Below are 57,671 nucleotides of genomic sequence, written 5' to 3'. Positions count from 1 at the left end.
AGCGCTCCTTCTACTCGCTCGACCGGCTCTGGAAGGACTGCCCCGAACTCCCGCTGCCGGCCGACGCGCTGGCCACCCGCAACCGCCCCGAGGACGTGCGGACCGATGCGGCCGGCAACGCCGTCGCCCCGGCCGAGGTCGCCCCGGCCGACGACTTCGGCGCCGAGGACTACAGCTGAGCGGGGACGCGCGAGGTCCGCGCATCGTCTTCTGGCGGCACGGCCAGACGTCCTGGAACCTCGAATCGCGGTTCCAGGGCAGCACGGACATCGAGCTGACCGGGCAGGGCGTCCAGCAGGCCCAGCGGGCCGCCAGGCTGCTCGCCGGCCTCCACCCCGACCTGCTGATCTCCTCGGACCTCCAGCGCGCCCGGCGCACCGCCGAGGAGCTGGCGAAGATCACCGGCCTGGACGTGCAGCACCACGACGGCCTGCGTGAGACCTACGCGGGCACCTGGCAGGGGCTGACCAACGCCGAGATCCGCGCCCGCTTCCCGGGGGAGTACGCGGCCTGGGCGCAGGGCGAGCCGGTCCGGCGCGGTGGCGGTGAGCTGTCCACCGAGGTGGCCGACCGCTCGGTGCCGGTCGTGCTGGACGCGGTCGGGAAGCTGCCGGAGGACGGCACCCTGGTGGTGGTCAGCCACGGCGGCACCATCAGGACCATGCTCGGGCGGCTGCTCGGCCTGGAGCCGGGGCTCTGGGAGTGCTTCGGCGGCCTGTCCAACTGCTGCTGGTCCGTTCTGGGCCGGGGCGTGCGCGGCTGGCGCCTGCTGGAGCACAACGCGGGCACGCTGCCGCAGCCGGTGATCGGCGACGACACCTGAGTGGGGGCTGCCGGCGGTGATCCGCCGAGCGGCCGGCGGGGACGGATTTCGCAGTTCCGGGCCTGACCAGTTAGAGTCTTCCTCGTTCGCACGGAGGAAAACGCGGCCCGGAAGGGAAGCGGAAAATCCGGTGAAGTGCGGGGCTGTAGCTCAGTTGGTAGAGCGCTTGCATGGCATGCAAGAGGTCCGGGGTTCAATTCCCCGTAGCTCCACTCCGCACCTGCGGTCCGCGAGGGCCGTGCGTGTCGCGGGGCTGTAGCTCAGTTGGTAGAGCGCTTGCATGGCATGCAAGAGGTCCGGGGTTCAATTCCCCGTAGCTCCACAACAGTGAGAAGGCCGCCACCCACCGGGTGGCGGCCTTCTCCGTTTTCCGGGTCCTGCGGGTTCCCGCCGTCTCCGCGTGCTCTGGGTGCTTCGGGTGCGTGCTGCCGGTCGGCGGCGGGGTGCTCGTCACCGCCGTCCTCGCGGGGGCCTTCGCCGGCCGTACCCGGTGGGTGGCGGGCGGGCCCGCGGGTGCCTCCGGCAACGGATTCGTGAACCACCCCCGTGACCGTGTAAAGTAGTCGATGTCGCCGAGGGAAACCGCAGGTAGCCCCCGGTGACAACGCAGGTCAAGGGGCTGTAGCTCAGTTGGTAGAGCGCTTGCATGGCATGCAAGAGGTCCGGGGTTCAATTCCCCGTAGCTCCACAGCAGTCGAGGGCCGCCTCCCGTTCCGGGAGGCGGCCCTCGGCGTTTCCCGCCGGGCGGGCGCACGGTTGACCCGTCTCGCAGCGCCCGGCCCGTGCCGCCCGCTACGGTCGTGACATGGCCGATCTGGAGCGCAGACGCAACGAGGAACTGGCCCGGATACTGCACCAGCTCGGCTGGAACCCGGAGCGCCTGGCCCGGGAGGTGAACCTCACCCTGCAGCCAGGCCTGGCGATCAGCTCCACCGCCCCGTACAAGTGGCGCGACCGGGGCATGGTGCCGCGCAGCCCGCACGACCAGGCGGTCTGCGAGGTGCTCAGCCGCACGCTGGGCATCGCCGTCACCTATGAGCAGCTCTGGGGCCGGATGGGCGGCAACCGGGGAGCCAAGATCCTCTCGCCGCGGCTGCTCACCGACCCGTGGACGGCCGACACCGCCCAGACCGCCCTGCGCGAGGCGGCCACCGACGCCGGGCCGGTCCGGCTCACCGACCTCTTCCGGGGCGCCGACCTCGACCAGGCCGCCCGTCGGCTGGCCTCCCCGCCACCACCGGTCGGCGGTGGCGAGGGCGCCCTGCGGATCGACCCCGGCCTGGTCGACGAGCTCGGCTTCTCCTACCGGAGCAAGCTGCGGCTGGAGCGGGCCTGCGGGGGCGGGCTCGTCCTCGGCCCGGCCCGGGCCGAACTCGCCATGGTGGCCAAACTGCTGGAGCTCGGCGCGTACGACGAGAAGCGCGGACGCGAGCTGTACGGCACGGCGAGCCGGCTGGCCGGGCTGGCCGGCTCGGCCGCCTACGACCTCGGCCATGACGCGGCCGCCCAGCGGGCGTTCGTGGCCGCGCTGCGGGCCGCGCACGTCAGCGGCGACCCCCGGCTCGGGGTGGAGGTGGTCGGCTCTCTGGTGGTACTGGCCACGCACGGTCCGGGCGGGCGGGGGTCGGGCGCCGTCACGATGCTGGCCGCGGCGCTGGAGTCCGCCGGGGACACCCTCGGCCCGGCCGAACGGGCGCTCCAGTACGGCCGGATCGCCCGTGCGTACGGGCGGTGGGGCGAGCCGGAGGCGGCCGGTGCGGCGGCGGAGCGGGCGTTCGCGGAGGCGGGTGACGGGGTGATGGCGGATCCCGAGACGGGGGCCGATCTCGCGGGCATGGTGGGGGAGGCGTACCTCTACCTCGGTGACCACCGGCGGGCCCAGGCCCTGCTCGCCGAGGCGGTGGCCGGCCTCGGCCCCGGCCGGGCCCGGGCCAAGGCCCTGCTGCTGGTCCGGCTGGCCGACTCCCACCGCCGCGACGGCGCCCCCGAGGAGGCCGCCAGGACCGCCGTCCTGGCCCGCGCGCTGGCCTCCGGCATGCAGTCCGAGCGGGTGGCCCGGGCGCTGCGCGACTTCGACGCGGCCTCCCGGGCGGCATTGCCGGGAGGCGCCTGAGCCCCTTGCGGTACCCTGAGCCCATGCGAACCGTGCGCCTGCTCCTTAGCCGGCCGCGCTGACCAGGACCGGCCGCGCCTTCGGGCGGTGCCGGAGTCGGCGTGGCGTCCCCTCCTGCGAGGGGATTTTTTGTTTTCCGCCTGCGTTTCCCGCGCCCTGGCCGTGGCCGGCCGGGTACCGGTACGGGCCCGGCGACGGTTCGCCAACCGACATCGATGGAGCTTGAAGGACCATGAGCGAGACGACCCCTGCTTCCGGCGCGGCCGAAGCCGCAACCGAGCCGTTCCGGTACAGCGCCACCCTGGCTGCGGAGATCGAGTCCCGCTGGCAGGACATCTGGGAGAAGGAGGGCACGTTCAACGCCCCCAACCCGGCCGGCGACCTGGCCGACCCGGCCGCCGGTGACGTCACCGCGAAGCCGCACAGCTTCATCATGGACATGTTCCCGTACCCCTCGGGCGCGGGCCTGCACGTCGGCCACCCGCTGGGCTACATCGCCACCGACGTCTACGCCCGCTACCAGCGGATGACCGGCCACAACGTGCTGCACACGCTGGGCTACGACGCCTTCGGCCTGCCCGCCGAGCAGTACGCGGTGCAGACCGGCACCCACCCCCGGGTCTCCACCGAGGCCAACATCGCCAACATGCGCCAGCAGCTGCGCCGGCTGGGCCTGGGCCACGACCCGCGCCGTTCGATCTCCACGATCGACCCGGAGTACTACCGCTGGACCCAGTGGATCTTCCTGCAGATCTTCAACTCCTGGTACGACGAGCAGGCCGGCCAGGCCCGCCCGATCGCCGAGCTGATCGCGCAGTTCGAGTCCGGCGCGCGGCAGACCCCGGACGGGCGCGCCTGGGCGGAGCTGTCCGCCACCGAGCGCGACGAGCTGCTGGGCGAGTACCGGCTGGCGTACTCCAAGGAGGTGCCGGTCAACTGGTGCCCGGGTCTGGGCACCGTGCTGGCCAACGAGGAGGTCACCGCGGACGGCCGTTCCGAGCGCGGCAACTTCCCGGTGTTCAAGTCGAACCTGCGCCAGTGGATGATGCGGATCACCGCCTACTCGGACCGCCTGATCTCCGACCTGGACCTGCTGGACTGGCCCGAGGCCATCAAGCTGCAGCAGCGCAACTGGATCGGCCGCTCGGAGGGTGCCCGGGTCGACTTCGCGGTCGGCTCCGGTGAGAAGATCACCGTCTTCACCACCCGCCCCGACACCCTGTTCGGCGCCACCTACATGGTGCTGGCCCCCGAGCACGGCCTGGTCGACTCGATCGTCCCGGCCGCCTGGCCCGAGGGCGTCCCGGCCGAGTGGACCGGTGGCACCGCCACCCCCGCCGAGGCCGTGGCCGCCTACCGCGCCGCCGCCGCGGCCAAGTCCGACGTCGAGCGTCAGGTCGAGGCCAAGGTCAAGACCGGTGTGTTCACCGGCGCGTACGCGGTGAACCCGGTCAGCGGCGAGCCCGTCCCGGTGTTCATCGCCGACTACGTGCTGATGGGCTACGGCACCGGCGCCATCATGGCCGTCCCGGCCCACGACAGCCGCGACTTCGCGTTCGCCCGCGCCTTCGCACTGCCGATGCGCTGCGTCGTCAAGCCCACCGACGGGCGCGACGACGACCCGCACACCTGGGACGACGCCTTCGACACCTACGACTCCGTCATCGTCAACTCGGCGCACGCCGAGGGCACCGAGGACGGCGTCTCGCTGGACGGCCTGAGCGTGGTGGACGCCAAGGCCGCCGTCACCGGCTGGCTGACCGCGCACGGCATCGGCGAGGGCACCGTCAACTACCGCCTGCGCGACTGGCTGTTCAGCCGTCAGCGGTACTGGGGCGAGCCCTTCCCGATCGTCTACGACGAGGACGGCGTGATGCACGCGCTGCCCGAGTCGATGCTGCCGGTCGAGGTCCCCGAGGTGGACGACTACTCGCCGCACACCTACGACCCGTACGACTCCGCCTCCTCGCCGAAGACCCCGCTGTCGCGCAACGAGGACTGGGTCAACGTCGAGCTGGACCTGGGCGACGGCGTGAAGAGGTACCGCCGCGAGACCAACACCATGCCCAACTGGGCCGGTTCGTGCTGGTACGAGCTGCGCTACGTCGACCCGTCCAACGGCTCGCGCGTGGTGGACCCGGCCAACGAGCAGTACTGGCTGGGCCCGACGGCCACCAAGCCGGGCGGCGGCGCCGACCTGTACGTCGGCGGTGCCGAGCACGCCGTACTGCACCTGCTGTACGCCCGCTTCTGGCACAAGGTGCTGCACGACCTGGGCCACGTCTCCTCGGTCGAGCCGTTCCACAAGCTGTTCAACCAGGGCATGATCACCGCCGACGTGTACCGCGACGAGCGCGGCTTCCCGGTGCCCGCCGCCGAGGTCGAGGAGCGCGACGGCGCGTACTTCTGGGCGGGTGAGCAGGTCAAGCGCGAGGCCGGCAAGATGGGCAAGTCCCTGAAGAACGCCGTCGCGCCGGACGAGATCGCCGACGAGTACGGGGCCGACACGCTGCGCCTGTACGAGATGTCGATGGGCCCGCTGGACGTCTCCCGCCCGTGGGACACCCGTGCGGTGGTCGGCTCGTACCGCTTCCTGCAGCGGCTGTGGCGCAACGTCGTCTCGGAGGCGACGGGCGAGCTGGTCGTCACCGACGAGCCCGCCGACGAGGCGACGCTGCGCGCGCTGCACAAGGCCATCGACGGCATCCGCGGCGACATGACCGGGCTGCGCTTCAACACGGCCGTGGCCAAGGCGATCGAGCTGAACAACTTCCTGGTGAAGCGCGGGTCCACGCCGCGGGTGGTGGCCGAGCAACTGGTGCTGCTGGTCGCCCCGCTGGCCCCGCACATCGCCGAGGAGCTGTGGCGCCGGCTGGGCCACGGCGAGTCGCTGGCGCACACCGACTACCCGGTCGCCGACCCGGCGTACGTGGTGGACGAGACGGTGACCTGTGTGGTGCAGGTCAAGGGCAAGGTGAAGGCCCGGCTGGAGGTCGCCCCGGCGATCTCCGACGCCGAGCTGGAGGCGCTGGCGCTGGCCGACCCGGCCGTCGTCGCCGCGATCGGTGACGCGCCGGTGCGCAAGGTGATCGCGCGTGCGCCGAAGCTGGTGAACATCGTCACCGGCTGACGTTTCGCCGGTGTCCGGCTGTTCGGGGCGGGTGTCCTTCGGGGCGCCCGCCCTGTGGCGTTCCGGGCGTGGTGGTGCTTCGGGTGTGGTGGTGCTTCCGGCCCCGTGGCGTTCCGGGCGTCGTGGCCGGGCTGATCCCGCCGACTGGTCCGGTGGGCGGGGGACCCTCGGGGGAGATCCCCGACTTGTCCCTGATCTCGGCCGTCGGAGGCTCGTTCGGCCTGCCCCGGGACCGGAGTGGAGGCTACCGTGGAACCCTCGGCGACCCGGTCCGCGTTGGGCCCGGTGGGGGCCGGTTCGGCTGTCGGAAGGTGACTCGTGATGGACGTGCTCGGCGTGATGATCGGCCTGGCCCTGCTCTTCGGGATCGCGGTGGCGGTCCTGGCCGTGGTGGGCACGGTGAAGGCGGCGAAGGCGGTCGCGGCGAAGGTCGATCGGCACGAGGCCAACGCCCGGCGTGCGGTGGAGAACGCCGCCCTCAAGGCGAAGACGTACACCAAGGCCGGCCCGCAGGGGCAGATCTCCGCCGTCCGCCTCGGGCTGCGGACCTCGCTGAGCGGCACCCGCCAGGTACTGGAGAGCGGCCTCGCCCAGGACGGCCAGCTCAGCGAGTCGCTCGGCCTGCTGGCCCGGCTCGACGTCCACGCGGCCGAGCTGGACGGAGAGCTGCGGACGCTGGAGCGCGAGCCCGACGCCGGCCGGATCGCGGCCAAGCTGCCCGAGCTGCGGGAGCGGGCCGAGCGGATCACCCACTCCGCCGAGACCATGCGCTGGGCCGCCCAGGACCGGATGCACCGCTTCGCGGACGACGAGCTGAGCCGGCTCAGCAAGGAGTGCGAGAGCGAGGCGGGGGCGCTGCGGCACTGGGACACGTCGGGGGGTGCGGGCTCTTCCGGGTCCGCGGGGGCCGCAGGGGCTGGTGCCGGGCGTGGGGCCGGTGCCGCGGGTGCCGCTCGGGAGGGGTCGCAGCAGCGGCCGGGGCTGACCGACGGGAAGGGCGGGCGGCCGAGCGCCGAGGACCTGCTGGGCCTCGGTGACCCGCTGGCCCGGCTGGCGCAGCGGCTGCGGAAGCCGACGACGGGATCGTCGGCGGGCTGACCTGTCGGCCCCGGGTGTCCTGGTCCTGTTGGTCCTGTCGGTCCCGCAGGCCTCGTATGCCGTGTTGTTGGGGTGTCCCGGCCTCGTCGTCCGGGTGCTGCCGTCCGGCGCTGTTATCCGGGCCGGGCGGGGAGTAACCTCCGCCTCATGCCCGCCGACCTCGCACTTGTCACCGATTCCACGGCCTATCTGCCGCACGAAGCTGTTGATCGCCATGGGATCACCGTGGTCCCGCTGAGCGTCGCGGTCGGTGACTCGGTCCTCGCCGAAGGGGTGGAGATCTCCCCGAAGGACGTCGCCGAGGCGCTGAACGGCAAGCAGCGGGTGACGACCTCGCGATCCAACCCCGAGTCCTTCGCCGCCGCCTACCGGGCGGCCGCCGAGGCCGGGGCGAAGGGGATCGTCTCGGTGCACATCTCCGGTGAGCTGTCCGGCACCGTGGAGGCGGCCCGGCTGGCGGCGGCCGAGGCGCCCGTCCCGGTGCGGGTGGTGGACAGCCGGCTGGTCGGTATGGCTCTCGGGTACGGCGTGCTGGCGGCGGCCGAGGCGATCGCGGCCGGGCGGGAGCTGGACGAGGTGGCCGAGGCCGTCATCCGGCGGACGGCGGTGACCAGCGGCTTCTTCTACGTCGACACACTTGAGCACCTCCGCCGGGGCGGCCGGATCGGTGCGGCCCAGGCGTTCTTCGGTTCGGCCCTGGCGGTGAAGCCGCTGCTGCACCTGGCGGGCGGGCGGATCGAGCCGTTGGAGAAGGTCCGGACGGCGTCCCGGGCGATCGCCCGCCTGGAGGAGATCGCGGTCGAGCGGGCGGGCGAGCGCGAGGTCGACATCACCGTTCATCATCTGGCGGCGGAGGAGCGGGCGGAGCCGCTCGCGGAGCGGTTGCGCGGCCGGGTGCCCGGGCTGCGGGACCTGTACGTGGGCGAGGTGGGAGCGGTGATCGGCGCTCACGTCGGGCCGGGGCTGCTGGCGGTGGTGGTCTCGCCGCGCTGAGGCCGGGTGGCGTGGTGGTGGTCAATTCGTAGGAGTGATCGGCACTCGTACGAGTGACCTGAGTTATCCACAACCCCCTGGTTTTCCACAGGATTTTGGTCATTCTCCCGAGGGTGGCCGAGGGCTCCTAGCGTGCTGCGCATGACCAGCGTGAGCCTCGGCGCGGCCAAGCGCCATGAGATCGGTGAGACCGCCCGTCTGCGGATGTCGGCACTGCTGCCGGCGGCCGAAGGGCCGCTCGGTGCGGGGGAGCCGGTGGCCACCGGGCCGCCGTCGGGCGTGACTTCGGGCGGGCCGCTTTTGGGAGGGGTGCCTCTGGGAGGGGTGTCGGAGCCGGGTGTGGTGGAGCCGCCTGCGGCTGGGGGCGGCAGGGCGCGTTCGCGGTTCGCCCCGGCGGTGGTACTCGACCGGCGGGCGGTGGCCGGGCTCACCGTCCTGCTGCTGCTTGCCGTGGGCTACGGCCTTCAGCATTTCTGGCTGGCGCGGCCCCGGCCGGTCGCGGTGCCGGTGGTGGCGGTCGCCTCGGCGGCGCCGGCACCGGCGGCGAGCGGACCGGCCTCGGCGGAGACCGCCTCCGATGCCGCTGCCCGGGCCGGCCCCGATACCGGCCCGGGGGCGGGGGCCGTGGTGGTGGACATCGGGGGCAGGGTGCACGCGCCGGGGCTGCACACCCTGCCCGGCGGGTCCCGGGTGGCGGACGCGTTGCGTGTGGCCGGTGGCCCGCTGCCCGAGACGGAGACCAAGAGCCTCAACCTGGCCAGGGTGCTGACGGACGGTGAGCAGATCCTGGTCGGCGAGCCCGGGCCGCCCCCTGCCGCCGGGGCGGGATCCGGCCCTCCGGCGGCGGCCGGGCCGAAGCAGCCGGTCAGCATCAACCGGGCCACCCTTGAGCAGCTCGACACCCTCCCCGGCGTCGGCCCGACGCTTGCCCAGCGCATCCTCTTGTTCCGCACGTCGCACGGGTCGTTCCGCTCCCTCGACCAGCTGAGACAGGTCAACGGCATCGGCGAGCACATCTACGCCGAGATCAGACCGCTGCTCACCCTCTGACTCCCCGCCCCGCTCCGCCGCCCGGTCCGTCCGTCGTCCCCGCTCCGCCGCCTTGCCGAAGGGAGGTACCGTCATCGCCACCGTCGACCCGGCTTCGCCCGCCCGTGCCCCGGCCGCCGACTTCCGGCTGCTGCTCCCCGCCGTGTCGGCGTGGGTGGTCGCGGCCGGGCTGCTCGGCCTGGACCCGGGGCACGGTGCGGTGGCGTCGGTGTCGGCGGGAGCGGCGGCAGTGGTGGGCGTCCTCCTGCTCACCCGCCCGGGTGTGCGCCGGAGCCGAGGGACGGCCGCCACCCTGGCCGCCGTCCTCCTCACCGGTGCGGCGGCCACCGCCGCCACCCTCCTGCACACCGCCGACCTGCACCGGGGGCCGCTGCCCGAGCTGGCCCGTGCCGCGGCGGCCGCGGCTCCCCGGGGTGCCGGCCGCCCGCCCGAACCGCCGCCGCCCGCCCCGGAAGTGGGCGTCGAACTGACCGTCACCGGCGACCCGAGAGCCCGTACCTCCCGGAGCGGGGGGCCGACCGGCGGGCAGGCCGTCCTCACCGTGGACGCCGTGGCGGACCGTGTCACCGTCCGGGACGGGCCTGCCCCGGGTGACCGCCGTACCAGCGGTGCCGGGTACACGGTCCGGACGCGGACCCCGGTGACCGTGCTGGTGCGAGGGCAGGCGGTCGAGGCCTGGCAGCGGTTGCTCCCGTCGGCCCGGCTGGCCGTCGAGGCCGAGGTCCGCCCGGCCGGTGAGGGCCACGACACCGAGTCCGCCGCGCTGCTGCTCCCGCACGGGCCGCCCCGGCAGCTCGCGACGCCGAGCCTGCCGCAACGGATCGCGGGCCGGCTCCGGGGCGGCCTGCGGGCGGCCTCCGACGGGCTCCCGCCGGACGCGCGGGGTCTTCTCCCCGGTCTGGTCGTCGGCGACACCTCCCGGCTGCCCGACGATCTCCGGGACGCCTTCCGGGCCACCGACATGGCCCATCTGGTCGCGGTGAGCGGGGCGAACCTGGCGATCGTGCTCGGTGTGCTGCTGGGCGCGCCGGGGCGGGCCGGTACGCCCGAGCGCCGGGGCCTGGCGGCCCTGCTCGGGCTCTCGCTGCGCAGTACCGCGCTGCTGGGCACGGCCGTCACCCTGGCCTTCGTCACCATCTGCCGGCCGGAGCCGAGCGTGCTGAGGGCGGCCGGTACGGGCCTGGTCGGGCTGCTGGCCCTGGCCACCGGCCGCCCCCGCCAGGCGGTGCCCGCGCTCGCCGGCACCGTTCTGATCCTGGTGCTGGTCGATCCGTATCTGGCGCGGTCGTTCGGCTTCCTCCTCTCGGTGCTCGCCACCACCGGCCTGCTGGTCCTCGGCCCGCACTGGGCGGCCGCCCTGCGGGCCCGGGGCTGGCCGCGTCACCTGGCGGGCGCCGTCGCCGCCACGGCGGCCGCCCAGGCGCTCTGCGCGCCCGTGACGGTCGTGCTGTCCGCGCACATCAGCCTGGTCGCGATCCCGTGCAATCTGCTGGCCGAGCTGGCGGTGGCCCCGGCGACGCTGCTCGGCTTCGCGGTCCTCGCGCTGGACCCGCTCTCGCCGGCGCTGGCCCGGGTGCTCGCGGAGCCGGCCGCGATCCCGGTCGGCTGGCTGGCGGCGGTGGCGAGGCGCGGGGCCGAGCTGCCGGGCGCGCAACTGTCCTGGCCGGGCGGGCTGTTCGGGACGGTGTCGCTCGCCCTGGCCACGGTGGCGGTCTGCTGGACGGCGCCGCTGCTGCTCGCCCGGCGGGTGGACACCGGCGCGGGCGCGCCCGGCCGGGCCGGCCTTCGGGGCAGGCGGCTGCGGGGCGGGCGCATCCGGCTGCTGGTGGCGGGCCTGCTCCTGCTGGCCCTGCCGGCCGTCCTGCTGCGACCGCCCCTGCTCACCCGGATCGCCACCGGCTGGCCGCCCCCGGGGTGGCGGATGGCGATGTGCGCGGAGTTCCCTATTGAATCTACGTGTTGCAGCAGTACGTGTTGCGAGCGGAGAGGAACGTGTTGAGCAAGTCCTGGCAGGTGCACTGGGTGACAAGAGGTCGGTCCGCAGTGGTGAGCGATCACCCTGTGCTACGAGGCTGGACTGACCTTGATCAGCGGGAGAAGGTCAGCCGGATCGACCCCGGGGACGTCTTCATGACAGACCCGAACTACAGGGTGGACCCCAGACTGACGCATTTCCTGACGCGCTCCCCCTTCGCACATTTGGCCAGAGAGACGCGGCGAAACTACGCCGGGGACTGTTGCCTTTTCTTCAACTTCCTCTGGCAGCAAGGAAAGAACTGGTATGAGGCCAATCCCGAGGACCTTCTGGACTTCGAGGATTGGCGGCGCTGGTCACCTCGGAACCCGCAGCGGATCGGCGGCTCGAAGTGGAACCGGGAACTCGCGGCACTGACGCGGCTCTACAAGTGGGCCGTACGCAAGGGCTACATGGCGGTCAGCCCGGTTGTGGAGCGCGAGATGATGGGCCGCCACGGCGACGTGGTGAGCGTCCCTGCGGCCCGGGCAAAGGACGTGCGGTCGAGCAACGTGAAGTGGCTGACGCCCCGCGCCTACCGGTTGTGGAGGGATGTGGGTCTGCGCGGCTACACCGCGGACGGCCGCCGTGATCCGTCGTGGCGAGGCCGCAACGACGACCGTAACGCCGCCTACTCCGACCTGCTGTTTTCTTCGGGGATGCGGCGCTCGGAAGGCGGCTCGCTACTGACGATCGAGGTCCCGCCCCTGGAGGAGAGTCTCAAGCGCTACTTCGACGGGCGCCTGGCGAAGGCGACGACGAAGAGTCGACGCGAGCGGACGTTCTACGTCGCGGTCGAGTGCCTGCGGGCGATCGACGCCTACGTGCGGACAACACGCCGAGCGGTGGTCCGCCGTGCCCAGGGCAAGGGCCGCTATGAGGCGATGGACGACATTTGGGTGGTGGAGAAACGATCCGGCTGGCGCCAATCGACGCTCCACATCAGGGACGAACGGGGACAGATGCTGGAGCGGGGGCTGACGACGCTGGACATCGAGGAACGTCAGCGGTTGTTCATCGAGGGCGAGGCTGGGCTGGAGCCGCTGTGGTTGTGGCTGTCGGAGGACGGACAGCCGTTCCTGCCGCACTCCTGGGAGGCGGTCTACCGGGCAGCGTCCGAGCGGTGCCAGCGGATACTGGAGGGCCACGTCGCCCAGCCGCCCTACTTCACACCGCACATGGCCAGGCATTCCTTCGCGCTGAAGATGCTGGTCGCGCTCCAGCATGCGCTCGACAAGCGGTTCGGGCTCACACCGGAGGAGAGGCGGGACTTCCGGCTGCTCTACGGCGATGCCTGGCGCATGGTGAAGGACCTCCTTGATCACCAAAGTGAGGAGACCACCCGCAAGATCTACCTCGCGCCGGTCTCGGACCTTCAGGTCCGTTCCCTGCTGCTGGACGAGGCCGATCCGGGCACCAACGAGCTGCTGGCCCGGATCGCGAAGATGTCGGAGCGCGTGCTGGACAGCGAGGTCGTGGCATGAGTACACGAGGACGACGCGCGCCGCTGCCCGACGGCGAGCACCGGCGTCGGCAGCCGCTGGGACCTGGTGGCCTGGTGGTCCAGCACGTGGCCGAGGACGGCGTGAACAAGGCCAGCTACGACTTCGCGCAGCTGGCGGTCGGCCCGCGGTTTCAGCGGGAGCTGGCGGAGGTCTTCGCCGTCCACACTGCGCCGGACGGCGCCTGGAAGACGCTTCCGTCCAGCCGGGAATGCTGGCTGGTTGTGCTCTACTTCAGCCGGTTTCTGGCTGATCAGGACCAGGTTCCGCAGTCGTTGAGCGAGCTGGCCCCCGAGATATGGGCGGCCTGGCGCCTGAGCCGGATGCCGAACTCGACCGGCTCGCGGCAGATCCGCAAGGTCGCCCGTCTGCTCAGGGACCACCCGGCGGTGCCGGAGGAGACGCGGAAGCTGATGACGAGGCGAGTGCCGAAGGAGGAGAGCGCGGAAACCGCATACTCGGCTGAGGAGTTCGACGAGATCAAACTGACCGCGACACGGATGTTCCGGCCCGCGCTGCACCGCATCCGCGACAACTGGCAGTACCTTCAGGACTGGAAGGCTGGCAGGTTCGCCAAGGGCACCGATGAGTGGCTCGTCGGCGAGGCCCTGGACCACCTGGTCCGCACCGCAGTGATGCCGAGCTACGTCGGCACGGACGACCGGCGACGGACTACCCCGCGCTACGGGAAGGCACTGGGTGGGGTCGAGCCTGAGAAGACCTGGATGCGGCTGTTCCTGAGCACCAACGAGGCTTGCGCGCTGATGGTCCTGATCATCGCTGCCTACGGTTGGAACGCGACTCCGGTCATGGAACTGAAGGTTCCCGAGGCGAGCCCGGACACGGGTGAGGGGCAGACCATCTACCGGGTGGAACTGGAGAAGCGGCGACGCAGTCAGCCGGCTCGCTATGAGACCCGGAACCTGACGGACTGGGGCGCGGACTCTCCTGGGCGGCTGATCACCCAGGCCATCGAGGCCACCGCACCGGCCCGCATGGCTCTGGAGTATCTGGAGGCGCCCACCGACCGGCTGATCGTCTGGCGGATGGCGCGGTGGCACGGGGTCTACGGCGAATCGGCGGCCGCGCTGTTCAACGGCAACCTCCACGCCCAGGTCTGGCGCAACTGGAACCGGCATCTGGGCGACGGCAAGACCTTGAACCTCCGGCGCCTGCGCAAGACCGTGGTCATCGCGCATCAGCGCACTCCCACCCAGCACAGCCAGGACACACACGACGGTGTCTACGTCCTGCCGGATCCTCGCACGCACACCGAGGCCCAGCCGGTGATCACCGCCGGTGTCGAGGAAGCTGTCGCGTCGGCCAAGGCATCCTTCAAGGCCCAGATCAGCCGGGCGGAGACGGATACCAGCGCCGACACGGCGACCGCCAGTTGCAGCGACTACACGCACAGTCCGTTCGGCATGCCGGGCCTACCTTGTCGGGCGTCCTTCCTGCTCTGCATCGCCTGTCCAAACGCCGTGGTCACGCCCCGGCACCTGCCGCGGCTGGCCTATCTGCTGTACATGCTGGAGGAACTGAAGGCAGTGCTCGCGGCGGACGTGTGGGACCAGGACTGGCGAGAGCACTACGAACGGCTACGGGACTTGAGGAAGGCACCAGACTTCACCGACACCGAATGGAGCGACGCCTTGAACAGCGTCAGTGCCAAGGACCGCGAGGTCATCGACCAGCTCCTGAGGAAGGGGTTCGACGCATGAGCCTGGCTCCTGACCTGCGGTTTGCCGCTCCCGCGGCCGGCGACTTCATCGTCGACCCCGACACGGTTCCCGCACAGCGGCTCGTCCTCCTCCCGCGCTACGGCGACGAAAGGTGGTCGCTGCTCGCGCTGACGCAGAACCCGTCGGCGACCGACGATCTCATCCGCTGGGCCTGGTTTCCCGAGGTCTTCCGGGAAGCCTTCCGTTACGCCACGTGGTCACTCATCAACTACCCGCTGCCAGACCCCGACATGCTCCGGCACGGGACGGCCATGCGGTCCAAGCTCAGCTCAGGCCGTGTCCTCAAGACGGTCAACCAGTGGTCGATCTTCGCCCAGTGGCTGATCGAGCGCGGGATCACCACCTTGTCGCGGGTGACCGCCGAGGACCTGGCCGAGTTCGCTGTCCATCTCGACAAGGTCCGGGGCCTGTCCCGCAACACCGTGACCTCCTACCTGGTCGGGCTGTCGCGGCTGCACTACTACGGGCGGCTCTACCTTCCGCCGCAGGACCGGTTGGTGGCGCCGCCCTGGCTGTCGGAAGGATTGGACGACTATCTGCCGGCGGCCTCGACACTGGGCGAGAACGTCACCGAGCCGATCGCCCCGGCGACCATGGGCCCGCTGCTGGTCTGGGCTCTGCGGTTCGTGGAGGAGTTCGCCGACGACATCATGACCGCCAACGAGGAACACAGCCGTCTGTCCGCCACCGCCGAGGCCCTGCGCGGATTTCGGCACCCGGCCTCAGCTGACGGGCTGCGGGCCTTCCTGGACGGCCTCAAGGCCGAGGGAAAGCCGTTCCCGACAGCAACCATCAAGGGGCGGCCGCTAGCGGTTCCGGCCAAATTCCTCGCAGGGAAGACCGGGACACCGCCAGAGAGGGTCCACCAGATCATGGGAAAGCCGGCCTGGCGGGCCTGCATCGCTGCCAACCCCGGCCCGTGCCTGCTGGAGGCGCCGGTCACCGCCACGATGGGCAGTGAACCGTGGCACGAGCCGTTCGAGTTCTACACCTTCACCGCGCTGGTCAGACACCTGGTCACTGCCTGCTACATCGTGCTCGGCTACCTGACGGGCATGAGGACCGGGGAGATCCTGGGGCTGCAGAGCGGATGCTGCCCGGACCCCGGAGGCGAGCCAGGGGCGGCCAAGCGGCACTTGATCTACGGGCGACAGTTCAAGGTCGCCCGCGACGAGGACGGCAACCACGACTCCGCCGGAGTGGTCCGTGAGGCGCCCTGGGTCGCAGTCCCGCAGGTCGTGACCGCAGTCCGGGTGCTGGAACGCCTCGGAGGCGATCACGACGGACTGCTGTTCGCCGCTGAGGTCCACGACCCGCGGGACACCGAGCGCCAGATCGGCAGGTCGCTGGCGATCACCACGATGAGCAACCGCGTCGAGGACTTCACCGACTGGGTCAACACCTACGCGCGGAACCGGGGCCGGCAGGCCGAGGCGATCCCGCCCGACCCCCACGGCCGGGTCGGCACCGGTCGCTTCCGCCGCACCTTGGCCTGGCACATTGCCCGCCGGCCGGGAGGGCTGGTGGCCCTGGCAGTCCAGTACGGTCACATGCGGACGCTTATCAGTCAGGGCTACGGTTCGCGGACCCGCGGCGGCATCCACGACCTGCTGGACTTCGAGACGGCCCGCACGGTCGCCGAACACCTCAGCGAGGTGCACGAGGCCATCCAGGAAGGCGACGGCGTCTCCGGCCCGGCGGCCCGCCGCCTGATCCACGCCGCGGCCCAGGAACACCACCGCTTCGGCGGCATGATCGCCACCGTCAAGCAGGCCCGCCGCCTGCTGGCCGACCCGACCCTGAACGTCTTCGAGAACAAGGAGGCCTTCCTGTTCTGCAACTACGACCGGTCCAAGGCCCTCTGCCACCCCGGCCGAGGCGGCAAGACCGAGGCGCCCAGCCTGGACCGCTGCCGCAACAACTGCGCGAACATCGCCCGCACCGACCAGCAGGCCCGCCATCTGCGGGAAGCGGCAGGCAGTTTGCGGCAGCAGGCCGACTCCCGGCTCGTCCCCGAGCCCCTGGCCGACCGGCTGCGGGAGCGGGCTGAGACCCTGTCGGAGCTGGCCGACAAGCACGATGCCGACCGCGTCACCACCGGATAGGACTCCACCGATGAGCCAGGACAAGGAACGCGACAGCATCCGGGCCGCGATGGACCGGCTGCTGGCTGGCACCCCGCTGAGGTCGGACGGCGCCCTGACGGTCGTTGCGCTGGCCGTCGAGGCGGACGTGAAGCGGCACGTCCTCACCCACCGGCACACCGACCTCAAGGACGAGTTCTACGCCAAGGTCAAAGCCACGGGGAACGTCCCCGAGAACGAACGCAAACTGCGAGAGGAGCTGAAGCAGACCAAGGAACGGCTGGCCGAGGCCATCAAGGAGAACAAGCGCCTTCAGACCGAGGTCGACATGTTCGCCCGCGTGGTCAACGTCCTCGAAGTCGAGAACGACCACCTCCGCAACGGGCAAGGCCGCAAGCGGGCAGCGGTCGTGCCGTTGCCGACCACACCGGAACCCAGCCGCTAGCGTCCTCGTCCGCCGCCCGTTCGCCTCACCGAAGGTGGATGGGCGGCGACCGGCACTACCTACTGGCTGCGACGGGCTCCGATCCGGCTGCTGGAGCCGAGTTGGCGGGGCACGCCGCCAGCCTCCGCCCGCAGGGCCTCCCGGGCGACGTCCGCTCGCACGCCGGCGTCCGGCGGCGGCGTCAGCGTGATCCCGGCATCGGTGAGGATGCTCAGATCGAGCGTCCACGTGATCCGCGAACGCGTCTTCCAGGCCTCGAACGCCTTGGCGATGTGCTGATCGGCCTGGCCGGGCGTCATGCCGGTGACCTTGATCAGGTGAGCTCGGGCCTGCGGCGCGAGCCCCCTGACCTGAGCGAAGCCAAAATGCGTCACAGTGTGACAATCAGTGCACAGGCAGATCAGCCGTTTGAGAGTCTGGACCCGGCGAGCATTGTCGTAGGTCCACCGCTCGTGGGCTTCCAGCCAGCGCTTCGCTTCGCGGTCCTGGCCGGCGCCGCAGGCCTCGCAGCGATCCTGGGCCCTTGAATAGATCATCCGGCGAAGCCGGTCCCAGTCCTTCTGGACGATGCACGAACGAACGTTGGTGAACCAGCAGCTGCTGGGCACGAGGTCGATGAACAGGCCGCTGCCGAGCGAGCGGTCCTCGCCCGGCAGGAGCTCAGGAATGTCCTCGCCGGCGGCCCAGCGCTCCAGGGTGGCCACGCCCGGCCGAGGGGCGTACCAGCGGCGGGCTGCTGGATCCCACCGGGCTCCGGCAGCCTTGGCCTCGTCCTTCTCGGCGAACGGAACATCCAGCCAGATACGTTCAACTGCCATCGCCGTACTCCTCATTGTCGTCGCTGCTAGGAGGCGCGACCACCCTAGACGCAATGACTGACAAGCTGTCAGATAATGGAGCAATCATTCGATTTCAGGGTGCTGGTCATCGGCGGTGCCGTCCATGGTGAGCCGGCTGTCGGCGGCCGTCGCGGTCATGCGGCGATCCCCAGTTCGGTGGCGGTGCGGTGCAGGAAGTTGCGGGCGGCGGCTTTCTGGCGTCAGGGGCTGAGGGCGGTGTTGAACTCGCGGGCATGCTCCCGGGATCGGAAGGACTGGACGTGCGCGAGGATGTTGATGGACTAATGGCCGAGTTGCATGCCATGGTCCAGGTTCTCGACCTGGAGCTTGAACCAGAGGGGCCCGGCTCGGGCCGCGCGCGTCGCCGGCCACCCGGCCCCGGGTCGCCCTCGCCTTCACCAGAAACCTGCTGCTGATCGGTCGAGAAGATTGTTCAATCGCTTGCTTAGGGTGAAAAATCGGTGAAGGCCCCAATCCCGGTGAAGCTCCTCGATTTCGCGGTCATAGAGATGGGACAGTGCGACTGCGGCCTCATCGGAACTGATGCGGGACGCCGCCATTGCGAACAGCTTGGCATCGACTTGGGATTTGGGGTCGAGGTCCTTGATGAACCTCACGAATAGATCGCCGCGGCTAACGCGGGACGGATTGTGGCCGATATTTCGCGCAACGATAACGAGCGCATCGTCTGGCAAGGTGTCAACAATTTCCCGGGCGACCCCCTTTGCGAACTGGGCCGCGGAGGCCCCGATATCAAATAGGAGAAATGGCAGCAGTCGCTTGTCCCCGAGGGATCTTGTCAGTTTGATAAAGTCAGCCGCGATGGTCGGACTTGCTGACAGGATCCAAGTGGAGGCCATCTCCTGGGTCACTTTGAAAAGTCGCGACTTCATCCAAAGGGACCGGTATAGGAGTAAAACGTCATCCTGGCTTCGCAGTGACCCAATGCTCGAAGCGATTGGCAAGGTGTAGCTGATCCCAAGGGGGGCATGGTCATGGACCGCTTCGATGAGTTCGAGCAGGAAATCGGCAGATCTGAATCGGACGGCATCGCTTAGCACCATTCCACTGAGGGAAGACTGCCGGGTTTGTCGAAGCCAGGAGGCCAGGGCGAGAAGGTCCTCTATCGAGTACCATCCGGATGCGAGCACAAGCTTTTGTGCGACGTCATGCATTCTGGACTCTTGGCGGGCGCGAGTGACCTCCTCTTTCAGCTCTTCAAGGTCTAGGACCTCGACCGTGCCGTCGAGAAGGTTTGCTTGCCTTTCGGCAAGCGCAAGTTCAGCTGCCTCCAGTTCGATCTCAAGCTGCCTGCAGCGACCCTCTGATGTCTGCCTAAGGTCGCGTACGGATTCTAGCTCTTCTCGGAGGCGGCGAATTTCGTCTCGCAGCTGTCCGCACTCATCGTTGAGGCGATCTCGTTCACCCCGAAGTTGGATCTCAGTGGATCGTGCTGCCAGTCGGTCGACAACCCAGTCCGACTCTAGTGCTGCGAATTTCTGCTCTGCTTCCTCGGCTTCGTTTTCGCGCTTTTCGAGTAGAACGACGAGTGCTTCCTGGTGGCGAAGCAGTCGCTTGATCTCTCTGTGGGAGAGATCAATTTTATCTCGTAGTTGTTCCATTTCGAAGGCTTCGGGGTCGACAACACTCAACGCTGCAAGTCGCAGTTTCTTGAGGTGAGAAACCACCGCTTCCTGCATTGTTGAATCCCGGTGGCGATCTACTTCTCTGATTAGTCGGTCGAGGAAGTCTTGCGTTGCCACACGCCGACCATTGAGATAGCGAGAGACGACAGTCTCATCCACGAGGATCCGTGCCGCGTACTGTCGCTGGGGTATCCCCAGCTCCTTGAACAGCATGGACAAGTGCTTTGCGAACTCTGCAACTTCCGCGAGCCGACTGATCTCGACCTCGCTTCGGCGAGCCGGTGACCTGGGCAGATCTTTCACGGGCTTCCTCCATTGGCTGGACTACCGTTTGCATCGAACTGGCAAGGCTTGCCGCTACCGCAAGGCTTCCCCACGTTGTCTCCTGGGCTCAACGTTCAAGAGTTGAGGAGAACCGTGGAGTCAGTCGCCCTTCTTATGAAGAACGCGCGTGGCGGGACGCGCATGTTCATCGTCATCGTCTCGCTGGTCCCACTCCTCCTCTTTCTGCTGGCGTGTGTCCCAGCAGTGGTTTTTGTTGCCTTTCGGCGCGGCGGCCTGGAGCGCTGTGCCGAATTGGCCGCTAGCTTCGAGGGGTGGACGGTCGCGGTTCTGAAGGGAAGTGGTGGCAGTAATCGATGACAGGCTGACCGGAGTCCCAGATCAGGCGGCGACACCGAGCTCGGTACGGATGCGGTGGACGAAGTCGCGCACGGCCAGCTCCCGGCGCCAGGGGCCGAGGGCGGCGTTGAACTCGCGGACGTAGTCGAGGGCCCGGCTGGACTGGACGCGCGCGAGGATGTCGACGGCTTGGTTGCCGAGCGCGAGGCCCTGGTCGAGGTCGTCGGCCTGGAGGTGGGCGGTTCCGACGATCGCCAGGCGCATCCCGACCGAGCGGGTGAACACCCCGGGCTGCATGGCGGCGGCCTGAGCGTTCCAAGCCAGGGCCTCCTTCGGCTTCTTCAGGTCGCGGAAGACCTCGGCGGCATCCGCCGAGAGGCGGGCGTGGTGATAGAAGTCGATCCACGCCGGCTCGTCGGCGCGGTCGCGGGCCCGGTCGAGCAGCATCTCGGAGGAAGCTAGCGCGGAGGCCGCCGCCTTCGCGTTGTCGTCGCGGGCATGGGCGCGGGCCTCGATGAGCTTGGTGAAGGCCAGCACCCTGGGGGCGGCCTGGCCGTTCGCGCGGGTGAAGGCGCCCTGGGTCATGTCGATGGCCTCGTTGGGGAAGCCCCGCAGCAGGGCCTGCATGGCCATGGTGGTGAGCACATAGCAGCCGAGCTGGACGTCGCCGCCGGCCCGGGCGAGACGGAGGGCCTGGATGAAGTGGCGCTGGGCGACGTCGTGCTGGCCGACGTCGAAGGCGGTCCAGCCGGCCAGGCGGGACAGCTCGGCCGTCACCGAGAACAGCTCGCGCCCCACCTCGTCGGAGAACGTGCCGGACAGTAGCGGGGCGGCCCGGTGCTGGAGGCAGTCGGTGACGGAGTTGGCCTTCCAGTTGCCGCCGCCGTACTTCGAGTCCCAGCGGCGGGCCTCGTCGGCGGCGTCGCGGAGCTCGTCCAGGTCGCCCCGGCCGACACGGGCGCCGCCGCGGTGGTCGGCGCGGTCGTCGGCCGGGCTCACCAGCCACCGGGTCACCGGGGTCGTGAACGAGGCAACGGCGAAGCTTGATCCGGTGAGGAAGTCGCGGCGGTTCACGGAACTCCAGAACGAAGTGGCGACGCGCACGGCGTCGGCGGGCTCTCGCGGGAAATCCAACCCCACCGCGGCGTCCGGTGTCTCCGCATCCGCCATACCGATCTCCGCCAACTGCACGGGCCGGCCGAGCCGTTCGCCGATCGCCTGGGCCAGCAGCTTGGGCACCGGCCAGTCGGGGACCATGCCCCGGCGGCACCAGTTGGCGACCGAGGTATGCGTATATGTCGTGGTCAGCCCGGCCTCGCCAGCCAGCTGGTTCACGCGGTGCGCCAGCGATTTGTGGCTGGCGCCCTCGCACTTTTCGATCATCCGGGCCAGCGCGTCGTTCGGCGGTTTGGGCCGGCGGGTGGTCGACGCCACAGCGTCCCCCTCAATCCGTTCCCCGGCTGGGCACGGGGAAGTCGTACTCGACTGGGCACGAGAATTCGTACGCCCGGCACCTGACGCCGGATCACCGAGGGTATTGCCTCCACCGCTGGCAGTGAACCGCTTTCGCGAGTTGTGAGCCCCCCTGCGAGCCCTGCCCCGGCCCGGCCGGACGCGGTTGTCTGATGCCCCGGGCCTCCGCCGGGACGGACCACAGACCTTCCGGCGGAGGCCGCCACCGATTCACGCTCGGGGGTGACAACCAGATGTGCGGAATCGCAGGACTGGCCGGCGCCGACGCCGTCCGCCACCAGGCCACCGTCGCCGCGATGGGCCTCGCTCAGCACCACCGCGGCCCGGACGGCACCCGGCACCTGATCTCGGCCGACGGCCGGGCAGTGCTGTCCATGAACACCCTGCTGATCGTCGACACCGCCGCCGCCCCCGGCCCCTACCTGGACCCGGCCAGTGGCATCGTCCTCACCTTCAACGGCGAGATCTACAACTACCGGCAGGTCGCCGCGGTCTGGGGCATCCCGTTGGAGCCCGGAGAGACCGATGCCCACTTGGTCCTGCGGGCCTGGGCCAAGCTCGGCCCCGGCTGCCTCGCCGGCCTGGACGGCATGTTCGCCCTGGCCGCCTACGACCCGCGCGAGGGCCGGCTGTTCCTCGCCCGGGACCGGCTCGGCGAGAAGCCGCTCTACTGGCGTCTGGACGGCGGCCGGCTCGCGTTCGCCTCCGAGGTCACCACCCTGACCGGCTACGGCACCGCCCCGCTGGTTGTCCGCCCGGAGATGCTGTCCATCGAGACGCCGACCGGCGCCGACACCCCGTTCCAGGGCATCCAGCTCCTCCCGCCGGCCGGACTGCTGGCCTTCGACGTCGGCACCGGATCGCTCGTCCAGCAGATCTGGTGGCAGCTGGAGGGACTGGAGCCCTGGCAGGGCGACTACAAGACCGCGCTCGCCAGGCTCTCGACCCTGCTGGCCGACCGGATCCCGCTGCGGGCCCCGGGTTCGGACTTCGCGCTGCTGCTGTCGGGCGGGCTGGACTCCTCGGTGCTGGCCTACCTGATGCGGCCGCAGGTCTGCGTCACGGTCCGCTACCCCGGCCAGGACCGTCTGGACGAGTCCGCGACCGCGGCCGTCGTCGCCCGGGACATCGGCGCCGAACTGGTCATCATCGAGCCGACCGCCGCCGACTTCGCCCGCACGCTGCCGGAGATCATGCACGCGCTGGACTACCCGATGGGCAACGCGTCGACGTTCTCCGAGCACATGGCCTACCGGGCCATCGCCGAACGCGGCATCCGCGTCGTCGTCGGTGGGCTGGGGCCGGACGAGTTCCTGATGGGCTACGTTCGCCACGCACTCGTCCTCTTCGGGCCGGAGGCGGTGCTGGGCGCCGGGCTGGATGCCTACCGGCCGCTGGCCTCCAAGCTGTCGGACGGGCCGCTGGAGCCGGCCGAGGCGATCGTCCGGCTGATCCTGCGCGGGCAGGACCCGGACGGACGGCTGCGGGAGGTGGTCGCCGACGCCCTGGCCCGGGCCGACGGTGACCTGGCTCGCGGGCTCACGCTGGCGGACCTGACCACGGCCTGGCGCCCGCTGGTGATGACCAGCGACAAACTGGCCTCGGCCTTCGCGCTGGAGCGGCGCTCGCCGTTCCTGGCCCGGGATCTGGTCGAGTTCTGCTACCGGCTCCCGGCCGAGCACAAGATCGCCGACCCGGCGGCCGGGAAGCGGATCCTTCGGGACGCTGCGAAGGCCCTCGGCCTGCCCCCGGAGGTCTGGGGCAGCCGGGACAAGCTCGGGTTCGCCTCCCCGGTCCCGAGCTGGCTGTCCGGCCCGCTGGAGCCCTGGGCGACAGCCCAGATCAGCTCGGCACTCGACCAGGCGCCCGTCTCGCTGCGGCCGCTGCTGGCCGGCGGTCTGAAGCCGGGCGGCAGGTTTGACCGCACCCGGATGCAGGCGCTGATGGCTGCGGCCTGGTTCTCCGACCACATGCTGGCCGCTGCGGCATGACGGGGCGTCGGCTCACTACGGTGAGCGCATGGACACCCTTCCCCAGAACCCGGCCGCCGCCGAGCCGCGCGGAGCGGTCGCGATCATCACCAACCGCCGCGGCGAGCTCCTCCTGCACCTGCGCGACGACCTCGACGGCGTGGCCTGGCCCGGGCACTGGAGCCTCCTGGGAGGCGGTTGCGACCCCGGTGAGAGCCCGGCCGAGGCGATCGTCCGCGAGCTTGACGAGGAAGCCGGCCTGGCCGTCGACGGCGGCCTCACCGAGCTCTTCGAGACCCCGGACGAACACGGCTCGGGGCAGGCCATCACCTTCTTCGCCGGCTCCTGGGACGGCGACGAGAGCGCGTTGCCGCTGGCCGAGGGCGTCAAGCTCCAGTTCTTCGCCCCCGAGCACCTGCCCGTCCTGACCATCCCGCCGTTCATCCGCGACGGCATCCACCGCTACCTGGCCGCCCGGCCCGGCGCTTGACGCCCCCGTTCTCAAGGGGGGCGGGGTGCCCGGCCGGGCCGCCGCCCGCCCCTCTTGGAAGGACACGTTCGTGAAGCTCACCGTGATCGGCTGCGGCTACCTCGGCGCAACCCACGCCGCCGCGATGGCCGAGCTCGGCCACCAGGTCCTCGGCATGGACACCGACACCGACAAGGTCGACGCCCTGAACAAGGGCCAGGCCCCGTTCGTCGAACGCGGCCTGGACGACCTGCTCGCCAAGCACACCGCCACCGGGCAGCTCAGTTTCACCGCCTCCTACGCGGAGGCCGCCGCCTTCGCCGACGTCCACTTCCTGGGCGTCGGCACCCCGCAGCAGGACGGCACCGGCGCCTACGACCTCACCCACCTGCACACCGCCGTCCGCCGCCTGGCTCCCCGGCTCGGCGACGGCGCGCTGATCGTCGGCAAGTCGACCGTCCCGGTCGGCACCGTCGCCCAGCTGCGGCAGACCCTCGACGAGCACGTCCGCACCGGGGCGGGCGTCCACCTGGCCTGGTCGCCGGAGTTCCTGCGCGAGTCCTTCGCCGTCCTGGACACCCTGGAACCGGACCGGATCGTCCTGGGCATCGAGGACGGCGACACACACAGCGAGGCCGTCTTCCGGAAGGCCTACGCCAGCATCCTGGCCGCGGGCTCCCCGCTGATCGTCACCGACATCCCGACCGCCGAGCTGATCAAGGGCGCCGCGAACGCCTTCCTCGCCACCAAGATCTCCTTCATCAACGCGATGGCCGAGCTCTGCGAGAAGACCGGCGCCGATGTCGAGCAGATCGCCCTCGCTCTGGGCTACGACCACCGCATCGGCGCCAAGGGCATGCGGCCCGGACTCGGATTCGGCGGCGGCTGCCTGCCCAAGGACCTGGCCGGCTTCACCCACCGCGCCGAGGAACTCGGCGCCGACACCGGCTTGCTCCGCCAGGTCGCGGCGATCAACCGGCGCCGGCGCGAGCACACCGTCGACCTCGCCCGCGAAGCCTTCGGCGGCACCCTGACCGGCAAGCGGATCGCCGTCTGGGGCGCCGCGTTCAAGGCCCACACCGACGACATCCGCGACTCCCCGGCCCTGGCCGTCGCCGACGCCCTCCAACGGGCCGGCGCCGACGTCACCGTCCACGACCCTGCCGCCATGGAGAACGCCCGCCGGGCGTATCCCCAGCTCGACTACGCCGACGACCCCACCCAGGCCGTCACCGGCGCCGGGCTGCTGCTGCACCTGACCGACTGGCCCCAGTACTCTGACACCGACCCGGCCGACCTCGCCAGCCACATCGCCGTCCCAAGGGCCATCGATGCCCGTGGCACCCTCAACGCGAACCGCTGGCGCGCGGCTGGCTGGACCTTCCGAGCCCTCGGTCGCCCCTGAGCCAGGATCCGGGCCTGGGGGCGGGAAGGCCGGCCCCAGGCCCAGGGCGACCGCACCCGGGACCGCTTGATGAGGCAGGTGATTCGGGGTGTCGCGAGCGCGTCAACTGAGCTGCGGGCTAAGGAAATAGCATGCTCGCCGGGACTCTGGGTGGATACCCTCGGAGGGCCTCGCCGGGGGGCGCACACCTGTTGCCGCCGCTGATGACCCCGGGAGAGTCACCTCGACCCTCGAAGGAGATTCCGTGAGTTCTGACGCCCCGCAGAACCTGCCCGCATCCACCGAGCGGAAGGATCTGGTGGGCGCCGCTCGCGCTGATCTGGTGGCGTTCGAAGAGTTCATGCTCTCGGTACTTGAGGAGTGGGGGCTGCCGACCGACAGCATCATCGTCAGTGCCGGGGACCGCCACGTCCTGCTCAAGAACACCCCGGACATCCTCGGCGAGCTCAACGCCGATCAGCTGGCGCGGTCCCCCTACATCTCCAAGATGATCCTCGCTGGAGCCGCGGGCCTGTTCGACGCAGCCCTGAGCTACCTCTGGGACGAGACGATCACCCAGTTGCGGGACCGGGTCGCGGATTTCGACGTGGCCTACTTCTTCGACCTCGCCGAGGCCGACCCGGCCCGCCGGGCGTCCCTGCAGACCCGCGACGACCTCTCGAAGATCAACGATGCCGCGCTGCTGGACGCCGCCAAGAAGATCCAGCTCATCAGCGACGTTGCTCACCAGCAGCTGACCCACATCAACTACATGCGCAACCACGCGAGCGCCGCGCATCCGAACGTGGAGAAGCTGACGGGCCTGAAGCTCGCCGACTGGCTGCAGACCTGCATCCGGGAAGTCATGCAGCTCAAGACCCGGCCCGTCGTTGCGGAGATCGGGAGGCTCCTCCACAACGTCAAGGCCGCGGCACTCGCCGACGCCGAGCTGAAGAACGCGGCCACCTTCTTTGACGGGCTCCCTCAGGAGCAGGCCAACAACCTGGCCAACGGCCTCTTCGGCATCTACACCCCGCCCACGGCTGACCCGCACGTCTTGGACAACGTCCGGCTGCTCTGGCCCGAGCTCTGGTCGTTCATCAGCGAGGACACCCGCCGCGAGCTCGGAGTGAAGCTCGCGCGGTTCCGGGCCAATGCGGACAAGGACAGGGCCGACCGGGCCAAGGAGCTCCTGGAGCTGGTCGACGGCGGCGCGGCCTACCTTCCCGAGTCCGACCGGCTCGTCGAGGTCCAGGAAACCCTCGACGACCTCATGCGCGCGCACCAGGGGACGAACAACTTCTACAACGAGCCACCGGTTGCGCGGCGTCTCCGTGACGTCGTCGGCCGCCACGGCGAGGTGCCCGAGCTCCTGACGGCCCCCTACGTCGCCACGCTCGTGAACGTCTTCCTGACGAACGGCTACGGCGTCGCCTGGAACGCCGAGCCGTACTACATCGAGCTCATCAAGCGGTTCGACGGCCCGCAGGCCGCCTACGCGCTCCGGTCCTTCGCCTTCCAGTCGATCATCCCGAAGCTGGATGCCACGCTTTCGCAGGCGAAGTGGGTCGAGCTGGTGGAGCTCGTGGCGCCCAAACTGACCGAGCGGGGAGACCGCGTGATGCTTGAGCTTGTCCGGGCCTTCACAGGCACCCCCGACAAGCTCCGCATGGACACGAAGATCGCCGCGCAGCTCAAGGTCTGGCGCGAGGCCAAGGGGCTCTGACTCTGTCGGTGGAGGCGGGCTGCCTCCGCAGCCCGCCTCCACCGACCATCCTCTGCAGCTCGCCGGCTGCCGGCGTACACCCGAACGCGCACCGGTCGGTACAGCGCAGAGCACACCGCCTTCACCAGGCATCACGCAGCGATCGGAGAAGCGCCCTGACCCTGGGCCATCGACAGCAACAGAGCGGCCGGAACTGTGGTGGCGTCGAAGGTCTCGGTCCAGCCCCCGGTGGGCATCTGCGCAGGCGTCAGGAAACCCTCCTTCTTCCGTCTGCCTTCCGGGCGAAGCGCGTTGATCACCGCCTGCTCGACCTCACGGGCCTCCCTGCCAGTGGCGAATGGCAGCTTGGAGATGACCTTCCAGCCGTCGTTCTCGAACCGGGCCACGCGGTCTTCCTGGGTGTACTGGCCGGTGATGCCGATCTTCGACGCCCCGTAGAGCGGGTGCTCAAGGACGTACAGCCAGGCGGGTGCCTCCGGGTCGAGGCCGTACTTCGCGCAGAACTCGCAGCACTCGCCTCGGGTGCGGACGTTGTTGAGGTTGGGGCTGACGAGCTGGCCGCATTCGCTGTGGAGGGAGAGCCACGGCGAGGCGACGTCCTTGAACGGCTCCACGGGCTTGAAGCCGGCCGACTCCATGTCAGTCAGGGCCTCAGTCGCGCGCAGGTCCGCCCCGGCCTCAGCCACAGCCTGGGACACGACGCCGCACCGCTTGCAGAACTGGCAGCCGTCATGACGGAGCCTGACGTTTCCGTACCGGGGCGCCACCAGGTGGCCGGCTGCGGTGCACTGGGAAAGCCAGGCGTTGTTGGCGCCGGGGAAATCGACCAGCGTCCGGAACCCGTGGTCGCGCATCAGGGCCACCGCCTTGACAGGATCGACGGGGGCGTTCGGCGCGCAGTACTTGCAGGCTCCCTGGCCACTCATCACGTTGTTCCGGTTCGGGTAGATGATGGCCTTGCACACGTTGCACTCGCACTCCCACGGCGCGCGGGCTTTGCCGGGGTAGAGAACTCGGGGTGTGCAGTTGCCGTACCGGATCATGTCGGCTCGGGCCTGCTCGGGTGATATCGACGGCACGGGTAGCCCTTCAGGAGGGGACAGGTCCCCGGCATGCTCCCAACCGCCGCTGACAGCTCACGTTCGGCCGAGAAACTGAACAGTCGCCACCGCATAGCTGTGCTGGTGATCAGTACGGTCGGTGGTCGGGTGGCCCCGGCGCCCTGGAGTACGGCGCACTGTGCACGTTCGCGTGTACCGGATGGTGCACTCACAGGTGAACGCCGACATCTGCGGCTCGCCGGCTGGTCGCGCCGGGCCATCTGATGTCCCGGCCGTTGAATCTCAGCGGGACAGAGCGGCGAGCCGACACCGCTCTGCCCCGCCTGAGTGCACGACAATCCTGCCGTGGTTCATCCCTTTACCGCCCAAAGGCCGGTCTTGGTTACCTCGACCTCCGTCAGCCGATCGGCAGTCCTCACCCCGTTCCTCACGGCCGACGAACTGGCCTTGGCGCGGACCTACTCGGCCCGCCTCGAACGCGAGCTCAGAACCCAGTTCAACAAGCGGCTGCGACGACTGAAGAACCTGTTCGCGGATCGCCCGCTCAAGGCAGCCCCGGCCAAGGAATGGCTGCTGGCGATGCCTCCCCAGCGGCTGAAGCTCTTCGCTGAGCTCACGACCTTCGAAGCTGCCTTGTTCAGACTGCCACCCACGTCGGACAACGATCTCGACTGGCAAGCCGGACTTGCCGCCGCCGACGCATATCCCGGCGTCGTCCCGCACACCCACGCAGGCCTTCACCGATACTTGCTGGAGCTCCGCGCCCTCGCGATCGAGCGGCAGAAGTCTGGCCACCACCCCAGCCCGACCACACCGGCCCAGAGGACTCAGACCCTCCCGGGCCGCAGGGCAGGCCGACGAACTGCCAGCCGTCCGGCGACAACCTGCGGCTGACACCACCCGACGACCCTCAGCCCGCCCATCCAGCGGGGCGGGCTCCCCAAGACCTCGCCCAGGGCACTCCATAGGAGGAGGCCACTCCGCACTGAAGTCGCTGGAACCACGGGTGATGCCTCATGCGCGAGGCGCAGGCGTGCTGCTGAGGTCGGTTCCACCAAATCCCGGGCCGAGGTGGGCGGCCTTGGTTCTGCTCATCATATCAATCCCTGATCATATGTACGTGAAGTTGAGGCCACATTCACTCTTTTGGTGGGTGGTGGTGTTCGATTTTTGCAGGGAATGATTCAACCCACCCTACCCGCGCAATTTCCCGTGGGATTGCGCAGGGCGCCCATCAGGGATTTCCCCCACTTGTATGACCGGTGGAGCGCCGGGAGATATTCGCACAATAGGAGGTGGCCAACCATGATCATCTACACCAATGGCATGCCAGCGGACCAGATCAACGCGGAGAGCCCGTGGACGAAGGCTCGCCGCAGCCAGGGCAACGGCAACTGCGTGGAGATGCGCAAGTTGGACGACGGGCGGGTGGCCGTCCGGAACAGCACCGACCCGACCGGACCCGCGCTCGTCTTCACCCCCGCCGAGATCGACGCCCATCTCGACGGAGCCAGGAACGGAGAATTTGATCACCTGATTTAATGATCAAATTCAAGAATGAACGCCCGTGCACTCGTCGGGCGTGACCGGGGGTGCCCCCATGTGGGAAACTTGCTCCGCTAAACATGCGAGCGTGTTTTCCCATGAGGGGGTCCCTATGGTCGACGGTGCGATAAACGACGATGGCAACGATGGCGTCGTAGTTCCGTTTCAGCGGCCTGGTCCGGGGGCGGACGCCGGGGGATCCTGGGCGATGCCCGCGCTACTGCTGGGGGCCCGGCTGAGGACGCTTCGTGGGGTTCGGAAGCAGAAAGAGGTGGCCGAGACCTCCGGGTTCTCGAAGTCGCAGTACAGCCGGATCGAGGCCGGCGAGATCCGCCTGGACAAGCCCGAGGGCATCGCCCTCATCCTGAAGAAGCTGGGGGTTCGGCCCGGCCCCGATTTCGAGCAGCTGATGCAGCTGGCTCGGGACGCTTCAGTCAAGGGCTGGGTTGCGCCGTACTACGCGGCCAACCGAGACGCCGTGCCGAGCGACCTCATGCGACTGATCGAGCTGGAGACGAGGGCCAGCGATCTGTTCTCCGTCGAGACCGGCGTCGTGCCCGGCCTGCTCCAGACCGACGGCTACAGGAGGGTCGTCACGGAGGCGACCGTCATGGCGAACCAGCGCGGGATGGTCAGCCATATCGTCAAAGTCCGCGGCGAGCGTCACGAACGCTTCTTCGAGCGACCGCCGCGCTCGGTGTTCTTCATCAAACAGAGCGCGCTCCTCCAGGAATTCGGGTCACCCGAAATCATGGTGGAGCAGATGGAACAGCTGCTCAAGTACGTTGAGACGCCGCAGATCGGCGTGCGCGTCATCCCCATGAAGCTGCCTCTCGCGTCTCAGGTCTCCTCTCTGACCCGCCTGGTGTTCAACGGGCACCAGTTCGCGGTGCCGGAGCTGATCTACAACGAGTGGGGTGGCCACGGCTTCTACTACCGTGGCCCGCTGCCGGGCGAGGATCCCGAACCGGGCTTCGTGAATCTCCGGGAGATCATCGACAGCACGATGCTGACCGCCCCCGGCCGCGAGGACAGCCGTGCGCTGATCATCGACGCCCTGGAGCACCACCGGGACGGCTGATCGGAGTCCTTGCCCAGTGGTGCTGGCCTGCTGGGGTGCCTTGCCCCGCCGCGCGCCGGCACCGCTCAATCGACCGTGGCGAGTCCGCCGTACTCAGTCCATTCGTTCGTGCGCTGCCGTGGGAACACCTCGGTGTCGGGGTTCCAATTGGTGACATCGAGCAGTCCGGTCTTGTCGACAGTCAGCCGGTCGACGGCGAAGAACTGGTGTACGTCAGCCTCCGTCCGGACCTCGCCCCAGTGCCCGTCCGTCTGCCTCTCCATCAGCCGCGTCACGGTCTCGCGGACGTGTTGGTGTGGGCTGACCAGCTGGCAGATCACCACAACACTGCCTCGGGCCAGGGACTGGACCGTGCGCTCGATCATCGCGCGCGGATCCTTCTCGTCGGGGATGCAGTGCAGCACTGAGACGAACAGCGCGGCCACCGGCTTGGAAAAGTCGATCAGCGTTGACGCGCCGGCGCGGATGGCCGCAGTGTCGACCATGTCCGCGTCGACGATGGCGACGTTCGGGTTCTCGTCCAAGAGGGCCCGCCCGTAGCTGAGGACCATCGGGTCGTTGTCGACGTAGACCACTTTGCAGTCGGGGTGAACGGCCTGGGCCACCTGGTGGACGTTGTTCTGGGTGGGAAGCCCGGAGCCGTGGTCGATGAACTGCCGGATCTCGTAACGCTGGGCGATGTGCCGTACCACTCTGACAAGGAAGGCCCGGTTGTTCAGGGCGAGTTCCCTGGTGCTGGGGGCGGTTTGCAGAAGTTCTTCGCAGGCGATGCGGTCGGCGTCGTAGTTGTTCCGTCCGCCCAGTAACCAGTCGTACATTCGAGCCGCACTTGGCGTGTTCACATCAATACGTGGCAAATAGGACTCGCTCATGCGTTCCCCCTGGTGATGGCCGAACCCGGCCTTCAGCATGCAAGTATGACGGCTCGTCATACTAGGCCGACGGGCCGCAGGGGTGGAACTACACGCGCGGGTGACTGTGGCGAGACATGGCGAATCGCGTGGCGAACAATCTCCGGCTCTGCGCCGGAGTGCCACGGGGCGCGCTGGGTTGTGTGGACTACCGGGTGCACCCTCCAGGGTCGGTGTTGTTTCGGTTGCGGAGGTCGGCGAGCATCCGGCGGGCAACCATCAGGTCTACGTGAAGCTCCGGCTCGTGGAGCCCCATCAGTTCGGCTGCGGCCTTGGCCGGCATGCCGAGCCGCTCGTGGAGCAGGGCGGCATCCGCGGCACGGTCGGGCAGCACTCGGTGCAGTTCGTCCGCAGGGGCGAGGGCGGCTTCGGACCGGGCCTGTGTGACGCTGTCGCGCAGCACCCGCCAGGTGAAGGAGCTCGGATCCCCACTCAGGGCGGAGCTCCAGCTCAGCTCTGCGTGCCGCAGTACCCGGGACACCACCAGGCGGCTGAGGGCGCGGTCGCCCAGGCGGGCGCGGGCGTACTGCTCGTAGGCGCGGTGGTGAAGTTGGACGAATGCTGCGAAGCCGATTCCGGCCGTCGCAGCCCTGTGCCTGCTGAACACCGCGGCTCCTTCGGCGTCAACTCAGGTCGTCAGAAAGAGTGATTGCGCACAGAGGCGCCATAGAGGGTGCCAGCTTCGAAGTCCTCGCGGGCTCCGAAGCGGCCACACGTCGGAAGAAGGAGCCCGGGCGCCGTGCGCCCGGGTGAGACGGCCCAGGTCAGCGAAGGTTCACCGAGGACCAGCTGACGGCCACGTCCTGGGCCAGCCGCAGCAGCGCCAGGACCAACACGACCCGCTCCCACTCGATCGGGCGGCGGTCGATCATCACCCACGCCAGCACGATCAGCAGGAACAACGCGCCCAAGCGCGAAGAGCCCGTGGACGCACGAAGGCCGTGCGATCCCACACTCGGCTCATCAGCCCTGCTAGCGTGGAAAACCATCGAGGGGAGAAACACTCGATCCCTAGCGGGTCGGTCATACATAGGTTGCTGCCTTCTCTGATCGGCCCAACGCCCCGGCCAGTGTTCGCTGCACCGGCCGGGGCAACCCACTGTGGGTTGCGGCTTCGATACACAACGCTAGCGCCCCGACGGGCGGCATATGCAGCCAAAGCCCCTGCGCAATCCCCCGGCTGGTGACCCATGGCAAATCGGTCGTCAACGGTCAGGCGGCGATCCAATACGACGGCCAAGCGGTCGAGTTCGACCACCAATCGCTCAGTAGTGCACGCCGCTACTGAGGTGGGGGCAGCCATCGTCCGGGGTGTGTTCGAGGACTCCACAGACGTGACAGTCGCGGCGGTGCGACCGGTTGCAGAGAGCATGGCGCGGAAGTGGTCGCCGACACCACCGGACTGGACATGGGCGTTAATGGCGTGATGGACCGCGCGCAGGGACTGAAGTGACTGACCTTCGCCCCCATCCCTCCTTTCGAGGCGAAGTCGGGGTGCTCCATTCGGTTCAACCCGGGCGCGGTTGCTCCTTCCGATGGGTCCCCTCGGGCACCATGCCGGGTCATGGCGATCACTAACGAAGAACGAGCAGCACGTGCTCGGCAGCGAGAGGCTGCCCGGCTGAAGACGTGCATGCACTGCTGGGCGGCACCAGGTGAACCCTGCAAGCCTGGGCCGGGCGGTCGGTCGAACACGCACCGCGAGCGGGTGGAGCTCGCCTCACGAGATCGCGCGCCACTGCCGACGCGAGAGGTGATTTCCCCCGATGGCGCTTGGATCTATCAACCGCTGAACGTCCACGATCCGGACTCACCCATCCTTGGAATCAGACAGGCCGTTTTCGGCGCCCTCTGTCGAGACAGCGACGAGATGGGAGCCCTCACGGTCATCGCGCTCAGCCAGTACGGGCCCGAGTGCCGCGCCCTGAATAACCCGATGGTCGTCTGGGCTGCCCAGATGTTCCTCCGCCTGTCAGAAGATGAGCGTGAGACCACGATCACTCGCCTCCTTGCGCGCGGCTACGTGAACGTCGCCGGCCCGCGGGCGGTACAGACCAACCGGGAAGTCGCGCGCGTATTCGACGTTGCCGAGATGGATCCAATCCTCATGTCCGAGTGGGCCGCCGCAAAGAGGGCCGCTCCAGTGCCAAGGATCTAGCAGTAGAGCCAACACTGGAGAGAGAGAGCCGCTGGTTGAGCCCTCCTGGCTCAACCCCGGTCAACTCGGCATGAGCAACACGATGTTCCGCCGGAACTATCCCGGCATCGCCCGGGAGATTGGGCTTCGCCGATCGGAACCGGCGAGACCCGCCCCCGGAGCCCGCAGCGAGCTCGACCGACTCACCGCCAGGGACGCCAGGCTCCGCCGACGGAATCAACAACTCAACGATCAGCTCAAGCTCGCCGCCGCGCAGATCCAGCTCCTCGCCCTCCGCGCCACCGCCTTGGAACAAGCCCTCGAGGCACAGATGAAGGTCACCCACCTCAGCGACCGACGCAGACCGGGATGACGAGCGTCTGCGAAAACCGTGAGACCACGGGCCCTGCCGAGGAGGAGCATGGAGCCCGAACGCCCATGGGCAGCGCAAGCAGCGGCTGGATGATCGGAGAAGCGCATGAGTGACAGGTGGCACCTGTTTCTGGGAGACCTGCAAATTCTTGAGGGGAAATGGGATGCGCCGGCCAGGCTCATGACCGTCTTCCAAGAGGAAGACAAGTACATGCACCGAAACTGGGCAACGATGGTCGACCGGGGAAACGCGGGCCTGGCTGACGATTTCGACTTTGACGACCCCGAGACATTCGAGAAATACCCCGATATCGACCCTGCAGCATACGGTCACGAATTCGAGGACGAGGCGGGGCATTTCGGTTATAGGACAACGGTCGATACGGCTATCACACGCCTCAGGCTCATGGGCTTCACTGCAGAGCGATGCCGCCGAGAAATGGCCGAGTGCTATCGGGAGCTGAGGGAATGGGACGGAGAGGACGACCTCTACGGGCATCCCGCACCGGGTGCTCAGCCGGCGCGGAACGTCACCGACGACGACGTCGCGGGGATCGGCCTCCAGGCATACCTGAAGCGCGGCCCCGCCTGGATGCTCAAGGAGAATGACCTGACCGAGTTGGAGCGGCTCTGCTTGGAGAAACTCGAGCTCTTCTTCGAAGACGACCGCGACCACCGCTTGTTCATTGCCGGACTGCTGGAGGGACAGGACCCGCAGGCGATCCTCCGGCTCGATCTCAGCGACCTGCTGTCAGGTGGTGCGTTCAAGAGCACCGACGAGGTTTCGATGCAGGCTCTGCAGGAGCTTCGGGAGGAGACGGCCAGCACGGGGCCCATCATCGTGATCACGGAAGGAAAGTTCGACTCCCGAATCCTTCCCCGGGCGCTGAAGCTGGTCAGACCGGATATCGCTGGCTACTTCAAGTTTCTGGACTTCGATGCCATGAAAGCGCAGGGCGGAACCGACAGGGTCGTTGCGACTCTGAAGAGCTTTGCCGCGGCCGGAGTGATGAACCGAGTGATCGGACTCGTCGACAATGACACCGCCGGCCGGGAGGCGATCAGGCAGCTTGCGGGCGTCGCGCTGCCGAAACACTACAACGCCTGCCTGCTGCCCGATCTCGATTACGCGCAGTCCTACCCAACCCTTGGGCCGTCCGGGACAGCAAGCGACAATATCAACGGCCGGGCATGCTCCCTTGAGTTCTACTTCGGCCTGAACAGCCTGAAAGGCCCGAACGGTTCTCCCATTCCGGTCCAGTGGAAAGCATTCAGGGAGTCAGTCCAGGACTACCAGGGCGAGCTCGCTAACAAGCAATACGTCCAGGCCAGGATCGACGCCCTCCTGACCGCGGCAGAGGCCGGCGATCCCCTCGACGAGTCATGGGAACCGATGCGGCTGATCGCCCAGACCTTGATTGACAAGGCCGAGGCGCGCTGAGCTGGTCGACGACCAGAGGGCGGCCAGGTCCGGCGGAGATCGCCAGCGAGTGATGCCGGGTCTGGTCCGCCAACAGCTCCCGTCGACCTCTACTGCGGCGGCGGCACGGAGGCCGACTCATAGGAGACGGGAGAGGGGGTGAGGGATCAATTGAAGCGTTACGGAGTGTCACTGATGAGAGCGTCAAGGGCAAGCAGTCTGCTCGGCTTTGAAGTGCCCCAGCAACACGCACAGACTTGACAGGGAAGACGTCGGCCAGGGCGACATGCTGGTGCTCCCCGTCGTCCCCGCCGATGTGTCCGGGGGCGGCCGGGAGCCCGACAGCGCAGTGGTGGTGGACGCCGGTCCGGACCCGCGCGCGGCCGACCGCTGCCTGCGCGACCTCGGCATCACCGCCGTTCCACTGCTGCTGGTGACGCACTTTCACGCCGATCACGTCGAGGGCGTACCGGGGGTGCTGCGCGGGCGCCGGGTCGGGGCGATCGAGGGCACCACCCTGGACGATCCGCCGGGTGAGGCGGCCCGGGTGTCAGGGTGGGCCGCCGCCGCCGGTGTCCCGCTGCTGCGCGCCGGGCGCGGCGAACGGCGGGCGGCCGGGGCGGGCCTCTCCTGGGAGGTGCTCTGGCCGGATGCCGAGGCGGCGGCCTCGGCATCCGGCGCCAACAACGCCAGCGTCGCGCTGCTGGTCACCCTGGCCGGCGGACTACGGCTGGCGTTGCTGGGCGACCTCGAACCACCGGCCCAGTCGGTGCTGCTCGGCCGCCTCGGCCGGACCCGGGTGGACGTTCTGAAGGTGGCCCATCACGGGTCCGCCCATCAGGACTGGGGGCTGGCCGCAGCCCTGGGCCCCCGGCTGGCGCTGATCTCCTGCGGCGAGGGCAACCCGTACGGGCACCCCTCGCCGCGGACGGTGGAGCGGCTTCGGGCCCTCGGCGCCGCCGTGCTGCGGACGGACCGGGCCGGGGACATCGCCCTGACCGGGGAGACCCCGGCCGGCCTCGGTGCGGTCGTCCATCCGTCCGGCGACCGGCCGGCGGGAGGGCACTGAAGCATGCGGCCCCGCTGTTCAGCCCTCCTCGCGCCAGCCCTCGTTCTCGGCCGCGACGGCGTCCAGGGCGCGCAGGTGCCGGGCCGTCCAGCCGTCCTCGGGAGGTTCCACGACCACCAGCCACTGCGCGTCCTCGGCGTCGTCCTCGCCGGCCAGGGCGTCCCGGACGATTTCCAGCTCGCCGAGGTCGGGGTGGTTGGCGCTCAGCTCCTCCGCCGCCTCGTCGGCGGCGTCGCGGTCGGGAAGGACGAGCAGCTGCCGGGCGCGCGGGTCGAAGGCGTCCGGCTGGTCGATGGTGAGGTCTTCGGTCACCGGTCCATTCTCCCCGGGCCGGGTGCGCGGCTCGCGTTCGGCCCTGCCTCCGGTGGCGGTGGCGTTCCTGTCGCGGTGGCGGTGGCGGTGGCGGTGGCGGTGGCGGTCGCGGCCGGGCGGGGAGTGTCCGTACCCCGTGGGATGCTGGTAGGCGATGGCCAGGAAGAGTGCACCCGACGATCTGCTCGCCCCGCTGACCCTCGCGGTCGGTCAGGAGGAGCTGCTGCTCGACCGTGCGGTCGCCCAGGTGGTGGCGGCGGCGAGGGCGGCGGACTCCGACACCGACGTGCGGGACATCCCGCCCGGGGGCCTCCAGCCCGGCAGCCTCGCCGAGCTGACCACGCCCTCGCTGTTCGCCGAGCGCAAGGTCATCGTGGTCAGGGCCGCTCAGGACCTCTCCGCCGACTCCGTGAAGGAGGTCAAGGCGTACATCGAGTCCCCGGCCGATGAAGTGATCATGGTGCTGGTGCATGCCGGCGGCGCCAAGGGCAAGGGGCTGCTGGACGCCGGGCGGAAGGCCGGGGGCCGGGAGGTCCAGTGCGCGAAGCTGGCCAAGGCGGGGGAGCGGCTGACCTTCGTCCGGGGCGAGTTCCGCACGCTCGGGCGGTCGGCGACACCGGAGGCGTGCCAGGCCCTGCTGGACGCGCTCGGCAGTGACCTGCGCGAGCTGGCCGCCGCCTGCAGCCAGCTCACCTCGGACGTCGAGGGCACCATCGACGAGACCGTGGTCGCCCGCTACTACAGCGGCCGGGCCGAGGCCACCGGCTTCGAGGTGGCCGACCTCGCGGTCACCGGCCGGGCCGCCGAGGCGCTGGAACGGCTGCGCTGGGCGCTGGCCGTGGGGCAGCCGCCGACCGGCATCACCTACGCCCTGGCGTCCGGGGTCCGCAGCATCGGGCGGCTGGCGACCACCGGGCGGAACATGCGACCGGCCGACCTGGCGCGCGAGCTGGGCATGCCGCCGTGGAAGGTCGAGCGCGTCCGCCAGCAGATGCGCGGCTGGACGGGCGACGGGGTGGCCATCGCCCTCACCGCGATCGCGCAGGCGGACGCCGCCGTCAAGGGCGGGTCCGACGACCCGGCGTACGCCCTGGAGCGGGCCGTGGTCGCGGTCGCCCGGGCCTCCCGCGCGGGCTCCCGCCCGTACTGAGCGGCTCCCGCCACAGCGGCCCGGCGGTTCACCCCCGGGCGGGCTCACCCCGGTACGGCTGACCCGCCCTGCCCGGCGGGCCCGCGCCACCCCGGAGCCACCGCCACCCCGGAGCCACCGCCGCTACGGTCCGCCGATCGCCTTGAGGACGTCCCGGCTGTCGGCGATCATGATCTGCCGGACGGTGTCGCGGTCCAGCGTGTAGTCCTTGCCGGTCTGGTAGTTGTCGGTCCAGTAGAGCGAGTACGTCATGCCGCCGTCCCGGACCTCCAGATAGCAGTTGATGTCGTGGAAGGTCTTGTCCGAGCTGGTCGGCTCGTCGCCGTAGGCGAAGTAGGCCTCCTGGCCGAGGTTCCGCACATCGGTGATCTCGTACTTCTGCTGCTCGAAGAAGATCCTGGTGGCGGCGAACTCGGGGGCGGCGTCGACGGCCTTGTGCAGTTCGGCGCGCATGTCGATGGTGGCGTAGTCCGGGCTGTCGCTCCCGCTGACCGTCCGCTTCATCAACGCGTAGCAGCGCATGATGTCCATGGAGTCGCTCCGGCTGCTGTGCTGCAGCGGATAGTTGTCCACCATGCGGTAGTTCTGGTTGAACTTGGTGAGCTTGCCCGCGTCACAGAGCTTGTCCACGGTGTGGTAGCCGCGGACGCTCTGCGGGAAGGAGCCGCTGGTCACCATCCGGGGTACGACGGCCACGGCGCCGGCCCAGCCGGCCGAGGCCAGCAGCGCGCCCACGAACGCCCAGACGGCGTTGCGGCGCAGGTTCCCGGCCCGTCGGCCCGGCCCACCGCTGCCCGGAGCCGGTGGCAGGCCGGGCGAGGCGGGCAGCCCGGGCGGCGGGCCGAAGCCCGGAACGGCCGTCGCCGGCGGGAACTGCTGCGGATGCTGTGGCGGGTGCTGCTGCGGAAAACCGGCGAACCCCGGCCCGCTCTGTCCCGGTAGCGGCGGTGGTGGCGGTGGTGTCGCCATAGGTGCCCCCCTGAGCCCTCTGCACAGGTGATCGTCGAACGTGATCCCCATTGCCTTGCCGTGACCGAACCCTAGCGGTACGGCCACAGCACGCGACAGGCGCCGCAGCCACCTCTGGGGAAGAGGTCCGCTGCGGCGCCTGCCGTACTGCTCTGTGCACCGCACCCGCGTGGCGAACGCAGGCCGCGTGCGGTGCGAATCCTTGTCGTACCTCAGGAGTTCGGGTAGAGGGCCGGTTCGTCCTGAGGCGTGTGGGGCCGTGGGCCCCGGGGGCGTCAGGCCTGGACGGCGTTGACGCGCTTGGTGATGGCCGACTTCTTGTTGGCGGCCTGGTTGGCGTGGATGACGCCCTTGCTCACGGCCTTGTCCAGCGCCTTGGAGGCGGCGCGGGCCAGCACGGCGGCCTTCTCGGTCTCGCCGGCGGCAGCGGCCTCACGGGCCTTGCGCAGAGCGGTCTTCAGCGAGGACTTGACGGCCTTGTTGCGCAGGCGCGCCTTCTCGTTGGTCTTGTTGCGCTTGATCTGGGACTTGATGTTCGCCACGAAGGAGCCTCAGTCTTGTCTGTAACGGTTCTGGAGGTCCCCCGGCCGAAGGCTGGGGGAGGGTTGCACCGCGCGGCCGCCGGACCAGCTGAGAGGGCATGCCGAGGCCAGGTGCAGCGCCCCACGCTACCAGGGGGCCGCCGCCCGCCCCAAACCGGCCGCCCCGGCGGCCCGCCCGTGACAGCCCGCCCCGGTCCGGCCGCCCCGGTCCGCCCCGGCCTACGCGCTCAGCAGCGGCTCGCCGTAGTGCTCCACCTCGGGGAAGGGCCGGTAGTACCGGTGCAGCAGGTCCCGCCACCGCTGGTACTCGGCCGAGCGGCGAAACCCCTCGGTGTGGTCCTCCAGGGTCTCCCATTCCACCTGGAGCAGGAACCGCGAGCCGCGCCCCTCGTCCAGGCAGCGGCGCAGTTCCAGCGCGCGGAATCCGGTCTGGACCGAGATCAGCGGCCGGGCCTCGGCGAAGGTGGCGAGGAAGGACTCCTCCTGGCCGGGCAGGACATCGAGCAGGGCGCTTTCGAGGATCATGGAACGCCATCCTGCCGCGCCGCGGAGGCCTGTGGAAGAACCGACCGGCGGCGCACGTCGCGGGCGTGGGAAGATGGGAGGAACTATTTCGATCGGACGACTGTCCGGTCCCCGGGAAACCGGTCAGCGATGACCCGGACACCCCCGGCCCCCGGACCAACGGAGAATCGGACCAAGGTGCCCGCGACCCCCAGCAATGTGCCAGAGCCCAGCCGTACCGACCCGGCGCTGATCCGCAACTTCTGCATCATCGCCCACATCGACCACGGCAAGTCGACGCTCGCAGACCGGATGCTGCAGATCACCGGCGTCGTCGACCCGCGGCAGATGCGTGCCCAGTACCTCGACCGCATGGACATCGAGCGTGAGCGCGGCATCACCATCAAGTCGCAGGCCGTCCGCCTCCCGTGGGCGCCGAAGACCGGCCCGGACACCGGTACGACGCACATCCTCAACATGATCGACACCCCCGGCCACGTGGACTTCACGTACGAGGTGTCCCGCTCCCTCGCCGCCTGCGAGGGCACCGTCCTGGTGGTGGACGCCGCCCAGGGCATCGAGGCCCAGACCCTCGCCAACCTGTACCTGGCGCTGGAGAACGACCTCACGATCATCCCGGTGCTCAACAAGATCGACCTGCCGGCCGCCCAGCCGGAGAAGTACGCCGCCGAGATCGCGCACATCATCGGCTGCGACCCGGCCGACGTGCTCAAGGTCAGCGCCAAGACCGGCCTGGGCGTCGAGGAGCTGCTGGACCACATCGTCGCCAACATTCCGGCCCCGGTCGGCGTCAAGGACGCCCCGGCGCGCGCGATGATCTTCGACTCGGTGTACGACTCCTACCGCGGTGTGGTCACCTACGTCCGTGTGGTCGACGGGCAGCTCACCAAGCGCGAGCGGATCGCGATGATGTCGACCGGCGCGACGCACGAGCTGCTGGAGATCGGTGTCATCTCGCCCGAGCCGAAGGTCGCCGACGGCCTCGGCGTCGGCGAGGTGGGCTACATCATCACCGGTGTGAAGGACGTCCGGCAGTCCAAGGTCGGTGACACCATCACCTCGATGCACAAGGGTGCGACCGAGGCGCTGGGCGGCTACAAGGACCCGCGTCCGATGGTCTTCTCCGGCCTCTACCCGCTGGACGGCTCGGACTACCCGCTGCTGCGCGACGCCCTCGACAAGCTGCGGCTCAACGACGCCGCGCTGGTCTACGAGCCGGAGACCTCGGTCGCGCTCGGCTTCGGCTACCGCTGTGGCTTCCTCGGCCTGCTGCACCTGGAGATCATCCGGGAGCGCCTGGAGCGGGAGTTCAACCTCGACCTGATCTCCACCGCCCCGAACGTGGTGTACCGCGTGGTGATGGAGGACGGCAGCGAGCACACCGTCACCAACCCGAGCGAGTTCCCCACCGGCAAGATCGCCGAGGTGTTCGAGCCGGTCGTGCGCGGCACCATCCTGGCGCCCAACGAGTTCGTCGGCGCGATCATGGAGCTCTGCCAGTCCCGCCGCGGCAACCTCCAGGGCATGGACTACCTCTCCGAGGACCGGGTCGAGCTGCGCTACACCCTGCCGCTCGCCGAGATCGTCTTCGACTTCTTCGACCAGCTGAAGTCCAAGACCCGGGGCTACGCCTCGCTCGACTACGAGCCCATCGGTGAGCAGAGCGCCAGCCTGGTGAAGGTCGACATCCTGCTGCACGGCGACGCGGTGGACGCCTTCTCCGCGATCGTGCACAAGGACAAGGCCTACAACTACGGCGTGATGATGGCGGGCAAGCTGCAGAAGCTGATTCCGCGCCAGCAGTTCGAGGTGCCGATCCAGGCCGCGATCGGCTCGCGGGTGATCGCCCGTGAGACGGTCCGCGCGATCCGCAAGGACGTGCTCGCCAAGTGCTACGGCGGTGACATCTCGCGTAAGCGCAAGCTGCTGGAGAAGCAGAAGGAAGGCAAGAAGCGGATGAAGATGGTCGGCCGCGTGGAGGTCCCGCAGGAGGCCTTCATCGCCGCGCTGTCCACCGACGCCGAGGCGCCGAAGGAAAAGAAGTAACCAGCGGTGGCTGAACGGGCCCGGGGCGAGCAGCCCCGGGCCCGTTCGCGTGCGCGGCCGCCGGTGCCGGCCGCCGGTCAGCGCAGGGTCGAGACCACGCCTCCGACGATGGCCGCCTTGGCCAGCTTCCCGGCCCGGCCGGTGAACACGGTGGGCCGCATGGAGTCGTCCCCGTGGATCAGCTGGAGCAGCCCGTCACGGCGGCCGAGGCTGAGGCACTGGACGGCGTACCGGAAGGCGAACGGCCTGTCGGTGCGTCCGGCGAGCACCCGGCCGAGGTACTTGCCCATCGGCTGGGCGGTGGCGCAGCCCATCCGCAGGGTGCCGGTCCCGGGGACGGTCACCTCGGCGGCGTCGCCGATCACGTAGACGTCCGGGTGGGAGACCGAGCGCAGACGGTCGTCGACGACGGCCCGACCGCTCGCGGTGACCGCCAGACCGGCCTCGGCGGCCAGCGGGTGCGGTTCCATGGCGGCGGCCCAGGCGACCAGGTCGGCCGGGATCCGGCCGCGCGCGGTGTCCAGGCCCGCCGCGTCGACCGCGGTGACGGTGCTCTGCTCGTGCACCTCGACCCCGAGCCGCTCCAGGACCCGCAGGACGTGGCCCCGGCCCCTGGCCGAGAACCAGCCGCCCACCTGGCCCGCCGCGACGATCCGGACCCGCCACCGCGGGTGGGCCTCGGCCAGCTCGGCCGCCAGCTCGATGCCGGTGGCGCCGCCGCCGACCACGGCCACGGTGCCGGGGCGTTCGGCGGAGCGGAGCCGTTCGGCCAGTTCGGCGGCCTGCTCGGCGGTGCGGGCGTGCTCGGCGGCGCCCGGGACACCGTGCCAGGCGGTGCGGCTGCCGAGGGCGTACACCAGGGTGTCGTAGGAGACGGCCTCGCCGGTGTCCAGGAACACCTTGCGGGCGGTGAGGTCCAGGCGGGTGGCGCGCGCCCGGACGTGCCGTACGCCCCGGCCGCGGATCAGGTCGGCCACGGCGGGCCGGTGCTCGGGGTGGCCGGCGGCGGTCTCGTGCTGGCGGATGCGGTGCAGGAAACGGGTCTCGGGGGCGATCAGGGTCACCCGGTCGCGCTTGCCCGCCCGGGTCGCCGCGGTCAGTCCCGCGTAACCGGCCCCCAGTACGACGATCTGCTTCTCGGTCATGTGTCCGCCTCCTCCGCCGCGCTCTCCGCGCGTGTCCGGGAAGGGGACGACGTGGCCGGCCCGGCTGTGACAGTGACCCGCGTCACGCTCGCGTCACCCCGGCGTCATGCCGTCGGCGCCTCGTTCAGGTGGGCCAGCTTCTCCGGGTTGACCACGGCGTACGCCTCGGTGATCCGGCCGTCGGCGACGGTGAACGCGACCACGCCGCCGATCCGGCCCGGGCTCTCGTACCAGACCAGTCCGGGCTCGCCGTTGACCAGGGCGAAGCCGACTCCGGCCTCGGCCGTGACCCACTTCGAGGCCAGCCCGGCCACCAGCCGGGAGACCTTCTGGGCGCCGAGCACCGGGCGGGCGCCCGCGGTGACGATGCCGCCGCCGTCGGAGTGCCAGACCACGTCCGGGTCGAGGACGGCCAGCAGGCCCTGGATGTCGCCGCCGGCGGTGGCGGCGGCGAAGGCCCGCACCGCCTGCCGGTGCTCGGCCGGATCGGCGGTGGCGCGCCGGCCGCCGTCCTTCACCCGGCGCCGGGCCCGGGAGGCCAGCTGGCGGGTGGCGGCGGGGGTGCGGTCGAGGCCGGCCGCGATCTCGTCGAAGCCGACCGCGAACACGTCGTGCAGCACGAACGCGGCCCGCTCGGCGGGGGTGAGCTGCTCCAGCACGGCGAGCAGGGCCAGGGAGACGGACTCGCCGCGTTCGGCCAGCTCGGCCGGGGAGGCGGGGGAGTCCTCGTAGGAGACGGCCGGCTCGGGCAGCCACTCGCCGAAGTAGGCCTCCCGGCGGGCCCGGGCGGAGCCCAGCTGGTCGTAGCAGAGCCGGGTGACGACGGTGGTCAGGAAGGCCCTCGGGTCGGCGACGGCGGCCTGGTCCGCGGTCCGCCAGCGCAGCCAGGCCTCCTGCAGCACGTCCTCGGCGTCGCTGAACGAGCCGAGCAGCCGGTAGGCGACCGAGCCCAGGTACCGCCGGTTCGCCTCGAAGGCGTCCGGGTCCTGGCCCGCCGTGGAGGGAGCCGAGAGGTCGTCACGCACGGCCCCACCGTAGCGGCCGGCCTCCGGAAGCCGAAGAGCCGGAGTGGGACGTCGGACCGGCCGACCTCTCACTCCGGCTCACCCCGCGAACCGACCGCGGGCTCACCAGGAACCGGACACGGGCTCACCACCGAAGCGGCGCGGGCCCACCACGAGCCGGCCACCCGCCCACCACCGGTCAGTCCACCTCGGCCACCGCCTCGGCGAACTGGGCCTGGTACAGCCGCGCGTACGCGCCGTCCGCGGCGATCAGCTCGTCGTGCGAGCCCTGCTCGACGATCGAGCCGTTCTCCATCACCAGGATCACGTCGGCGTCCCGGATGGTGGAGAGCCGGTGGGCGATCACGAAGCTGGTGCGGCCGGTGCGCAGCCGGGCCATGGCGCGCTGGATCAGCACCTCGGTACGGGTGTCCACCGAACTGGTCGCCTCGTCCAGGACCAGGATCGACGGCTGCGCCAGGAACGCCCGGGCGATGGTGATCAGCTGCTTCTCGCCGGCGCTGACGCCGGTGCCCTCGTCGTCGATCGCGGTGTCGTAGCCGTCCGGCAGGGTCCGGACGAAGCGGTCCACGTGAGCGGCGCGGGCCGCCTCGATCACCTGCTCGCGGGTGGCCCCGACGGAGCCGTACGCGATGTTGTCGGCGATGGTGCCGCCGAACAGCCAGGTGTCCTGGAGCACCATGCCGATGCCGGAGCGCAGGTCCTCGCGGGACATCGCGGCGATGTCCACCCCGTCCAGGGTGATCCGCCCGCCGCTGACCTCGTAGAACCGCATCAGCAGGTTGACCAGGGTGGTCTTGCCGGCGCCGGTCGGGCCGACGATGGCCACCGTCTGGCCGGGCTCGACCTTCAGCGAGAGGTCCTCGATCAGCGGCTTCTCGGGGTCGTAGCGGAAGGACACGTCCTGGAAGGCGACCCGGCCGCGCACCTCGTCCGGGCGCTCCGGCATGGCCGGCTCCGGGGTCTGCTCGGGCGCGTCCAGCAGCTCGAAGACGCGCTCGGCGGAGGCGACGCCGGACTGCACCAGGTTGGCCATGCTGGCGACCTGGGTGAGCGGCTGGCTGAACTGCCGCGAGTACTGGATGAACGCCTGCACGTCGCCGATCGACAGCGCGCCGCTGGCCACCCGGAGCCCGCCGACCACGGCGACCAGCACGTACTGCAGATTGCCGATCAGCATCATCGCGGGCTGGATGATCCCGGAGATGAACTGGGCCCGGAAACTCGCGCTGTACAGCGCCTCGTTGTGCTCGCGGAAGACCTCGGCGGACTCCTTCTGCCGGCCGAAGACCTTCACCAGGGCGTGGCCGGTGTACATCTCCTCGATGTGCGCGTTGAGTTGCCCGGTGGACTTCCACTGCTGGACGAACTGCGGCTGCGCCCGCTTGCCGACCTTGGCCGCCACGACCACCGACAGCGGGACGGAGACCAGGGCGATCAGCGCCAGCAGCGGCGAGATCCAGAACATCATCGCCAGTACACCGACCACGGTGAGCAGCGAGTTCACCACCTGGCCCATGGTCTGCTGCATGGACTGGCCGATGTTGTCGATGTCGTTGGTGACGCGGCTGAGCACCTCGCCGCGCGGCTGCTTGTCGAAGAAACTGAGCGGCAGCCGGGAGAGCTTGGCCTCGACCTCCTCGCGCAGCCGGTAACCGGCCCGCTGGACCGCCGTGGTGGCGAGTCGTCCCTGGACGATGCCGAACGCGGCGGAGACGGCGTAGATCGCCAGCACCCAGAGCAGTACGGTGCCGATGGCGCCGAAGTCCATGCCCTGGCCGGGGGTGAAGGCGGTCGACGAGAGCAGGTCGGCGACGCCGCCGTCGCCGTGGGCGCGCAGGCCCTCGACGACCTGCTCCTTGGAGGTGCCGGACTGGAAGCGGGCGCCGATCACGCCGGCGAAGATCAGGTCGGTGGCGTGGCCGAGCACCTTGGGGCCGGTCACGGCGCAGCCGATGCTGAGCACGCCGAGCGCCATGACGCCGCTGAGCAGGGCGCGTTCGGGGCGCAGCAGTTTGAGCAGCCGTTTGCCGGAGTTCTTGAAGTCCATCGACTTCTCGGCGCCCTGGCCGCCCATGAACCGGCCGGGGCCGGCCGGTCCGCGGCGGGCCGCCGCGGCCTGGGAGTCGCTGGCGGGCCCGGCCGGGGCCGCCGCGGGCGCCTTCGTGAGTCGGGCGCCCTTCTCGGGGGTGGTCACGCCGCCTCCTGCTCGGTGAGCTGGGAGAGCACGATCTCCCGGTATGTCGGGTTTCCGGCCATCAGTTCGCCGTGGGTGCCGCTGCCGACGACGGCGCCCTCGTCCAGGACGATGATCCGGTCGGCGTCGCGGATGGTGGAGACGCGCTGGGCGACGATCAGCACGGTGGCGTCGGCGGTCTCCCGGGAGAGCGCCTTGCGGAGCCGGGCGTCGGTGGCGTAGTCGAGCGCCGAGAAGGAGTCGTCGAAGAGGTAGACGCCGGGCTTGCGGACCAGGGCTCGGGCGATCGCCAGGCGCTGGCGCTGGCCGCCGGAGACGTTGCCGCCGCCCTGCGCGATGGGCGCGTCCAGGCCTTCGGGGAGACGCTCGACGAACTCCTTGGCCTGGGCGACCTCCAGCGCGTGCCAGAGCTCCTCGTCGGTGGCGTCGGGCCGGCCGTAGCGCAGGTTGCTGGCGACGGTGCCGGAGAAGAGGTACGGCTTCTGCGGGACGAGTCCGACGGTCTCGGCGATCGCCTCGGGGGCGAGGTCGCGCACGTTCACGCCGTCCAGCAGGACCTGGCCCGCGGTGGCGTCGAACAGCCGGGGGACCAGGCCCAGCAGGGTGGACTTCCCGCTGCCGGTGGAGCCGATCACGGCGGTGGTCTCGCCGGGGCGGGCGGTGATGTCGATGCCGCGCAGCACCGGGGCCTCGGCGCCCGGGTAGCGGAACTCGACGTCGCGCAGTTCCAGGTTGCCCCGGCGCAGCACCTCGGTGACCGGCGCGGAGGGCGGGACGACGGTGGAGTCGGTGGACAGCACCTCCTGGATCCGCTCGGCGCAGACCTCGGCGCGCGGCACCATCATGAACATGAAGGTGGCCATCATGACGCTCATCAGGATCTGCATCAGGTAGGAGAGGAAGGCGGTCAGGCCGCCGATCTCCATCCCGCCGCTGTCGATGCGGTACGCGCCGAACCAGAGCACGGCGACGCTGGAGACGTTCACCACCAGCATCACGGCCGGGAACATGAACGACATCAGCCGGCCGACCTGGATGGCGACACCGGTCAGGTCGTCGTTGGCGCGGGCGAACCGGGCCTGCTCGTGGTCGTCCTTGACGAACGCCCGGATGACCCGGATGCCGGTGATCTGCTCGCGCAGGATCCGGTTCACGGTGTCGATCTTCACCTGCATGCTGCGGAACTTCGGGCGCAGCGAGCGGACCAGCAGCACGACGACGACGCCCAGCACCGGGATCACGGCCAGCAGCAGGGCGGAGAGCGGCACGTCCTGATTGAGCGCCATGATGATGCCGCCGACGCACATGATCGGCGCGGCCACCATCAGCGTGAAGGCCATCAGGGCCAGCATCTGGACCTGCTGGACGTCGTTGGTGGTCCGGGTGATCAGCGAGGGGGCGCCGAACTGGCCGAGCTCGCGGGCGGAGTAGCTCTGCACCTGGTCGAAGATGCCGGCCCGGAGGTCCCGGCCGAAGGCCATCGCGATACGCGCGCCGTAGTAGACGGCGCCGATCGAGCAGGCGGCCTGGGCCAGGGTGACCCCGATCATCACCCCTCCGACCTCAAGGATGTAGCCGGTGTCCCCCTTCACCACCCCCTGGTCGATGATGTCGGCGTTGAGCGTCGGCAGATAGAGCGCCGCGAGGGTCGACACCAGCTGGAGCAGTACCAGCAGGGCGATCGGTCGGGAGTACGGGCGCAAGTACGCCCTTAGCAGTCTGATCAGCACTGGCACACTCTTGTCGTCGACGGTGGGATTCGCATCCCGATTCTCGTTCTTCGGTGGACCGGCAAAGGCGATTCCGGGCTTGCGAGCCGGATCTTTGCCCAGTCCTTTGCCGAACGGCCGGGCGTGCCCGGTCGTGCCCCGCGCCGGTGGCCCGCTCGGGTGCCGGCCGGTCGCACCCCCTTACGGAATGGCGGCTTTCCCCCTAGGCTGCTGATAGCCCCCTTGTTACTCGCCGGTACCCGTCCGGTCGGCCGGGGGCCGGCGACCGCCCCCACGGGCGCCGCGACAATCCCTCAGACGGCCACCCGAATCCCTCAGACGGCCACCCGCCACCGGAGGTCCTCGTTGAGTTCCGCGCAGTCCCTGATCGGCTCCGGCAGTGCCGACATCGTCGCCGGGCGTCCCGCCTCCGTCGCCCACCTGTTCCTGGAGCGGGTCGCCGCCACCCCGGGCGGTGAGGCCTACCGCTTCCCCGTCCCGGTCGACGAACACGCGGCGGACAGCACCCCCGGCGCCGAACAGTGGCGCTCGGTGACCTGGGCGCAGACCGCCACCCGGGTCCACGCGGTGGCCGCCGGCCTGCTGTCGCTCGGCATCCGCCCGGAGGACCGGGTCGCGCTGATGGCCTCCACCCGGCTGGAGTGGATCATCGCCGACCTCGGCAACATGTGCGCGGGCGCCGCCACCACCGCCGTCTACCCCAGCACCAACGCGGACGAGACGGCGTACATCCTCTCCGACTCGGGCTCCAGAGCCCTGTTCGTCGAGAACGACACCATGCTCGCCAAGGTCGTCGGCGAGATCGGCCAGCTCCCCGAGCTGCGCACCGCGATCATGTTCGACCCGGCCGACGCCGTCCCGGAGACCCCCGGGCTGAACGTGCTCACCCTGGCCGAGCTGGAGCAGCTCGGCGCCGAGTACCTGGAACGGCACCCGGACGCCATCGAGAAGACCGTCGCCGCGCTCGACAAGGAGCAGCTGGCCACCCTCATCTACACCTCCGGCACCACCGGCCGGCCCAAGGGCGTGCGCCTGGTGCACGACTGCTGGGCGTACCAGGGCCGGGCCCAGGAGGCCAGCCGGCTGCTGCGCACGGAGGACGTGCAGTTCATGTGGCTGCCGCTGTCGCACGTGTTCGGCAAGAGCCTGATCTGCGGCCAGATCGCCACCGGCCACGTGATGGCGGTGGACGGCCGGGTCGACCGGATCATCCACAACCTGCCGGTCGTCCGCCCGACCATGATGGCCTCGGCGCCGCGCATCTTCGAGAAGGTCTACAACGGCATCGCCGGCAAGGCGCGGGCCCAGGGCGGCGCCAAGTACAAGATCTTCCTGTGGGCCGCGCGAACGGCCCGCGCCTACGCCCGCGCCACCCAGGAGAGCCGGATCGCCACCGGCCACGACAGCGCCCCGCTCGGCCTGCGGCTGCAGCACGCGCTCGCCGACAAGCTGGTCTACGCCAAGATCCGGGCCGCCTTCGGCGGGCGGATGCGCGGCTCGGTCTCCGGCAGCGCGGCGCTGGCGCCCGAGATCGGTTACTTCTTCGCCGGTATCGGGGTGCCCGTACTGGAGGGCTACGGCCTGACCGAGTCCTCCGCCGGGATCACCGTCAACCGTGCCGAGGACGTCCGGGTCGGCACCATCGGCACCGTGCTGCCGGGCAGCGAGGTCCGGATCGCCGAGGACGGCGAGATCCTGCTCCGCGGACCCGGCGTGATGCGCGGCTACCACAACCTGCCGGAGAAGACCGCCGAGGTGCTGGAGCCGGACGGCTGGTTCCACACCGAGGACATCGGCGAGATCGGCCAGGACGGCTTCCTGCGGATCACCGACCGCAAGAAGGACATGTTCAAGACCTCCGGCGGCAAGTACGTCGCGCCGAGCGAGGTCGAGGGCAGGTTCAAGGCGGTCTGCCCGTTCGTCAGCAACATCCTGGTGATCGGCAACGGCCGCAACTACTGCACCGCGCTGATCGGCCTGGACGAGTCGGTGATCATGCCGTGGGCCGCCGGGCACGGCCTGGCCGGCAAGCCGTACGCCGAGGTGGTCGCCGATCCGCAGGTGCGCCAGCTGATCGACGGCTTCGTGCGGCGGCTCAACGCCGACCTCCAGCGCTGGCAGACGATCAAGAAGTTCACCCTGCTCCCGCGCGACCTGGACATCGAGCACGGCGAACTCACCCCGAGCCTGAAGATCAAGCGCCCGGTGGTCGAGCGGACGTACGCGGACGCCGTCGCCGAGATGTACGCGGGCGCCAACGAGGCCTGAGCCGCCCCTGCCGTACGGCTCGCCCGGTCGGGTGAGCCGTACGGGACAATGGGGTCATGCCCTCCGCACTTCCCGACGGCGAACCCGTGCCGTCCGACGGTTCCCTGCCCCCGCACGCCCTCGCCGGACTCGGGACGCGGCCCTTCGGCTTCTACCTGCACGTCCCGTACTGCGCCAGCCGCTGCGGCTACTGCGACTTCAACACCTACACCGCCACCGAGCTGCGCTCCTCGGGCGCGGTCGCCTCGCAGGAGACCTACGCGGACAACGTGGTCGCCGAGATCCGGCACGCCCGGCGGGTGCTGGGCGACACCGACCTGCCGGTGCGGACCGTCTTCCTCGGCGGCGGCACGCCCACCCTGCTGCCCGCCCGGGACCTGGTGAAGATGCTCGCCGCGATCCGCGAGGAGTTCGGGCTCGCCGACGGCGCCGAGGTCACCACCGAGGCCAACCCCGAGTCGGTCGACCCGGCGTACCTCGCCGAGCTGCGCGCGGGCGGCTACAACCGGATCTCCTTCGGCATGCAGAGTGCCCGCCCGCACGTGCTCCAGCTGCTCGACCGCCACCACACCCCGGGCCGCCCCGAGGCGTGCGTCGCCGAGGCCCGCGCGGCCGGTTTCGACCACGTCAACCTGGACCTCATCTACGGCACCCCCGGTGAGTCCGACGACGACTGGCGGGCCTCCCTGGACGCCGCGATCGGCGCCGGGCCCGACCATGTCTCGGCCTACTCGCTGATCGTCGAGGAGGGCACCAGGCTGGCCGCCCGGGTCAGGCGCGGCGAACTGCCGATGATCGACGACGATGTGCACGCCGACCGCTACCTGATCGCCGAGGAGGCGCTCGCCGCCGCCGGGTACTTCTGGTACGAGGTCTCCAACTGGGCCACCACCCCCGAGGGGCGCTGCCGCCACAACGAGCTCTACTGGACCGGCGCCGACTGGTGGGGGGCCGGTCCCGGTGCCCACAGCCACGTCGGCGGCGTCCGCTGGTGGAACGCCAAGCACCCGGCCGCCTACGCCCGGGCCCTCGCCGAGGACCGCACCCCCGCCCAGGGCCGCGAACTGCTCACCGCCGAGGACCGCCGGGTCGAGCGCATCCTGCTCGAACTGCGCCTCGCCGAGGGCATCCCGCTCACCCTCCTCACCGACACCGGTCTGAAGGCCGCCGACCGCGCCCTCGCCGACGGCCTCCTCGCCGACACCGCCTACGCGCGGGGCCGCGCCGTCCTCACCCTCCGGGGCCGCCTGCTGGCCGACGCGGTCGTCCGTGACCTGGTGGAGTAGCCCCCTGTCGGACAGGACCTAACAGATCCGCCGGACGGGCTGGCCTGTGAGCTGGGCGATGGTCTCGAAGTCGGCGTCCTGGTGCAGCACGGTCAGCTTGTGCTGGGCGGCCGTGACAGCGACCAGCAGGTCGACCGGGCTGGTGCACTGGTGCCTGCTCGACTGCGCCAGAAGTTGCTGGAGTTCCGCGGCGTCCTGCCAGGCGCTGTCCCGCAGGTGCCGGTACGGGAAGAGCTCACGCAGCAGGTCGGCCGCTTCGAAGTAGGAGGCCCGTCCGCCGACCGCCCGCAGGTACTCCTGGCGGACCGGTTCGCAGAGCAGGACCAGTCCCGCGGTCACCGCCTCGTCCCAGGCCGAGCCGGTCTGGCCACGCATCAGGCGGACCAGTGCGCTGGTGTCGATCAGGAACTCCTCGGTCACGCGGCCGACCTCGCTGACGTGTCACCGCCGGCCGGGTAGCCGATGGCTGAGAAGTCGATCTCGCCCTCGGCCACCATCTCCCGCATCCGGGCCAGCGCGTCCGCGCGGCGCCGGCGGTCCGCTATCTCGCGGAGGGCGGCATTGACCGTGTCCTTCTTCGTGGTGGTGCCGAGGTAGCGGGCGGCGTCGGCCAGCGCCTCGTCGTCCAGGTCGATCACAGTGCGGGACATGGGGACCTCCCGGTGGCGTATATCCGTTTCGCGAACAGGATATACGCGTTCGCGAACGCGGTACGGCTTGTCGTCAGTCCGGCAGCGTCACGAAGTCGATCAGTTCCTCGACCCGGCCGAGGAGTTCGGGCTCCAGATCCTTGAAGGAGTCCACCGAGGCGAGGATGCGCTTCCAGGCGGCGGGGGTGTCCGCCGGCCAGCCGAGGCGGCGGCAGACGCCCTCCTTCCACACCTCGCCGCGGGGGACGCCGGGCCAGCCGGGGATGCCGACGCTCGCGGGCTTCACGGCCTGCCAGATGTCGATGTAGGGGTGGCCGACGACCAGGACGGCGTCGCCGGTGACCCGGGCGGCGATGCGGTGCTCCTTGGTGCCGGGGAGCAGGTGGTCCACCAGGACGCCGAGGCGGCGGCCGGGGCCGGGGGCGAAGTCGGCGACGATGGCGGGCAGGTCGTCGACGCCCTCCAGGTACTCGACGACCACGCCCTCGATCCGCAGGTCGTCGCCCCAGACCCGCTCGACCAGCTCGGCGTCGTGCCGGCCCTCGACGTAGATGCGCGACTCGCGGGCCACCCGGGCCCGGGCGCCGGGGACGGCGATCGAGCCGGAGGCGGTGCGGCCGGGGGCCCGGGACGGCGCGGGCGCGGCCGCCGGGGGGCGGACCAGGGTGACCGGCCGGCCCTCCAGCAGGAAGCCGCGCGGCACCAGCGGGAAGACCCGGTGCTTGCCGAAGCGGTCCTCCAGGGTGACGGTGAAGCCCTCCGCGGTCTTCTCGCACCGCACCACCGCTCCGCAGAAGCCGGTCGCCGCCTCCTCCACCACCAGGTCCCGCTCGGCGGACACCTCCGGGGCGGGCTGCTGCCGCTTCCACGGCGGGGTCAGGTCGGGTCCGTACTGGTGGCTGCGCATGGAAGGTGACTATAGGGAAATCCGGCGGAGGGCCGGCGGGAGGTCAGAGCCCCGGCGCGCCCCAGACCGGGAACCAGCGGGTGAGGTCCTTCTCCAGCCGCAGGTCGTTCCCGAGCATGGCGTTGACCTGCAGTTCCAGGGGGCTGTTCCGCTTCTCCCCGCCGCCCGGCATCGGCGCGAACGGGTAGAAGGTGCCGCGCTTGTACAGGTAGACCAGCGCCAGCGACTGCCCCCGCTCGTCGCGGAAGGCCACCAGCGAGCAGAGCAGCTGCGGTCCGAAGCCGTTCGCCTCCAGCTCGCTGTTGACCGCGTGCAGGTCGTTGACCAGCTCCGGCAGCTCCTCCGGGGTGTGCCGGGCGAGCAGCCAGGAGTAGCCGTACCCGTCCTTGGAGGCCTCCACCGGGACGCCGCCGCGCTCGGTGTCGGCGTCCAGCAGCGCCCGCACCTGCCGTTCGACCTCGCCGAACGCCCCGCCCTCGACGGCCGCGAAGCAGACCGAGCCGAGACCGGTCGGCCGGAAGCCGGTCGCCGCCTCCAGGGTCAGTGCCGCCGAGGGGACCCCGAACAGCTGGTCGAGGTCGGGCTTGACGGGCTTGGTGCGCCCGAACAGGGCGTCCAGGAATCCCACGGCGGTCCTTTCCCGAGGTGGTTCAGCGGCCCAGCTGGGCCGAGATCTTCGCCAGCTGCTCCAGTCGCTGCTCCAGCGACGGGTGGGTGGAGAACAGCTGCGAGGCGGTCTCCCGGGCGCTCAGCGCCGGGGCGAAGTAGAAGGCGTTGTACGGCTGTGCCTGGCGCAGGTCCTTGGACGGGATCGCGGCGATCTGGCCGGTCACCTTGGTCAGCGCCGACGCGAGCGCGCTGGGCCGGCCGGTGAGCTGGGCGGCGGCGCGGTCGGCGGCCAGCTCCCGGTAGCGGGAGAGCAGCCGGGTGAGCAGGAAGCTGATCGCGTACACCACGATCGACACCAGCGGGATGATCAGCGCGGCGATGGCGGCGTTGGAGTCGTTGTTGTTGCGGCCCCCGCCCATGAACCCGCCGTACATCGCGATCCGGGTCATCGCCCCGGCCAGCACCCCGAGGAACCCGGCGATGGTCATCACCGCCACGTCCCGGTGCGCCACGTGCGAGAGCTCGTGCGCCAGCACGCCCTCCAGCTCCTCCGGCTCCAGCCGCCGCAGCAGCCCGGTGGTCACGCAGACCACGGCGTTCTGCGGGTTGCGGCCGGTGGCGAACGCGTTCGGCATGTCGTTGTCGGCGACCGCCACCCGCGGCTTGGGCATGTCGGCCAGCGCGCAGAGCCGGTCGATGGTGCCGTGCAGCTGCGGATACTGTTCCGGGCTCACCCGGTGGGCGCCCATCGCCCGTTCGGTGATCTTGTCGCTGAACCAGAACTGGGCCACGAAGAGACCGCCCGAGATCAGCACGATCAGTGGCCAGGCCCCGCGCAGCAGCACGATCAGCAGGCCGGTGAATCCGACGTACAGCAGCCCGATCACGAACATCGTCGCGACCATGCGGCCGGTCAGGCCGCGGTCGGGTGCGAAGCGCGTGTGCTGGCCCGAGCTCGACATCGCTGCTCCTCCGTTAGCCGTTCGCTTTCGATGCTGCCACCCGGACGGGCCCTCGGCATCACCCGCGCGCCGGATATTGCGCGCAGGATCACTCGGGCCGGGCCGTTCCTGCCGTCGGACCCGGGCCTTACACTGGCAGGTACGGTTCTGGCACTCGGCTGTTCAGAGTGCCAAAGCCGGGGCCTCCCAGAACGGCCCGCAACATGCCAGAACGGACACATGTCACTACGGACAACGTGCGAAGACGGAGGTGCGTGCCCCATGGCCGGTGAGGTCCGTCAGCTGGACGACCGCAAGCTCGCGGTGCTTCGCGCCATCGTCCAGGACTACGTGGGAACCGAGGAGCCGGTCGGCTCCAAGGCCCTGGTGGAGCGGCACAGCCTCGGCGTGTCCCCGGCCACCGTCCGCAACGACATGGCCGCGCTGGAGGAGGACGGCTACATCCACCAGCCGCACACCAGCGCCGGGCGGATCCCCACCGACAAGGGCTACCGGCTCTTCGTCGACCGGCTCGCCGAGGTCAAGCCGATGAGCGCGCCCGAGCGGCGGGCGATCCGGCACTTCCTGGACGGCGCGGTCGACCTGGACGACGTGGTCGCCCGGACGGTCCGGCTGCTCGCCCAGCTCACCCGGCAGGTCGCGGTGGTCCAGTACCCCTCGCTCTCCCGGTCGACCGTCCGGCACATCGAGCTGGTCGCGCTGGCCCCGGTCAAGGTGATGCTGGTCCTGATCACCAACACCGGCCGGGTCGAGCAGCGGATGATGGACTGCCCGGGCCCGGTCGGCGAGACCCTCCTCGCGGATCTGCGGGCGCGGATCAACGCGCACGCGGTCGGGCAGCGGCTGCCCGAGGTGCCGGGGCTGCTGGAGGAGTTGCCGGCCGGTTTCGAGGCGGCCGACCGGCCGGCCGTCGTCACCGTCCTGGCGACGCTCTTCGAGGCGCTCGCCGAACAGAACGAGGAACGGATCATGCTGGCCGGCACGGCCAACCTGACCCGTTTCGGCCACGACTTCCCGCTCACCATCCAGCCGGTGCTGGAAGCGCTGGAGGAGCAGGTCGTCCTGCTCCGCCTCCTGGGTGAGACCGGCGACGCGGGGATGACGGTCCGGATCGGCCGGGAGAACGCCTACGAGGGGCTCAATTCCACCTCGGTCGTCTCCGTCGGTTACGGTTCGGGCGACGAGAGCGTGGCCAAACTGGGTGTGATCGGTCCGACCCGGATGGACTATCCGGGCACAATGGGGGCGGTGCGGGCGGTGGCACGGTACGTGGGCCAGATCCTGGCCGAGTCGTAGGAACAGCCACCATCAGACCGATGGTGGTACCCAGTCGCAAGCACTACTACAGGCGGAACAAGCGGAGCATTTGGTGGCCACGGACTACTACGCGGTACTCGGCGTCCGACGGGATGCGGGGCAGGACGAGATCAAGAAGGCGTTCCGGCGCCTGGCGCGCGAACTGCACCCGGACGTCAACCCGGACCCGAAGACGCAGGAGCGGTTCAAGGAGATCAACGCCGCCTACGAGGTGCTCTCCGACCCGCAGAAGCGTCAGGTCTACGACCTCGGCGGGGACCCTCTCTCGCCCAACGGCGGCGGAGGCGCGGGCGGCTTCGGCGCGGGCGCGGCCGGTTTCGGCTTCTCCGACATCATGGACGCCTTCTTCGGCGCCGCGGCCGGTCAGCGCGGCCCGCGCTCGCGGACCAGGCGCGGCCAGGACGCCATGATCCGGCTGGAGATCACCCTGGAGGAGGCCGCCTTCGGCACCACCAAGGAACTCCAGGTCGACACGGCCGTCACCTGCACCACCTGCAGCGGGGAGGGCGCCGCGCCCGGCACCTCCGCGCAGACCTGTGACATGTGCCGCGGCAAGGGCGAGGTCTCCCAGGTCACCCGGTCCTTCCTGGGCCAGGTCATGACCTCCCGCCCCTGCCCGCAGTGCCAGGGCTTCGGCACCGTCGTGCCGACCCCGTGCCCGGAGTGCGCGGGCGACGGCCGGGTCCGCGCCCGGCGCACCCTGACGGTCAAGATCCCGGCCGGTGTCGACAACGGCACCCGCATCCAGCTGGCCGGCGAGGGCGAGGTCGGCCCCGGTGGCGGCCCCGCCGGCGACCTGTACGTCGAGATCGCCGAGACCACCCACACGGTGTTCCAGCGCCGCGGGGACGACCTGCACTGCACGGTCACCATCCCGATGACGGCCGCCGCGCTCGGCACCCAGGTGCCGCTGCAGACGCTGGACGGCCTGGAGGAGCTCGACATCCGGCCCGGCACCCAGTCCGGCCAGTCGATCCCGCTGCACGGCCGGGGCATCACCCACCTGCGCGGTGGCGGCCGGGGCGACCTGATAGTGCATGTCGAGGTGCAGACGCCCACCAAGCTCGACGCCGAGCAGGAGGACCTGCTCCGCCGCCTCGCCGTGCTGCGCGGCGAGGAGCGGCCGTCCGGCCAGTTCGCGCCCGGCCAGCAGGGGCTGTTCTCCCGGCTGAAGGACGCGTTCAACGGGCGCTGAGGCGCCCGCAGGAGTGTGCAAGCACCACGAGGGGCGCGGGGAGCGCGCGGACCGGGCCCGCGGGGAGGGCGCGCCCCGCGCGCCCCCAGAGGGCCCCCCGGCCGGCCCGGGGGCGGCG

The 57,671-nt window shown here is 70.2% G+C and carries 49 protein-coding genes, 3 tRNA genes and 1 pseudogene (1 of these 53 running past the window's edge); 33 read left to right on the top strand and 20 right to left on the bottom strand.

From position 1 onward, the window contains the following. The 15 genes from rsfS to AB0P06_RS14110 all read left to right on the top strand — a co-directional run. Positions 1-179 carry the 3' portion of a ribosome silencing factor gene (gene rsfS, locus AB0P06_RS14180; RefSeq protein ID WP_363607529.1) on the top strand. The gene continues 295 nt to the left of window position 1, outside the view, so 179 of the gene's 474 nt are visible here — the last part of the coding sequence; the start codon falls outside the window, past its left edge; its stop codon occupies positions 177-179. Further along, positions 176-823 (top strand): histidine phosphatase family protein, encoded by a 648-nt coding sequence (locus AB0P06_RS14175; RefSeq protein ID WP_363607595.1) that lies wholly within the window; start codon positions 176-178, stop codon positions 821-823. The genes rsfS and AB0P06_RS14175 overlap by 4 nt, the downstream gene beginning before the upstream one ends. 139 nt (positions 824-962) lie before the next feature. Next, positions 963-1,035: transfer RNA gene (locus AB0P06_RS14170), tRNA-Ala, on the top strand. 37 nt (positions 1,036-1,072) lie between these two features. Continuing rightward, positions 1,073-1,145 (top strand) — tRNA-Ala (locus AB0P06_RS14165). A gap of 293 nt (positions 1,146-1,438) precedes the next feature. Further along, positions 1,439-1,511, top strand: a tRNA-Ala gene (locus AB0P06_RS14160). Positions 1,512-1,628: 117 nt separating this feature from the next. Continuing rightward, complete coding sequence (locus AB0P06_RS14155; RefSeq protein WP_363607528.1) at positions 1,629-2,936, top strand: hypothetical protein; 1,308 nt, start codon at positions 1,629-1,631, stop codon at positions 2,934-2,936. A gap of 232 nt (positions 2,937-3,168) precedes the next feature. Further along, entirely contained in the window at positions 3,169-6,066 is a 2,898-nt protein-coding gene (gene leuS / locus AB0P06_RS14150) for a leucine--tRNA ligase (protein ID WP_363607527.1), read from the top strand. A 321-nt stretch (positions 6,067-6,387) separates the two neighbouring features. Next, positions 6,388-7,164, top strand: coding sequence for a hypothetical protein (locus AB0P06_RS14145; RefSeq protein ID WP_363607526.1), 777 nt, complete (start codon positions 6,388-6,390; stop codon positions 7,162-7,164). A gap of 147 nt (positions 7,165-7,311) precedes the next feature. After that, on the top strand, positions 7,312-8,157 hold the full coding sequence (locus AB0P06_RS14140) for a DegV family protein (RefSeq protein ID WP_363607525.1): 846 nt from the start codon (positions 7,312-7,314) through the stop codon (positions 8,155-8,157). Positions 8,158-8,298: 141 nt separating this feature from the next. Next, a complete protein-coding gene (locus AB0P06_RS14135; RefSeq protein WP_363607524.1) occupies positions 8,299-9,207 on the top strand; it encodes a ComEA family DNA-binding protein in 909 nt (302 codons plus the stop codon). Positions 9,208-9,259: 52 nt separating this feature from the next. Continuing rightward, complete coding sequence (locus AB0P06_RS14130; protein ID WP_363607523.1) at positions 9,260-11,206, top strand: ComEC/Rec2 family competence protein; 1,947 nt, start codon at positions 9,260-9,262, stop codon at positions 11,204-11,206. Next, entirely contained in the window at positions 11,200-12,705 is a 1,506-nt protein-coding gene (locus tag AB0P06_RS14125) for a site-specific integrase (RefSeq protein WP_363607522.1), read from the top strand. The genes AB0P06_RS14130 and AB0P06_RS14125 overlap by 7 nt, the downstream gene beginning before the upstream one ends. A gap of 74 nt (positions 12,706-12,779) precedes the next feature. Next, complete coding sequence (locus AB0P06_RS14120; RefSeq protein WP_363607521.1) at positions 12,780-14,444, top strand: hypothetical protein; 1,665 nt, start codon at positions 12,780-12,782, stop codon at positions 14,442-14,444. Further along, the gene (locus AB0P06_RS14115) at positions 14,441-16,570 is read left to right on the top strand and encodes an integrase (protein WP_363607520.1); all 2,130 of its coding nucleotides are present in this window, start codon (positions 14,441-14,443) and stop codon (positions 16,568-16,570) included. The genes AB0P06_RS14120 and AB0P06_RS14115 overlap by 4 nt, the downstream gene beginning before the upstream one ends. A gap of 10 nt (positions 16,571-16,580) precedes the next feature. Then, positions 16,581-16,994 carry a hypothetical protein gene (locus AB0P06_RS14110; RefSeq protein WP_363607519.1) on the top strand — a complete coding sequence of 138 codons (414 nt, stop codon included), beginning with the start codon at positions 16,581-16,583 and terminating at the stop codon, positions 16,992-16,994. A 59-nt stretch (positions 16,995-17,053) separates the two neighbouring features. On the opposite strand, the gene AB0P06_RS14105 is transcribed toward AB0P06_RS14110, so the two are convergent. Both AB0P06_RS14105 and AB0P06_RS14100 read right to left on the bottom strand, forming a co-directional pair. Then, a complete protein-coding gene (locus AB0P06_RS14105; protein ID WP_363607518.1) occupies positions 17,054-17,812 on the bottom strand; it encodes a DUF5710 domain-containing protein in 759 nt (252 codons plus the stop codon). Between the two features lie 416 nt (positions 17,813-18,228). Next, positions 18,229-19,782: a hypothetical protein gene (locus tag AB0P06_RS14100; protein ID WP_363607517.1), complete on the bottom strand. Its 1,554-nt coding sequence runs from the start codon at positions 19,780-19,782 to the stop codon at positions 18,229-18,231. Between the two features lie 114 nt (positions 19,783-19,896). On the opposite strand from AB0P06_RS14100, the gene AB0P06_RS14095 reads away from it, so the two are divergent. Then, positions 19,897-20,121 (top strand): hypothetical protein, encoded by a 225-nt coding sequence (locus AB0P06_RS14095; RefSeq protein ID WP_363607516.1) that lies wholly within the window; start codon positions 19,897-19,899, stop codon positions 20,119-20,121. Between the two features lie 21 nt (positions 20,122-20,142). Here the strand turns inward: AB0P06_RS14095 and AB0P06_RS14090 are convergent, their stop codons facing one another. After that, on the bottom strand, positions 20,143-21,534 hold the full coding sequence (locus tag AB0P06_RS14090) for a sporulation protein (protein WP_363607515.1): 1,392 nt from the start codon (positions 21,532-21,534) through the stop codon (positions 20,143-20,145). A 272-nt stretch (positions 21,535-21,806) separates the two neighbouring features. Between AB0P06_RS14090 and AB0P06_RS14085 the strand changes: the two genes are divergently transcribed. The 4 genes from AB0P06_RS14085 to AB0P06_RS14070 all read left to right on the top strand — a co-directional run bounded on the left by AB0P06_RS14085 (position 21,807) and on the right by AB0P06_RS14070 (position 27,122). Further along, positions 21,807-23,564, top strand: coding sequence for an asparagine synthase-related protein (locus tag AB0P06_RS14085; RefSeq protein WP_363607514.1), 1,758 nt, complete (start codon positions 21,807-21,809; stop codon positions 23,562-23,564). Positions 23,565-23,592: 28 nt separating this feature from the next. Next, positions 23,593-24,033, top strand: a complete 441-nt coding sequence (locus AB0P06_RS14080) for an NUDIX hydrolase (protein ID WP_363607513.1) — start codon at positions 23,593-23,595, stop codon at positions 24,031-24,033. Positions 24,034-24,103: 70 nt separating this feature from the next. Beyond that, positions 24,104-25,417 carry a UDP-glucose/GDP-mannose dehydrogenase family protein gene (locus AB0P06_RS14075; RefSeq protein WP_363607512.1) on the top strand — a complete coding sequence of 438 codons (1,314 nt, stop codon included), beginning with the start codon at positions 24,104-24,106 and terminating at the stop codon, positions 25,415-25,417. Positions 25,418-25,661: 244 nt separating this feature from the next. After that, complete coding sequence (locus AB0P06_RS14070) at positions 25,662-27,122, top strand: hypothetical protein (protein WP_363607511.1); 1,461 nt, start codon at positions 25,662-25,664, stop codon at positions 27,120-27,122. Between the two features lie 131 nt (positions 27,123-27,253). Here the strand turns inward: AB0P06_RS14070 and AB0P06_RS14065 are convergent, their stop codons facing one another. Further along, a complete protein-coding gene (locus tag AB0P06_RS14065; RefSeq protein ID WP_363607510.1) occupies positions 27,254-28,087 on the bottom strand; it encodes a hypothetical protein in 834 nt (277 codons plus the stop codon). 423 nt (positions 28,088-28,510) lie between these two features. Between AB0P06_RS14065 and AB0P06_RS14060 the strand changes: the two genes are divergently transcribed. The 3 genes from AB0P06_RS14060 (at position 28,511) to AB0P06_RS14050 (ending at position 30,809) form a co-directional block, all read left to right on the top strand. After that, positions 28,511-29,077, top strand: a complete 567-nt coding sequence (locus AB0P06_RS14060; protein WP_363607509.1) for a hypothetical protein — start codon at positions 28,511-28,513, stop codon at positions 29,075-29,077. Between the two features lie 411 nt (positions 29,078-29,488). Continuing rightward, positions 29,489-29,725: a DUF397 domain-containing protein gene (locus AB0P06_RS14055; RefSeq protein WP_360351328.1), complete on the top strand. Its 237-nt coding sequence runs from the start codon at positions 29,489-29,491 to the stop codon at positions 29,723-29,725. Between the two features lie 58 nt (positions 29,726-29,783). Beyond that, a complete protein-coding gene (locus AB0P06_RS14050; protein WP_363607594.1) occupies positions 29,784-30,809 on the top strand; it encodes a Scr1 family TA system antitoxin-like transcriptional regulator in 1,026 nt (341 codons plus the stop codon). 65 nt (positions 30,810-30,874) lie between these two features. On the opposite strand, the gene AB0P06_RS14045 is transcribed toward AB0P06_RS14050, so the two are convergent. The 3 genes from AB0P06_RS14045 to AB0P06_RS14035 form a co-directional block, all read right to left on the bottom strand. Beyond that, positions 30,875-31,681, bottom strand: a complete 807-nt coding sequence (locus tag AB0P06_RS14045; protein ID WP_363607508.1) for an SAM-dependent methyltransferase — start codon at positions 31,679-31,681, stop codon at positions 30,875-30,877. Between the two features lie 187 nt (positions 31,682-31,868). Beyond that, a complete protein-coding gene (locus tag AB0P06_RS14040) occupies positions 31,869-32,327 on the bottom strand; it encodes a hypothetical protein (protein ID WP_363607507.1) in 459 nt (152 codons plus the stop codon). A gap of 157 nt (positions 32,328-32,484) precedes the next feature. Beyond that, positions 32,485-32,631: a hypothetical protein gene (locus AB0P06_RS14035; protein WP_363607506.1), complete on the bottom strand. Its 147-nt coding sequence runs from the start codon at positions 32,629-32,631 to the stop codon at positions 32,485-32,487. 797 nt (positions 32,632-33,428) lie between these two features. On the opposite strand from AB0P06_RS14035, the gene AB0P06_RS14030 reads away from it, so the two are divergent. The 4 genes and pseudogenes from AB0P06_RS14030 to AB0P06_RS14015 form a co-directional block, all read left to right on the top strand. Continuing rightward, positions 33,429-33,878: a hypothetical protein gene (locus AB0P06_RS14030; RefSeq protein WP_363607505.1), complete on the top strand. Its 450-nt coding sequence runs from the start codon at positions 33,429-33,431 to the stop codon at positions 33,876-33,878. 70 nt (positions 33,879-33,948) lie between these two features. Then, positions 33,949-34,230: a hypothetical protein gene (locus AB0P06_RS14025; protein ID WP_363607504.1), complete on the top strand. Its 282-nt coding sequence runs from the start codon at positions 33,949-33,951 to the stop codon at positions 34,228-34,230. A gap of 105 nt (positions 34,231-34,335) precedes the next feature. After that, positions 34,336-35,670 (top strand): hypothetical protein, encoded by a 1,335-nt coding sequence (locus AB0P06_RS14020; RefSeq protein ID WP_363607503.1) that lies wholly within the window; start codon positions 34,336-34,338, stop codon positions 35,668-35,670. Between the two features lie 325 nt (positions 35,671-35,995). Then, positions 35,996-36,718 (top strand): annotated as a pseudogene (locus AB0P06_RS14015) (MBL fold metallo-hydrolase); the annotation flags it as partial. Positions 36,719-36,736: 18 nt separating this feature from the next. Here AB0P06_RS14015 and AB0P06_RS14010 read toward each other — a convergent pair. Beyond that, positions 36,737-36,973: a hypothetical protein gene (locus AB0P06_RS14010; RefSeq protein ID WP_363607593.1), complete on the bottom strand. Its 237-nt coding sequence runs from the start codon at positions 36,971-36,973 to the stop codon at positions 36,737-36,739. 211 nt (positions 36,974-37,184) lie between these two features. On the opposite strand from AB0P06_RS14010, the gene holA reads away from it, so the two are divergent. Then, complete coding sequence (holA, locus tag AB0P06_RS14005; protein ID WP_363607502.1) at positions 37,185-38,180, top strand: DNA polymerase III subunit delta; 996 nt, start codon at positions 37,185-37,187, stop codon at positions 38,178-38,180. 123 nt (positions 38,181-38,303) lie between these two features. Here the strand turns inward: holA and AB0P06_RS14000 are convergent, their stop codons facing one another. The 3 genes from AB0P06_RS14000 to AB0P06_RS13990 all read right to left on the bottom strand — a co-directional run bounded on the left by AB0P06_RS14000 (position 38,304) and on the right by AB0P06_RS13990 (position 40,216). Then, positions 38,304-39,149, bottom strand: a complete 846-nt coding sequence (locus AB0P06_RS14000; protein WP_363607501.1) for a hypothetical protein — start codon at positions 39,147-39,149, stop codon at positions 38,304-38,306. A 275-nt stretch (positions 39,150-39,424) separates the two neighbouring features. Next, positions 39,425-39,691 carry a 30S ribosomal protein S20 gene (gene rpsT / locus AB0P06_RS13995; RefSeq protein WP_363607500.1) on the bottom strand — a complete coding sequence of 89 codons (267 nt, stop codon included), beginning with the start codon at positions 39,689-39,691 and terminating at the stop codon, positions 39,425-39,427. A 219-nt stretch (positions 39,692-39,910) separates the two neighbouring features. Then, complete coding sequence (locus tag AB0P06_RS13990) at positions 39,911-40,216, bottom strand: antibiotic biosynthesis monooxygenase (RefSeq protein ID WP_363607499.1); 306 nt, start codon at positions 40,214-40,216, stop codon at positions 39,911-39,913. A gap of 177 nt (positions 40,217-40,393) precedes the next feature. Between AB0P06_RS13990 and lepA the strand changes: the two genes are divergently transcribed. Beyond that, positions 40,394-42,262 carry a translation elongation factor 4 gene (gene lepA / locus AB0P06_RS13985; RefSeq protein ID WP_363607498.1) on the top strand — a complete coding sequence of 623 codons (1,869 nt, stop codon included), beginning with the start codon at positions 40,394-40,396 and terminating at the stop codon, positions 42,260-42,262. Positions 42,263-42,339: 77 nt separating this feature from the next. On the opposite strand, the gene AB0P06_RS13980 is transcribed toward lepA, so the two are convergent. The 4 genes from AB0P06_RS13980 to AB0P06_RS13965 form a co-directional block, all read right to left on the bottom strand. Then, complete coding sequence (locus AB0P06_RS13980) at positions 42,340-43,407, bottom strand: FAD-dependent oxidoreductase (protein ID WP_363607497.1); 1,068 nt, start codon at positions 43,405-43,407, stop codon at positions 42,340-42,342. Between the two features lie 104 nt (positions 43,408-43,511). Then, the gene (sigJ, locus tag AB0P06_RS13975) at positions 43,512-44,432 is read right to left on the bottom strand and encodes an RNA polymerase sigma factor SigJ (RefSeq protein ID WP_363607496.1); all 921 of its coding nucleotides are present in this window, start codon (positions 44,430-44,432) and stop codon (positions 43,512-43,514) included. A 178-nt stretch (positions 44,433-44,610) separates the two neighbouring features. After that, positions 44,611-46,509, bottom strand: a complete 1,899-nt coding sequence (locus AB0P06_RS13970) for an ABC transporter ATP-binding protein (RefSeq protein WP_363607592.1) — start codon at positions 46,507-46,509, stop codon at positions 44,611-44,613. A gap of 116 nt (positions 46,510-46,625) precedes the next feature. Continuing rightward, the gene (locus AB0P06_RS13965) at positions 46,626-48,359 is read right to left on the bottom strand and encodes an ABC transporter ATP-binding protein (RefSeq protein ID WP_363607495.1); all 1,734 of its coding nucleotides are present in this window, start codon (positions 48,357-48,359) and stop codon (positions 46,626-46,628) included. 345 nt (positions 48,360-48,704) lie between these two features. On the opposite strand from AB0P06_RS13965, the gene AB0P06_RS13960 reads away from it, so the two are divergent. Both AB0P06_RS13960 and hemW read left to right on the top strand, forming a co-directional pair. After that, a complete protein-coding gene (locus tag AB0P06_RS13960; protein ID WP_363607494.1) occupies positions 48,705-50,627 on the top strand; it encodes an AMP-binding protein in 1,923 nt (640 codons plus the stop codon). Positions 50,628-50,683: 56 nt separating this feature from the next. Next, positions 50,684-51,913, top strand: coding sequence for a radical SAM family heme chaperone HemW (hemW, locus tag AB0P06_RS13955; RefSeq protein WP_363607493.1), 1,230 nt, complete (start codon positions 50,684-50,686; stop codon positions 51,911-51,913). 18 nt (positions 51,914-51,931) lie between these two features. On the opposite strand, the gene AB0P06_RS13950 is transcribed toward hemW, so the two are convergent. The 5 genes from AB0P06_RS13950 to htpX all read right to left on the bottom strand — a co-directional run bounded on the left by AB0P06_RS13950 (position 51,932) and on the right by htpX (position 55,041). Continuing rightward, positions 51,932-52,333 carry a PIN domain nuclease gene (locus tag AB0P06_RS13950; RefSeq protein ID WP_363607492.1) on the bottom strand — a complete coding sequence of 134 codons (402 nt, stop codon included), beginning with the start codon at positions 52,331-52,333 and terminating at the stop codon, positions 51,932-51,934. Continuing rightward, entirely contained in the window at positions 52,330-52,563 is a 234-nt protein-coding gene (locus tag AB0P06_RS13945; protein WP_363607491.1) for a type II toxin-antitoxin system VapB family antitoxin, read from the bottom strand. The genes AB0P06_RS13950 and AB0P06_RS13945 overlap by 4 nt, the downstream gene beginning before the upstream one ends. 73 nt (positions 52,564-52,636) lie before the next feature. After that, positions 52,637-53,470, bottom strand: coding sequence for a DUF3097 domain-containing protein (locus tag AB0P06_RS13940; RefSeq protein ID WP_363607490.1), 834 nt, complete (start codon positions 53,468-53,470; stop codon positions 52,637-52,639). Between the two features lie 43 nt (positions 53,471-53,513). Further along, positions 53,514-54,098 (bottom strand): hypothetical protein, encoded by a 585-nt coding sequence (locus AB0P06_RS13935; RefSeq protein WP_363607489.1) that lies wholly within the window; start codon positions 54,096-54,098, stop codon positions 53,514-53,516. Between the two features lie 22 nt (positions 54,099-54,120). Then, entirely contained in the window at positions 54,121-55,041 is a 921-nt protein-coding gene (gene htpX, locus AB0P06_RS13930) for a zinc metalloprotease HtpX (RefSeq protein WP_363607488.1), read from the bottom strand. Between the two features lie 261 nt (positions 55,042-55,302). Here htpX and hrcA point away from each other — a divergent pair, with 261 nt between their 5' ends. Both hrcA and dnaJ read left to right on the top strand, forming a co-directional pair. Continuing rightward, positions 55,303-56,337, top strand: a complete 1,035-nt coding sequence (gene hrcA, locus AB0P06_RS13925; RefSeq protein ID WP_363607487.1) for a heat-inducible transcriptional repressor HrcA — start codon at positions 55,303-55,305, stop codon at positions 56,335-56,337. A gap of 73 nt (positions 56,338-56,410) precedes the next feature. After that, positions 56,411-57,553, top strand: coding sequence for a molecular chaperone DnaJ (gene dnaJ / locus AB0P06_RS13920; RefSeq protein ID WP_363607486.1), 1,143 nt, complete (start codon positions 56,411-56,413; stop codon positions 57,551-57,553). Positions 57,554-57,671: the final 118 nt, after the last annotated feature.

The sequence above is a fragment of the Kitasatospora sp. NPDC088351 genome (assembly GCF_040685575.1).
Taxonomy (GTDB): domain Bacteria; phylum Actinomycetota; class Actinomycetes; order Streptomycetales; family Streptomycetaceae; genus Kitasatospora.
The sequence above is the reverse complement of the archived record's forward strand: the minus strand, read 5'-3'. Positions and strand labels throughout refer to the sequence as shown.

What these genes read in the sequence shown, in the direction of transcription:
- AB0P06_RS14050 (WP_363607594.1), top strand. Translation starts at nt 29,784, where the DNA reads ATGTGGGAAACTTGCTCCGCTAAACATGCGAGCGTGTTTTCCCATGAG.
- AB0P06_RS13970 (WP_363607592.1), bottom strand. Translation starts at nt 46,509, where the DNA reads ATGGGCGGCCAGGGCGCCGAGAAGTCGATGGACTTCAAGAACTCCGGC.
- AB0P06_RS13990 (WP_363607499.1), bottom strand. Translation starts at nt 40,216, where the DNA reads ATGATCCTCGAAAGCGCCCTGCTCGATGTCCTGCCCGGCCAGGAGGAG.
- AB0P06_RS14135 (WP_363607524.1), top strand. Translation starts at nt 8,299, where the DNA reads ATGACCAGCGTGAGCCTCGGCGCGGCCAAGCGCCATGAGATCGGTGAG.
- AB0P06_RS14045 (WP_363607508.1), bottom strand. Translation starts at nt 31,681, where the DNA reads ATGAGCGAGTCCTATTTGCCACGTATTGATGTGAACACGCCAAGTGCG.
- AB0P06_RS14145 (WP_363607526.1), top strand. Translation starts at nt 6,388, where the DNA reads ATGGACGTGCTCGGCGTGATGATCGGCCTGGCCCTGCTCTTCGGGATC.
- AB0P06_RS13945 (WP_363607491.1), bottom strand. Translation starts at nt 52,563, where the DNA reads ATGTCCCGCACTGTGATCGACCTGGACGACGAGGCGCTGGCCGACGCC.
- AB0P06_RS14085 (WP_363607514.1), top strand. Translation starts at nt 21,807, where the DNA reads ATGTGCGGAATCGCAGGACTGGCCGGCGCCGACGCCGTCCGCCACCAG.
- hemW (WP_363607493.1), top strand. Translation starts at nt 50,684, where the DNA reads ATGCCCTCCGCACTTCCCGACGGCGAACCCGTGCCGTCCGACGGTTCC.
- hrcA (WP_363607487.1), top strand. Translation starts at nt 55,303, where the DNA reads ATGGCCGGTGAGGTCCGTCAGCTGGACGACCGCAAGCTCGCGGTGCTT.
- AB0P06_RS14080 (WP_363607513.1), top strand. Translation starts at nt 23,593, where the DNA reads ATGGACACCCTTCCCCAGAACCCGGCCGCCGCCGAGCCGCGCGGAGCG.
- holA (WP_363607502.1), top strand. Translation starts at nt 37,185, where the DNA reads ATGGCCAGGAAGAGTGCACCCGACGATCTGCTCGCCCCGCTGACCCTC.
- AB0P06_RS14140 (WP_363607525.1), top strand. Translation starts at nt 7,312, where the DNA reads ATGCCCGCCGACCTCGCACTTGTCACCGATTCCACGGCCTATCTGCCG.
- AB0P06_RS14000 (WP_363607501.1), bottom strand. Translation starts at nt 39,149, where the DNA reads ATGGCGACACCACCGCCACCACCGCCGCTACCGGGACAGAGCGGGCCG.
- AB0P06_RS14020 (WP_363607503.1), top strand. Translation starts at nt 34,336, where the DNA reads ATGAGTGACAGGTGGCACCTGTTTCTGGGAGACCTGCAAATTCTTGAG.
- AB0P06_RS14025 (WP_363607504.1), top strand. Translation starts at nt 33,949, where the DNA reads ATGAGCAACACGATGTTCCGCCGGAACTATCCCGGCATCGCCCGGGAG.
- leuS (WP_363607527.1), top strand. Translation starts at nt 3,169, where the DNA reads ATGAGCGAGACGACCCCTGCTTCCGGCGCGGCCGAAGCCGCAACCGAG.
- htpX (WP_363607488.1), bottom strand. Translation starts at nt 55,041, where the DNA reads ATGTCGAGCTCGGGCCAGCACACGCGCTTCGCACCCGACCGCGGCCTG.
- AB0P06_RS14105 (WP_363607518.1), bottom strand. Translation starts at nt 17,812, where the DNA reads ATGGCAGTTGAACGTATCTGGCTGGATGTTCCGTTCGCCGAGAAGGAC.
- AB0P06_RS13940 (WP_363607490.1), bottom strand. Translation starts at nt 53,470, where the DNA reads ATGCGCAGCCACCAGTACGGACCCGACCTGACCCCGCCGTGGAAGCGG.
- AB0P06_RS14110 (WP_363607519.1), top strand. Translation starts at nt 16,581, where the DNA reads ATGAGCCAGGACAAGGAACGCGACAGCATCCGGGCCGCGATGGACCGG.
- AB0P06_RS14155 (WP_363607528.1), top strand. Translation starts at nt 1,629, where the DNA reads ATGGCCGATCTGGAGCGCAGACGCAACGAGGAACTGGCCCGGATACTG.
- AB0P06_RS13980 (WP_363607497.1), bottom strand. Translation starts at nt 43,407, where the DNA reads ATGACCGAGAAGCAGATCGTCGTACTGGGGGCCGGTTACGCGGGACTG.
- AB0P06_RS14055 (WP_360351328.1), top strand. Translation starts at nt 29,489, where the DNA reads ATGATCATCTACACCAATGGCATGCCAGCGGACCAGATCAACGCGGAG.
- AB0P06_RS14115 (WP_363607520.1), top strand. Translation starts at nt 14,441, where the DNA reads ATGAGCCTGGCTCCTGACCTGCGGTTTGCCGCTCCCGCGGCCGGCGAC.